This window comes from Ruegeria sp. C8, assembly GCF_056537565.1.
Window position 1 is genome coordinate 1 of record NZ_JBQFRV010000005.1, and the last position, 57,671, is coordinate 57,671.

General features: G+C 54.3%; 44 protein-coding genes and 1 pseudogene (1 of these 45 running past the window's edge). 19 read left to right on the top strand and 26 right to left on the bottom strand.

The window, feature by feature from the left end:
- Nucleotides 1-1,168: 1,168 nt before the first annotated feature.
- Nucleotides 1,169-1,720 carry a hypothetical protein gene (locus tag ACR0KL_RS08355; protein ID WP_480776869.1) on the bottom strand — a complete coding sequence of 184 codons (552 nt, stop codon included), beginning with the start codon at nucleotides 1,718-1,720 and terminating at the stop codon, nucleotides 1,169-1,171.
- A 76-nt stretch (nucleotides 1,721-1,796) separates the two neighbouring features.
- Here ACR0KL_RS08355 and ACR0KL_RS08360 point away from each other — a divergent pair, with 76 nt between their 5' ends.
- Nucleotides 1,797-3,929: an adenylate/guanylate cyclase domain-containing protein gene (locus tag ACR0KL_RS08360; RefSeq protein WP_480776870.1), complete on the top strand. Its 2,133-nt coding sequence runs from the start codon at nucleotides 1,797-1,799 to the stop codon at nucleotides 3,927-3,929.
- 138 nt (nucleotides 3,930-4,067) lie between these two features.
- Here ACR0KL_RS08360 and ACR0KL_RS08365 read toward each other — a convergent pair whose 3' ends face one another.
- Entirely contained in the window at nucleotides 4,068-4,994 is a 927-nt protein-coding gene (locus ACR0KL_RS08365; RefSeq protein WP_170678246.1) for a DMT family transporter, read from the bottom strand.
- A gap of 654 nt (nucleotides 4,995-5,648) precedes the next feature.
- Between ACR0KL_RS08365 and ACR0KL_RS08370 the strand changes: the two genes are divergently transcribed.
- The gene (locus ACR0KL_RS08370) at nucleotides 5,649-5,834 is read left to right on the top strand and encodes a hypothetical protein (protein WP_170551942.1); all 186 of its coding nucleotides are present in this window, start codon (nucleotides 5,649-5,651) and stop codon (nucleotides 5,832-5,834) included.
- 319 nt (nucleotides 5,835-6,153) lie between these two features.
- On the opposite strand, the gene ACR0KL_RS08375 is transcribed toward ACR0KL_RS08370, so the two are convergent.
- The 4 genes from ACR0KL_RS08375 to ACR0KL_RS08390 all read right to left on the bottom strand — a co-directional run bounded on the left by ACR0KL_RS08375 (nucleotide 6,154) and on the right by ACR0KL_RS08390 (nucleotide 8,841).
- Complete coding sequence (locus ACR0KL_RS08375; RefSeq protein WP_170678245.1) at nucleotides 6,154-6,426, bottom strand: hypothetical protein; 273 nt, start codon at nucleotides 6,424-6,426, stop codon at nucleotides 6,154-6,156.
- Nucleotides 6,427-6,625: 199 nt separating this feature from the next.
- Nucleotides 6,626-7,045 (bottom strand): hypothetical protein, encoded by a 420-nt coding sequence (locus tag ACR0KL_RS08380; protein ID WP_170551948.1) that lies wholly within the window; start codon nucleotides 7,043-7,045, stop codon nucleotides 6,626-6,628.
- 301 nt (nucleotides 7,046-7,346) lie between these two features.
- A complete protein-coding gene (locus tag ACR0KL_RS08385) occupies nucleotides 7,347-7,787 on the bottom strand; it encodes a hypothetical protein (RefSeq protein WP_170678244.1) in 441 nt (146 codons plus the stop codon).
- Nucleotides 7,788-7,941: 154 nt separating this feature from the next.
- Nucleotides 7,942-8,841, bottom strand: coding sequence for a LysR family transcriptional regulator (locus ACR0KL_RS08390; protein WP_170678242.1), 900 nt, complete (start codon nucleotides 8,839-8,841; stop codon nucleotides 7,942-7,944).
- 96 nt (nucleotides 8,842-8,937) lie between these two features.
- On the opposite strand from ACR0KL_RS08390, the gene ACR0KL_RS08395 reads away from it, so the two are divergent.
- The 3 genes from ACR0KL_RS08395 to ACR0KL_RS08405 all read left to right on the top strand — a co-directional run bounded on the left by ACR0KL_RS08395 (nucleotide 8,938) and on the right by ACR0KL_RS08405 (nucleotide 12,649).
- A complete protein-coding gene (locus ACR0KL_RS08395; protein ID WP_170678240.1) occupies nucleotides 8,938-9,585 on the top strand; it encodes a class I SAM-dependent methyltransferase in 648 nt (215 codons plus the stop codon).
- 502 nt (nucleotides 9,586-10,087) lie between these two features.
- The gene (nhaC, locus tag ACR0KL_RS08400) at nucleotides 10,088-11,560 is read left to right on the top strand and encodes a Na+/H+ antiporter NhaC (RefSeq protein WP_480776871.1); all 1,473 of its coding nucleotides are present in this window, start codon (nucleotides 10,088-10,090) and stop codon (nucleotides 11,558-11,560) included.
- A gap of 72 nt (nucleotides 11,561-11,632) precedes the next feature.
- Nucleotides 11,633-12,649: a GlxA family transcriptional regulator gene (locus ACR0KL_RS08405; protein WP_480776872.1), complete on the top strand. Its 1,017-nt coding sequence runs from the start codon at nucleotides 11,633-11,635 to the stop codon at nucleotides 12,647-12,649.
- Nucleotides 12,650-13,052: 403 nt separating this feature from the next.
- Here ACR0KL_RS08405 and ACR0KL_RS08410 read toward each other — a convergent pair whose 3' ends face one another.
- Nucleotides 13,053-14,732, bottom strand: a complete 1,680-nt coding sequence (locus ACR0KL_RS08410; protein WP_480776873.1) for a BCCT family transporter — start codon at nucleotides 14,730-14,732, stop codon at nucleotides 13,053-13,055.
- Nucleotides 14,733-15,065: 333 nt separating this feature from the next.
- Here ACR0KL_RS08410 and ACR0KL_RS08415 point away from each other — a divergent pair.
- Both ACR0KL_RS08415 and ACR0KL_RS08420 read left to right on the top strand, forming a co-directional pair.
- Nucleotides 15,066-15,272, top strand: a pseudogene (locus tag ACR0KL_RS08415) (helix-turn-helix domain-containing protein); the annotation flags it as partial.
- 42 nt (nucleotides 15,273-15,314) lie between these two features.
- Nucleotides 15,315-15,998, top strand: a complete 684-nt coding sequence (locus ACR0KL_RS08420) for a LysR substrate-binding domain-containing protein (protein ID WP_480554849.1) — start codon at nucleotides 15,315-15,317, stop codon at nucleotides 15,996-15,998.
- A gap of 411 nt (nucleotides 15,999-16,409) precedes the next feature.
- Here ACR0KL_RS08420 and ACR0KL_RS08425 read toward each other — a convergent pair whose 3' ends face one another.
- The gene (locus ACR0KL_RS08425; protein ID WP_170678232.1) at nucleotides 16,410-17,744 is read right to left on the bottom strand and encodes a tetratricopeptide repeat protein; all 1,335 of its coding nucleotides are present in this window, start codon (nucleotides 17,742-17,744) and stop codon (nucleotides 16,410-16,412) included.
- A gap of 78 nt (nucleotides 17,745-17,822) precedes the next feature.
- On the opposite strand from ACR0KL_RS08425, the gene ACR0KL_RS08430 reads away from it, so the two are divergent.
- The 4 genes from ACR0KL_RS08430 (at nucleotide 17,823) to ACR0KL_RS08445 (ending at nucleotide 21,745) form a co-directional block, all read left to right on the top strand.
- Entirely contained in the window at nucleotides 17,823-18,077 is a 255-nt protein-coding gene (locus tag ACR0KL_RS08430) for a hypothetical protein (RefSeq protein ID WP_170678230.1), read from the top strand.
- Between the two features lie 10 nt (nucleotides 18,078-18,087).
- Nucleotides 18,088-19,560: a guanitoxin biosynthesis MBL fold metallo-hydrolase GntH gene (gene gntH, locus ACR0KL_RS08435; protein ID WP_170678228.1), complete on the top strand. Its 1,473-nt coding sequence runs from the start codon at nucleotides 18,088-18,090 to the stop codon at nucleotides 19,558-19,560.
- A 4-nt stretch (nucleotides 19,561-19,564) separates the two neighbouring features.
- Nucleotides 19,565-20,545 (top strand): CobW family GTP-binding protein, encoded by a 981-nt coding sequence (locus ACR0KL_RS08440; RefSeq protein WP_170551978.1) that lies wholly within the window; start codon nucleotides 19,565-19,567, stop codon nucleotides 20,543-20,545.
- A 90-nt stretch (nucleotides 20,546-20,635) separates the two neighbouring features.
- Nucleotides 20,636-21,745, top strand: coding sequence for an HlyD family secretion protein (locus ACR0KL_RS08445; protein WP_170642538.1), 1,110 nt, complete (start codon nucleotides 20,636-20,638; stop codon nucleotides 21,743-21,745).
- A 1,077-nt stretch (nucleotides 21,746-22,822) separates the two neighbouring features.
- On the opposite strand, the gene ACR0KL_RS08450 is transcribed toward ACR0KL_RS08445, so the two are convergent.
- From ACR0KL_RS08450 to ACR0KL_RS08495, 10 genes are all read right to left on the bottom strand, one after another.
- Nucleotides 22,823-23,977: a Gfo/Idh/MocA family protein gene (locus ACR0KL_RS08450; RefSeq protein ID WP_480776874.1), complete on the bottom strand. Its 1,155-nt coding sequence runs from the start codon at nucleotides 23,975-23,977 to the stop codon at nucleotides 22,823-22,825.
- Nucleotides 23,977-25,032 carry a sugar phosphate isomerase/epimerase family protein gene (locus ACR0KL_RS08455; protein WP_170678225.1) on the bottom strand — a complete coding sequence of 352 codons (1,056 nt, stop codon included), beginning with the start codon at nucleotides 25,030-25,032 and terminating at the stop codon, nucleotides 23,977-23,979. The genes ACR0KL_RS08450 and ACR0KL_RS08455 overlap by 1 nt, the downstream gene beginning before the upstream one ends.
- Nucleotides 25,033-25,059: 27 nt before the next feature.
- Nucleotides 25,060-26,118 (bottom strand): LacI family DNA-binding transcriptional regulator, encoded by a 1,059-nt coding sequence (locus tag ACR0KL_RS08460; protein ID WP_170678223.1) that lies wholly within the window; start codon nucleotides 26,116-26,118, stop codon nucleotides 25,060-25,062.
- 7 nt (nucleotides 26,119-26,125) lie between these two features.
- Nucleotides 26,126-27,748, bottom strand: a complete 1,623-nt coding sequence (locus ACR0KL_RS08465) for a dihydroxyacetone kinase subunit DhaK (RefSeq protein ID WP_170678221.1) — start codon at nucleotides 27,746-27,748, stop codon at nucleotides 26,126-26,128.
- An 11-nt stretch (nucleotides 27,749-27,759) separates the two neighbouring features.
- Nucleotides 27,760-28,752, bottom strand: coding sequence for an ABC transporter ATP-binding protein (locus ACR0KL_RS08470; protein WP_480776875.1), 993 nt, complete (start codon nucleotides 28,750-28,752; stop codon nucleotides 27,760-27,762).
- Nucleotides 28,745-29,842 (bottom strand): ABC transporter ATP-binding protein, encoded by a 1,098-nt coding sequence (locus tag ACR0KL_RS08475; RefSeq protein ID WP_170678219.1) that lies wholly within the window; start codon nucleotides 29,840-29,842, stop codon nucleotides 28,745-28,747. The genes ACR0KL_RS08470 and ACR0KL_RS08475 overlap by 8 nt, the downstream gene beginning before the upstream one ends.
- Before the next feature lie 2 nt (nucleotides 29,843-29,844).
- On the bottom strand, nucleotides 29,845-30,033 hold the full coding sequence (locus ACR0KL_RS08480) for a hypothetical protein (RefSeq protein ID WP_155150119.1): 189 nt from the start codon (nucleotides 30,031-30,033) through the stop codon (nucleotides 29,845-29,847).
- Entirely contained in the window at nucleotides 30,030-30,968 is a 939-nt protein-coding gene (locus tag ACR0KL_RS08485; RefSeq protein ID WP_170678217.1) for a carbohydrate ABC transporter permease, read from the bottom strand. Before ACR0KL_RS08485 ends, ACR0KL_RS08480 begins: the two co-directional genes overlap by 4 nt.
- The gene (locus tag ACR0KL_RS08490) at nucleotides 30,965-31,912 is read right to left on the bottom strand and encodes a carbohydrate ABC transporter permease (protein WP_155150124.1); all 948 of its coding nucleotides are present in this window, start codon (nucleotides 31,910-31,912) and stop codon (nucleotides 30,965-30,967) included. Before ACR0KL_RS08490 ends, ACR0KL_RS08485 begins: the two co-directional genes overlap by 4 nt.
- Before the next feature lie 79 nt (nucleotides 31,913-31,991).
- On the bottom strand, nucleotides 31,992-33,311 hold the full coding sequence (locus tag ACR0KL_RS08495; protein ID WP_170375848.1) for an ABC transporter substrate-binding protein: 1,320 nt from the start codon (nucleotides 33,309-33,311) through the stop codon (nucleotides 31,992-31,994).
- A gap of 397 nt (nucleotides 33,312-33,708) precedes the next feature.
- Here ACR0KL_RS08495 and ACR0KL_RS08500 point away from each other — a divergent pair, with 397 nt between their 5' ends.
- Nucleotides 33,709-34,488 (top strand): MOSC domain-containing protein, encoded by a 780-nt coding sequence (locus tag ACR0KL_RS08500; protein ID WP_170678215.1) that lies wholly within the window; start codon nucleotides 33,709-33,711, stop codon nucleotides 34,486-34,488.
- A gap of 495 nt (nucleotides 34,489-34,983) precedes the next feature.
- On the opposite strand, the gene ACR0KL_RS08505 is transcribed toward ACR0KL_RS08500, so the two are convergent.
- On the bottom strand, nucleotides 34,984-35,625 hold the full coding sequence (locus ACR0KL_RS08505) for a TetR/AcrR family transcriptional regulator (RefSeq protein ID WP_170678213.1): 642 nt from the start codon (nucleotides 35,623-35,625) through the stop codon (nucleotides 34,984-34,986).
- Between the two features lie 171 nt (nucleotides 35,626-35,796).
- On the opposite strand from ACR0KL_RS08505, the gene ACR0KL_RS08510 reads away from it, so the two are divergent.
- Both ACR0KL_RS08510 and ACR0KL_RS08515 read left to right on the top strand, forming a co-directional pair.
- Nucleotides 35,797-36,873, top strand: coding sequence for an efflux RND transporter periplasmic adaptor subunit (locus ACR0KL_RS08510; protein ID WP_480776876.1), 1,077 nt, complete (start codon nucleotides 35,797-35,799; stop codon nucleotides 36,871-36,873).
- Nucleotides 36,874-36,885: 12 nt separating this feature from the next.
- The gene (locus ACR0KL_RS08515; protein WP_480776877.1) at nucleotides 36,886-40,029 is read left to right on the top strand and encodes an efflux RND transporter permease subunit; all 3,144 of its coding nucleotides are present in this window, start codon (nucleotides 36,886-36,888) and stop codon (nucleotides 40,027-40,029) included.
- Between the two features lie 666 nt (nucleotides 40,030-40,695).
- On the opposite strand, the gene ACR0KL_RS08520 is transcribed toward ACR0KL_RS08515, so the two are convergent.
- From ACR0KL_RS08520 to ACR0KL_RS08550, 7 genes are read right to left on the bottom strand one after another with little or no spacing between them, the layout of a single operon-like run.
- Complete coding sequence (locus tag ACR0KL_RS08520) at nucleotides 40,696-42,117, bottom strand: AMP-binding protein (protein ID WP_480554840.1); 1,422 nt, start codon at nucleotides 42,115-42,117, stop codon at nucleotides 40,696-40,698.
- Nucleotides 42,110-42,955: a hypothetical protein gene (locus tag ACR0KL_RS08525; RefSeq protein ID WP_170678206.1), complete on the bottom strand. Its 846-nt coding sequence runs from the start codon at nucleotides 42,953-42,955 to the stop codon at nucleotides 42,110-42,112. Before ACR0KL_RS08525 ends, ACR0KL_RS08520 begins: the two co-directional genes overlap by 8 nt.
- A complete protein-coding gene (locus tag ACR0KL_RS08530; protein ID WP_170678204.1) occupies nucleotides 42,952-44,283 on the bottom strand; it encodes a hypothetical protein in 1,332 nt (443 codons plus the stop codon). The genes ACR0KL_RS08525 and ACR0KL_RS08530 overlap by 4 nt, the downstream gene beginning before the upstream one ends.
- The gene (locus ACR0KL_RS08535; RefSeq protein WP_170678202.1) at nucleotides 44,280-45,380 is read right to left on the bottom strand and encodes a DUF3419 family protein; all 1,101 of its coding nucleotides are present in this window, start codon (nucleotides 45,378-45,380) and stop codon (nucleotides 44,280-44,282) included. Before ACR0KL_RS08535 ends, ACR0KL_RS08530 begins: the two co-directional genes overlap by 4 nt.
- Complete coding sequence (locus ACR0KL_RS08540) at nucleotides 45,373-47,829, bottom strand: PEP/pyruvate-binding domain-containing protein (RefSeq protein ID WP_170678201.1); 2,457 nt, start codon at nucleotides 47,827-47,829, stop codon at nucleotides 45,373-45,375. Before ACR0KL_RS08540 ends, ACR0KL_RS08535 begins: the two co-directional genes overlap by 8 nt.
- Complete coding sequence (locus ACR0KL_RS08545; RefSeq protein WP_170678199.1) at nucleotides 47,826-48,737, bottom strand: UbiA family prenyltransferase; 912 nt, start codon at nucleotides 48,735-48,737, stop codon at nucleotides 47,826-47,828. The genes ACR0KL_RS08540 and ACR0KL_RS08545 overlap by 4 nt, the downstream gene beginning before the upstream one ends.
- Entirely contained in the window at nucleotides 48,734-49,972 is a 1,239-nt protein-coding gene (locus ACR0KL_RS08550) for a hydroxymethylglutaryl-CoA reductase (protein WP_170678197.1), read from the bottom strand. The genes ACR0KL_RS08545 and ACR0KL_RS08550 overlap by 4 nt, the downstream gene beginning before the upstream one ends.
- 386 nt (nucleotides 49,973-50,358) lie before the next feature.
- On the opposite strand from ACR0KL_RS08550, the gene ACR0KL_RS08555 reads away from it, so the two are divergent.
- From ACR0KL_RS08555 to ACR0KL_RS08575, 5 genes are all read left to right on the top strand, one after another.
- Nucleotides 50,359-51,777, top strand: coding sequence for a circularly permuted type 2 ATP-grasp protein (locus ACR0KL_RS08555; protein ID WP_170638005.1), 1,419 nt, complete (start codon nucleotides 50,359-50,361; stop codon nucleotides 51,775-51,777).
- A gap of 2 nt (nucleotides 51,778-51,779) precedes the next feature.
- Nucleotides 51,780-52,721, top strand: a complete 942-nt coding sequence (locus tag ACR0KL_RS08560; RefSeq protein WP_170642552.1) for an alpha-E domain-containing protein — start codon at nucleotides 51,780-51,782, stop codon at nucleotides 52,719-52,721.
- Between the two features lie 3 nt (nucleotides 52,722-52,724).
- Nucleotides 52,725-53,522: a transglutaminase-like domain-containing protein gene (locus tag ACR0KL_RS08565; RefSeq protein WP_170678195.1), complete on the top strand. Its 798-nt coding sequence runs from the start codon at nucleotides 52,725-52,727 to the stop codon at nucleotides 53,520-53,522.
- Between the two features lie 11 nt (nucleotides 53,523-53,533).
- Nucleotides 53,534-54,268: a proteasome-type protease gene (locus ACR0KL_RS08570; protein WP_170678193.1), complete on the top strand. Its 735-nt coding sequence runs from the start codon at nucleotides 53,534-53,536 to the stop codon at nucleotides 54,266-54,268.
- Nucleotides 54,269-54,967: 699 nt separating this feature from the next.
- Nucleotides 54,968-57,671: the 5' portion of a hypothetical protein gene (locus ACR0KL_RS08575; RefSeq protein WP_480776878.1), read on the top strand. Its footprint extends 857 nt past the window's final position; only the first 2,704 of its 3,561 coding nucleotides appear in the window; it begins with the start codon at nucleotides 54,968-54,970; its stop codon lies off the right edge, out of view.

The following is a 57,671-nucleotide window of genomic DNA, read 5'->3' on the forward strand; positions in this document are numbered from 1 at the left end:
CTGGGGCTAAGTGCTTCGGATAGATGGCTGGCAATGGTTCTGCATTCCCAAGCCTGTCACGTTCAACGGTCACGTCAAACAGTTGGCGCATTGCTGTGGCTGGGATGGTGTTGGAGTAGAGGTTGCACATGGCCCCAAAGGCTACGCACAAGACCAGAGTTGGACAAGGTTGTGCGTTTTGGCGTCTTCGATCGCCCTGCGAGTGGATCGCAGCAAAATACGAATTTCCACTAAAGCTGTCTTTATCTTGAAATCTTAAGGGTCTTGGTGATGTGAGGGGCTAGTCGAGGGGGTAAGGACCAGCCCCTTTTTCTCACCCGTGAGTGAGTGGAGGTGTGTGTAGTCTGGCCTACTGTGACACCAAAGCTGTTTGGTTGAAATTGGGGAAACCCCGTATCGCCCAGTTTTACGGCGAAACGATTTGTTTCTGGGTCCGAAACGGAAAGTTCCACAATGAATCGTGGACACAATTTCGCCACAATGCGATCCTTTGACCGTGGGTGACATGCTTGTATTTAAGAACGTTCTGGTTTTTCCGACTGGATTTGAGGGGGTTAATTGGTTCGGCGTGTCACCCAACGAAGCCCTCAAGCAACCACGATAGCATTGACGTGCCTTCCGTAACGTAAGCAAACTTCCCACGCCTCTTTCACCAAACTGTCATAATTCAAACATTCAGATTCGATAGCGGGTAAGTGCGGCGCGTCTTGAATGGGGTTTGCGATTGTAAATGAGGGGGTACGAGTTCGGCGCGTCGTACCTTCCGCCAATATAGCTACTTTCAGTCAACGCCGAGTCTCTGATACTGGTGCGTAGGCTCAACGACAACTGAATGAGCGCCCTATGGTTTTTAGAAACTCCGAACTGAACAATTTTGACCGATCCGGACAGGCGTAAGATGCTACGCCAACAAACGCGAGACCCCATGTGCGGCCCGCTGGTGTTGCTGTCCTGATACTTGGCAACGCCGAGAAAAAGCCCGAACCCTCGAGCGTCGAAAATGCTACCCATATATGCAGGTCCCCCAAAATTTTTTGGAAAGGGTTGCATTGGCTAAAAGATGATATGCAGCGTCGTCAAATCGAGGGGTTTTACGTGCGCGGGCGCATGGCCCGTAGGCACAAACCCAAGCCTCTAAACCTGACAGCAGCTACGTGATGGTCAGAGACTACTCGTCGTCATCAAGAATTGCCTCAATCACCTTCTCTTGAGCCAATCTCTCTGGAAAGCGGACTCTGATGTCTTTTAGCCGCTGTGGTGGATTGACGCTTATGCTGACAGTTCCGCTGTGGGTATGTGTAGTGCTGACACCATCTGCTCGTCCGAAGGCTCGGTCCTGAGCTAAAGCCAACAAGGCGAATTGTTCCGTGCCAGAGAGTTTTCTCGATACAAATTCGCCGTTCCCATCAATGCGATTGAAGAGTTCATCCATCGACAATGGATCGTTCAACCGTTTAACAGCGGTTTCGCCTTTCGACTGAGGCAACTTTCTCATCTTGGGGTTCAGCTCGGGTCGGCCACCCGGAATTCCGGAATGACTAGGCTTGAAGAGCGGTGTTGGCAAAATGTCCTGCTCTGTTCTCAGAAAGTGATTGCACCAAGCAATAACTATCTGTTTTTTAGAATAATTCGGTTTGAGTGGCGTCCGGTTAGGGCGAGCCAAAAACGCCGAAGAAGCCAGGAAAGAACAATAGTGCCAGTACTTTGTGTCTTCAGACAACAAAGTGCTCAAGATACTCATTTGTGAGGCAACGAGCGACTGGACTTCTATTGTTACATTTTGACTAATTGAGGGTATGAAAGTACGTCTCCATATCGGCGTTGCGACGTTATTCACGTTACTCACGTTGGCCGTAACAAACATGCTTGTTGCCATTCTTTATTTTGGCAACAAAGAGCTCGCCATTCGTACTGCGAAAGAGCGGATGGCGGAGGCCAGAAGTCAGTCAGTCGATGAGATGCTAACCGTGATACGCGGAGCGGGAAGTGTCGTATCTTCTGCATCCGTCTTTCTTTCCAAATTTACGGACTATGCTGGCTCAAGCGCGGGTTTGGACGTTCTCTATTCGCAGATGCAAGGCAATGAGCACTACTATGGCTTGTATTTTGGCGAGGAAGAATCCGGAGACTTTTTTCAGAATATTAACCTCCCAAAACACTGGAAAACATTTGGAACGAGCGCCTTGCCTGTGCCGGAAGGAGTAGATCGCGTTCAACGGATAATTTCCGAGCAATTTGGCGAGCGCGTCGAGACTTACTATTGGTCGGATGGCCGTTCGTTGGCCACACCATTTCTTAGTGGAACCACTGTCTACGATCCTCGAACACGCCCTTGGTATCGCGGGGCGTTGGAGCAAAGCGGCGTTTACGTTTCGCCGCTTTATCAATTCGAGAGCACTGGGCGTCTAGGTGCAACGTTTTCAAAAACCGTGGTTGACGACGAAGGTAAATTGCTTGGCGTCGTTGCGCTCGACATTACAATATCGGCACTTTCGCAAATCCTAGATGATATCAGGATTGGCGATCATGGTTTGGTTTTCATGCTTGATCGCGAAGGTCGCCTGCTTTCCTACACCAGCACGCGATCCGAAGGTGGAGAGCCGCGCTTCGTGAGTACCAATACGAACGAGTCAATTGAAGGTAGTAGCCAAATTATTGACAGTGTCATCGATAAATGGCGAACCAGTCAGCAGGATTTTTTCCGCATAGCTCCAGCATCCGATGAAAGAAACTATATCGCATCTGTGATGCCAATCCCTGAAGTCTTCGGTGCCCAACCCACACTCGGGCTCATAGTGCCGGAAGATGAGTTTATCGGAGAAATAAAAAGAAACACGACTCGTGCCATGCAAATCGGCGTCATTGCTTTGGTTCTGGCTGTCTCATTTACCTTTGTTGTCGCCCGTCTGTTGAGCAAAAATCTTGTGCGCGTGGCAACGGAAGCCAGAAAAGTCAGTAACTTTGAGCTAAGTGAAAACTTGAACTTGAAATCAAATATTCAGGAAGTCGCCGAACTCGGGGCCGCCGTTGCGAGTATGAAAGCTGGATTGTCGAGTTTCGGTGCGTACGTACCGAAAGAGCTGGTACGCTCTATCCTTTCAAAAGCAGAGAGAATTAGCGTTGGCGGAGAGTCGCGCGACGTTACACTTATGTTCGCCGATCTCAAAGGCTTTACGCGCCAAACCGAGGGGCTTGAACCCGAAGTACTGATGCCTGCTTTGTCCGAGTATTTCGAAGCAATGGAAAAAGAGATATCCGGCAATCAGGGTACCGTGGATAAGTACATCGGCGATGCCATTATGGCTCTGTGGAATGCTCCGCTCGATGATATCGATCACCCTGTTCATGCTTGCCGAGCAGCTTTGGCGTGTTTGCAGGCTGAGGCGAAACTCAATTCTGATAAGGAAGCGTTACCATTGCGTCCGTTGCATGCACGTTTCGGCCTGCACACCGGTCGCGTAGTGGTCGGTAACGTTGGGTCACTTTCAAGATTGCAATACACTGCGCTCGGCGCTGCCGTTAATTTTGCTTCCAGACTGGAAGGGTTGAATAAAGTTTACGGCACAAGAATTCTCGTATCGTCGGATGTGGCTGTTCACGTCGAGAGCAAGTTTGTGCTGCGCGAAATTGACTTTGTCGTGCCCGCCGGGACTAGTTTTCCTAGTCGTATCTTTGAACTGGTAGCGGAAAAAGATGATGAGAGTGGTTTTCTGGTAAGCGCAGCCAAAAAACGCGAACTCGAAGAATGGCGTGCATGCTATGACTTGTATCAGTTTGGAAAATGGACTGAAGCATTAGATTCCTTGAAGAGGCATCGGGAAATCGCTGCTAACAAGCTTCTTGTAGATGTCTTTATCGAACGCTGCAGCAGTTTTGCGTTTGAACCACCGGCCGATTGGGATGGCGTTTACCGTTTCGAGAAGAAATAAAGGAGAAGCATCGCAAACTCTCGCCCCGATGGACCTGAGAGCAGTCATGCACTCACAATCAAACTGGACCAGTCAAATCAGGCCAACCGAAAATGGGCATTGTACTAATGCCGGCGTATGTCGCCTTCGAACCCAATACTACCGCCTCGGCGATTTTGCGAGCACGGTAGATACGGTGCGCGTCTTTCTACTTCTTGTGATCGCGATTGCGCCCAGCACTAAGGCACATGCAAAAGCTTGATGAAAAGAGATCGCTTCGCCAAAAGCAAGGTATCCCACGGCAAACATCGTGGGCAATTCGATACTTCCGACGACCGCAGTTTGAGAAGCTCCAATAACAGGCGAGCATATTGTGTAGATAAGCTGGGGCACGAAAGCAGTAACCAGACCAATGCCAACTATGAAAAGCCAATCGGACTGTTCCCTTGGGAGAAGCTCTCCAACCTCAGCACCAAGGATGAGGGGTGCGAGGCCCAGTACAGACCCCAGAGAAACTGACGCGATACGTGCCAACGGCGCGATACGTGACAATCTGTGTACCAGTACGCAGATTCCGAAGCCAAACCCAAATGGAGCGGCAAGGGATAGCAGCAGCGTTGGTAGGTGTTCCGCAGCCACTGATGCAGGCGAGCCAGCAACGACAGCTGCCACCACAATCAGACCAGCGGCCAACATGGCGCGTCGCGTGGGTGCATCGCCAAACACAGCCCAAGCAATAACTAAGGTGAACACCGGATAGGTCATGTAAAGCACACCCACTGTCGATGCGGGTAGCTTCTCCAGCGCCGTTACATATCCGATCCAACCAAGCCCCATTACGGCTCCGGCGGAAATACCCCAAGTGATCTCTCGCCATTCTTTTCGGTGCACGATGAGAACAGGAAGCAGAAGAAGAGCCGCAACAATGTAGCGGTAGAATGCGACCGCATAGGGTGCAACGCCCTGTTCGGTCAGGCTGCGGCTGAAATAGGGTACCAGCCCGAAACAAATTGAAGCAAAAAGAACACCAATAACCGCAAATGCGTAAGGGATTGGCGATCGATTTCGGGCAGATGTCGTTGCCATAATCAGGAACTATCACGCATTTGTATTTTCGTCCTTAGAGATTCTACGAACGAAAGCTATGTAGCAGGCACAAGCTCAGACTTCTTCAGCAATGGAAGCAGCCGTTCGACGTCGCCGCTTTTGGCTACCTGACCGCCGAGGGCGCTAGGAAACACCGTAAACCTTACTGCCATACGGCAATGCGCGGTCAGCCTTCCGTTGTCTGACGTTCTGTGTTCCGAAAAAATTGCGGACGACGCAATACGTAAAAATCGAGAAATTTTTGAGAGGGGTGATGTGGCGTGGCCGAGCTCCATTGGCCACTGTGTTTTTGTTGGGTGGGGGTGTATTTTCGGGATTTTGCTTGGCCTGACATAACCCACCCCGACGCCTGCCTTTCGATCGACGAAGCCTCACCTCATGCTGGTACCAGGTCGCTCTCTTTGTGTATCTTGCTCGCCATTGGTTTTGGGTTTCGCGTGTCGAATGACGCAGGCCACATCTCGCGCACGCTCTTTACGTCAGCGTTGCTGTCGCACTGTACGCCCTATTGCTGGATACACTCGTTTCAGTTTGCCCCGAAATGTATCCGGTCACGGCGCTTTCTCACGAATGCGGAGCGAGAGTATATGGCGCAGGTTGTAGTGCCCGTCGGTTTTCGTAGACCGCACAGGAATGCCCGTATTTGTCCAGATTGCGCAAAACCATAGTGACAATCTGCGCTGCCGCGTGCTGACCACGCAGAAACTCAACTATGAGGGGCATCGCCTCTATCGTGACTACATCGCTGCGGCGCGTTTAAGCGGCATGTTTGCACCGTTCGTGACGGTTCATAAGCGGTTTCCGCTGGCGCGGGTGTGACCAAGGGTATCAAAGTGTTCTGACCCTGCATCCTCTAGTTTACTACTATATATTCAAAGTGCTTTTTAAGATTATCTCACTTAAATCCTACACACGACTTTGACGTACTTGTTGGCACGTTGGATATTCCCTTCACACTAACAACTTAACTTTTCCCCTCATTTTCGCCCCGAAGCGGATTCACGTAGAAAACGCGGTCGGTTTCGCTGATTTCCGGTGCATCTTTCGTCCGTTCCATTCGAAACGGACATCTGGTCTGTCGCTTTGCGCGATTCCCGAGGTTCATGCGGTTGGCGCGGAGTGTGTAGGCGTCGTCGACCTAGGGGTCGCGGTTGCGGCGCAGGCATCCGGTCAATTCCTGTGCGGACGGCCTCTTGTTCACTGCAAACGCCCTATCAAAAATTCTTGGATCGACATGTTCAATGATTGCAGTTGCCTTGACCCAGTCACCTTCGGGCGGCTGCATCATCCCGTTGACATCGATCAGGGTAACGGACATCAGGAGGTCGTCTAGGCCGGTTGGTGCGTTCCCCATGACGTCCGCCTCACCGGCTTCGACCCACGGCACGAAGAAGTCCGGCGCTTCGCCCACGTTCAGCACCGGTCCGGCGACTGCACTTTCTCAATAAGGGAATCGGCTAATGGGTTTTACGGAGGGCACTTTGGCGGTGGCGATGCAGGCGAGTGCGCCGAGGATTCGCCCCCGGTTGTCGCGAGTCCACTTCAGAATGTCCGGATGCTTAAAGTCGCGAAGGGTCATATTCTAAAATCTGCGTGGTACGAGGCGGATTTTAACGGCGCGGGACGCCGTGTCGCCCGCCAAGAGGATGTTGTTTCCGGTCAGGGCAACCGACTATGCCTGTCGGCCCGGAGTGGGTCTTGGAAAGCTGCGACACCCGCGCATTCCAGATGCGGGGCGTGACCAGTTGGTGTGGGTCGCGGTAGCTGTTGCCGATGGTCGAGCCGGTGGTGACGTTGTCGAAGGCCAGCAGCGGCGCGCTTTCCATTGTCACGCTGGTGATGAGCTTTTCACGTTCCTCCCGGTCTTCGGGCAACGACGTCATTGCGGCGATTTGGTCTGTGACGGTGCAGTTGACGCGATCAAGCAGGATGGACTTGCCAATACCAGCGCTGGGCGCTGTCATAGCGAAGAGCGAAATTGTCGACCCGTAGAGGTCGGTTTTGGTATGCAACAGGGAGATGGCCAGCATCAGGGCGGCGGCGAAGTCCGCCCCCGTTTCGAATGGGAAGTCGCACAGCTACTCGTGGCTAGGAACGTGACGGCCTTGCGGGGGTCGTCACACACCTCGATGTCAAGCTCGCCAGTCTCCAGCCACAGTCCCGAGGGTTCGTGGTATCCGGAGTCGAACAGAAATTGGCCGTCGTGCATGGCCGAGAACACCACCACACCCTTCAGGATTGGCAGTGCCGCCCCTGCGGTTTTGGCCATTTTGCTTGCGAGGCCGGTGGGGGTGAACACCGGCGTCTGGGCTATGCCGCTATTCGTGCGCCTTACGCTCTGGAAATACGCGACCTTGTGGAGCGGACCCAACATATGGCTCGCCTTGATGCCCCCGGTGCTGACGATGGGGGTCGGGTCCTTAGTCGGTTTGCCGTCCTCGCCTTAATGTCGTTGCGCCGTTTGACGGCGAGGTAGGCCGAGCGCGCCTTGCGAATGGCGATACCGATGCCGCCGTAGGAGAGACCCAAGTGCGCTTCACCCAGCAAGGTTTCAAGTTCTGGAATCATGTCCATAAGAGCATTCGGGTCGCTGGTGTTTACCACCACCTTGTCGTCAGGCTCCTGCCGCTCCTCGGTGACGAACACGCTGCGAGCACTGTTGCGCACCCGATCCCACCGGGTCTTAACCCTTTGCTCTCGCACCTTCTTTTCAAGCGTTTCCAGTTCGTCCTCGACGGCGACGGCCAGTTCGATGGCCTCCGGGGCTAGCACGTCCTCGACGCCCGCCGCCGTAGCCCGGTTCCAGCGGGTCGGACGGGCTCACGCCGTTGTACGTGGGGCGGTTTCTGAGTATCTCGCCGAAGCAACTTTGCCGCATAGCAAGTGAAGCGTTGGAATAGCCTGTGACATAAAGCGAACTCCCAGATTACCTGATGGTCCCTGCGCTAAGTTGGTCCGCCAGTTGATCAAACACCAACCTGATCCTTCGTGCGGTATGTAATTCGGAGTGCGTCGCCAGCCAAATCGGGAACTTAAACGGCTCGCGGTCGGGAAGCACGCGCTCCACACCTGGCGTTAAGGCAGCCACATCATCCGACATTATACTTATGCCAAACCCTTGGCGCACCAATTCCCAGGATACTATCCCGCTTTGTGAGCCAATCCTGAAGCTTTTTCGGGTGACCTGAATGCCCGCCGGATCGAGAAAGCCGATCATCGTGTCGATGTCCCCGAACCCGACAAAGTCCAATTTCGCAAGTTCATTTTCATTTTTAGGCCGTCCGACCTGATCAAGGTATGAAGGTGCCGCGTAAAAATGCGCTCTGGCCTCGGCGACAAGCTTTGCTGTCAGATCCGGCTGAGTTGGGCGTACATGTCGGATGGCGATATCAGCCTCACGTCGCTGTATGTCTCGAATGTCATTTGCAGCAACGATGTCTATCTCTAGTCGCGGTGCCGCAAGTCGGATTTTTTTCAGTATCGGCGGCAGCTGATAGGCAGACATCACATCGGATGCAGTAATCCTGACTTGCCCTTCAACAGCTTGGGACTGGCTTGTCGCAGTAAGTGAAATCCTGTTTGCTACATCCGCCATTTCTCTGACATGCAACAAAAGCTGGGCGCCAGCGGTCGTTAAATTAAGCGACTTGCCGACTCTTTCAAATAGGGTGATGCCAAGCGCGGTTTCCAGTGCAGCAACTTGACGGCCGACAGTTGGTTGAGTTTGCTCAAGAACGCGCGCCGCCGCGGAAAACGATCCTTCTTCGGCTGTCGCAAGAAAGGACCTTACTTGATTCCAGTCGAAATTGATGGCGTTCCAATTCATGCATTTATGCATAACAGTTCTGCAGGTTGTGGCAATTCCATAAATGATTGTTTGGACGTAAAGGATGCGGTAACAACCTTCTAAGAGAGCAATGAAATGGCTGCTTTGTCCAAAGATGCCGCGTTCTGGAGCAAAATCTCGCAAAAGTACGCGGCAGACCCAATCCGCAATATGGAAGGGTATCTGAAAACACTCGAGCTTACGAAGTCGTACCTGAGAGCGGAGGACAACGTACTGGAAATCGGGTGCGGGACTGGTTCAACCGCGCTACTGCTTGCACCGCATGTTGCCCACATCACCGCGACAGATCTCGCTCCGGGCATGATCGAGATTGCCGATGAGAAGCGTGCGAAAGAAGGATTGGAGAATGTCACTTTCAAGGTGGCCGAAGTTCTTGAGCACGGTCTTGACGAAGGGTCTTACGATGCGGTCCTGGCGCATAATTTGCTTCATCTCCTGCCCGATTTGGACCAAGCGCTTGAGCATATTTCCGCACTTACAAAACCCGGTGGGTTTTTCATATCCAAAACCGTTTGCGCCCCTGAGAGCGGTGGTTTCAAGTATACGATGATCAGTCGGGTCGCGATCCCAATCATGCAGGCTCTTGGTAAAGCCCCATTTGTGCATTTTGTGTCTGGATCAGTGCTTGAGAGGAAGATTGCGTCCGCAGGCTTCGATATCCTCTATACGTCTGATCAAGCCTCAATGCTCCAAAGCCGCTATATTGTCGCACAAAAATCTTGAAGTTTTAGCTCGTTCAGCGGCACCCGTTTAACGATCTTTGCGTCACATTGCGCGTTGTTTTCATACTGGAATGAACGGAGTTACTTCGGTCTGCCTCTACCTCAAGAAAGCCATTACGGCGGGCCGTTTCTTCCGCATTTAGCGAGTTCAGGCAGGCTTTGATTTTGCGCTCGTTGCGAACGACAAGTTCGATGCGCCGTGCTGCAGCACGGGGACTATGGGGTGAAGGTACGGAAAGGACCATGACTAACAGAACCACTCCAACTCGAGCAAAGTTTGCTATTTGCCCCAATGAAGGCGGTGAGACGGCCCAAACGCAGCAAATTTATTTGGCGTGATCGCAATTGCCGGTCTTCAGTTCATTCGAAGACGCCGAAATCCGCCGCTTGAATGTCGCAAATTTTAACAAGATGTACGCTCTGACCGACAGTCTCACACCGCCAAACTTGGTTTCTTCCGCAGATCATCAAGGTTCTGGACCAATCTAAAGGAGGAGACTCATATGCCTGGGAATGAAGACAACATACGGCAGCCCGGCTTGCTGCTGGCGCTCGCGCCAATAGTGCTGACCCTGTGTGTGCTTGGGCTGCAACTATTCTATTTCGGTGACTTTACCCCGCATATCCCGTTGGCATTCGGGATCGCGATCACCGGCATCGTTGGCCTCATGTTGGGTCACAAATGGCCCAGTATCGAAGAGGGCGTTTTCCACGTTATCAATATCTCACTGCCTTCCGTTTCGATTCTGATCACAGTGGGAATGATCATCGGCATGTGGATCGCAAGCGGAACTGTGCCAACGCTGATCTACTATGGTCTCAAGATTTTGTCGCCTGAACTTTTCCTCGCCGCTGGAATGGTCCTTTGCTCCATTGTCTCTGTTTCGTTGGGCACTTCGTGGGGAACGACAGGTACTGTCGGTTTAGCGCTGATGGGGATCGGTGCGGGATTCGGTATTCCAATGTATTGGACTGCGGGAGCAGTCGTCTCCGGAGCATTCTTTGGAGACAAGATATCACCTCTATCGGACACGACAAACTTGGCACCAGCCGTGACAGGAACCAATCTGTTTGATCACATTCGGAATATGCTTCCAACCACCGTTCCTTCGATGCTGATTGCGCTGGTGATTTATTTTGTCGTTGGCTTCACTCTGATCGACACGTCCCAGGTATCGTTTGACCGCATTCATGCAATCACGACGGCACTGGATGACGCGTTCTGGATTTCGCCGATCATGCTGTTTCCAGCCGTTCTGGTCATCGTGCTGGCGGTCATGAAACAACCTCCGATCCCGTCACTGTTTGCAGGCGCCGTTGCGGGCGGCATCATGGCTATCTTCTGTCAGGGAGCTGGACTGCATGAGACGTTCACCTTCGCCAATAGCGGCTATTCGATCGATACTGGGGTTCCAGAGATCGATCCCCTGCTGAACCGCGGAGGTATTCAGTCGATGATGTGGACGATTTCACTGGTGCTGCTTGCCCTGGGGTTTGGTGGAGCGCTTGAACGCGTCGGTTGCCTTCAGGCGATCATCAAAGTTGTCATCTCGAAGGTGAAAACGTTTGCCGGCATTCAAACCTCGGCCATCCTAACCTCTGTGGCGACCAACACCGTTGCAGGTGACCCCTATCTGTCAATTGCACTGCCTGGACGGATGTATGCACCGGTCTATCGCGCGATGGGCTATTCCCCACTGAACCTGTCCCGGGCGGTCGAGGAAGGCGGAACACTGGTGTCCCCTCTAATCCCGTGGAATGCAGGCGGCGCGTTTGTCATAACGGCGCTTGGTTTGGGTATCGCAGACGGCAACTTCGAAAACCTGCTGTATATTCCGCTTGCATTCGCTTGCTGGCTGTCACCGGTCATCGGTATCTTCTATGCCATGACAGGGCTTTTTTCGCCTAAAGCAAGCGAAGATGAAGTCCGCACCTGGGAGGAAAGCGGCGAACCTGTTGCACAGATGAGTGCGTAATCTTTCTGCACCAACACCAAATGAGGTGTTGGTGCCCTTCATCCGTCTTGGTCGATACTGGGAGGAGAGCATATGGACCCGAGAAACTTTGTCCCAAAGGGCGCGGCCAGCTATCGCATAGGCTACGATGGACCGGCCAAGGAAATCTATTTTCTGCTGCTGCCAAAGCTGACCATGCTGGCTTTTAGCGCTGCAGTGGAACCTCTGAGGATCGCCAATCAGGTTACAAACAAAGAACTGTATAGATGGTTTCTGATCACTGAAGATGGAAATCCGGTCTCTTGTTCGAATGGGGTTGAAATTAAACCGGATTTTGCGTTGCACAACCTACCGCGATCGTCGCGCCTGTTTGTTTGCTCGGGTATTGAACCGGCAGAAAGTACGAACCCAAAGGTCCTGTCGTGGATCCGCCGCCAAAGAACCTTTGGGTGTAATCTGGGTGGTATTTGCACAGGGGCTTTCGCCCTTGCCAAGGTTGGAGTTCTGTCAGGCAAAAGGTTCACATTGCATTGGGAAAACCACCCTGCTTTCATCGAACATTTTGATGGTTTGGAGCCATCGTCAAACCTGTATGAGATCGACAATGAGCTTATGACATGTGGCGGAGGAAATGCCGCAACCGACATGATGTTGGACATGATCGAATCCGATTTCGGAAATGACCTGGCGGTCATCGTTTCGGACATGTGCATTCACTTTCGGTCCAACAATAGTAAAACGCTCCAGAAATCAGCCTTTTCGGTCGCTTTGGGTAGTCGCAACCAGTACCTCATCAACGCGATGCAGATCATGCAAGAAAACCTGGAAGAGCCTTTAGATATCTCTGAAATAGCAGAAGCCGTGCAGATATCTCGTCGCCAGTTAGAGCGTCTCTTCCAAAAGTATGTCGAAACTTCGCCTGTTCAGTTTTATATAGAACTGCGCGTTTCAAGGGCTTACGCATTGCTCAGCGAAACCGAGATGGCGGTCGCGGAGATCGCGGCAGCCACCGGCTTTAGCAGTGCGACGCAACTTACAGCACGTTTCAAGAAACGCTACGACGAAGCGCCAACTTCATTCAGAAGAGGGTGGTCTGAAAGACGTGAGTAATTTGCGTCCTAACAGTCATAATCTGAAAAATCTGAACGTACCCCGGTACTTTCTCTGCAGCCAGCCAAGGTCCGTTTTGGGAACGCTGCAACGCAGGACCTTAAGTATTGAAAAATGTCTGAAAGTGGCGATGAGTTCTGGTCGACGTAGCGTTGTATGGTTCGAAGTTGCGCTGCCTCCGAGGTCTGGAAGGAGCTCAATGTGCAAAATGCTACACAGTGAATCAATGCTGGTAGTGCTCGAAAGCTGACGTAGCCAAGTTCATTCAAAATCGTTTTTTTGATGTCGATCAACCAGTCAACGCACAGTGCAAAAACCTGCACTTCTGATGGATTGCTGTATGGGCTGCCTTCATATTTGTGACCCTAGGAACGTCCCAGGGTCACTGTTATCTAAGCGAATTTTATTCGGCTGGCATCGTCGAGGTTTCTGGATCAATAGTTGATGCGATGCCGGCAGCTTCGCGGCGCCCGTCGTTCCAGATAGCTTTGATCAACGCAATGCACATCAGCGCCATGACGATGGAGAAAGGTAATGCACCGATTACCATAGCTGTCTGGATTGCTCCCGTTCCACCAGAGATTAGCAAACCTCCAACGACCAATGCCAGCGCCGCACCCCAAAACATGATGTGCGGACGGGCCTTGGGCCCTTCGTCACCAGCAGCGTTGATTGTGTTCACGATCAGCACTGCCGAGTCAGCGGAAGTTACTAGAAACGTCATCAAGAGGATTACGATCACCACTGCCATTGCCCAGGCAAGGAACTCCGCTATGGGCGCGAGCATGTACGTAGTCATGGCAAAGATTTTGTCACCATTGGCTGCGTCCAAAATCGTGCCATTGGCACCGCCATTCAGTTCCAGGTCGATGGCTGTACCACCGGCCCACGCGAACCAGACAAAGCACATCAGCGACGGTACGATCATTGCGCCGAGCACAAATTCACGGATGGACCGACCGCGCGAGATGCGCGCTAGGAACAACCCGACGAAGGGTGCGAACGCGATCCACCAAGCCCAGTAGAACACCGGCCACCAGCCTTGCCACTGTGCTAATAGGAAAGCCTCGGAGCCCTCAACGCCATCTGATGCGTAAACATTGAAGCTGAGCCAAGGCAAAGCGATCAAGTAATCCCAGATACCGACAAAGAAGGCCTTGGCGCCAAAGAATGTCGCTCCGAACAGGATGAAGAATCCCAGAAGGAAGATCGACAAAGCCATGTTGATGTTTGACAGCCACTTAATACCTTTACCCACACCGGACAGAGCCGACAGCGTTGAGGCACCCATAATGACCAGCAAGGCGACGATGATACCCAGTGTTGTGGCTGAACCGTCTGCATTAGCCAATCCACCAATGCCGATACGGGTCAGACCTGCCACGAATTGCTCGACACCAAATCCCAAGGTTTGTGCCACGCCGAGGATTGTCGCAACAACGGCAACGATATCAATCAGGTGTCCAAGGTTGCCCGACAGTGCTTTGCCAAAGAGCGGTGTCAAGGATGAGCGGATTGTAAGCGGAAGCCCGCGGCGGTAGCTGAAGAATGCCAGTGCCAGACCAGCAATCGCATAGCACGCCCAGGCGCCTAATCCCCAATGTAGGTAGGACCACACGTAGGCGGTGCGCACATTGTCTGCATCTAGAGCTGTAGTGACACCCTGAATAACCGAAGGGTTGTTCTTGAAGTGAGCTACGGGTTCTGCAACCGCCCAAGTTAACATCCCGACCCCGATCCCTGCGCCGAACATCATCGAAAACCAGGAGAAATTCGAGAACTCTGGCTTTTCACCTTCGACACCAAGGTTCAAACGTCCCGCAGCTGGCCAGATGGCCAAACCAATACAGACGACAACAAATCCGGTTACGACCCAGATGTACCAAGCCGCAAACTGCGCCAGAATAGCTGCGTTCCAATCGCCTAGGATTCTGCCAGCCTGGGTTGGCCAAACGATACACCAGACGACCAACAAACTGATGATGATCTTACTGATAACCGTGACGTTTACACTGAACCCCCGATAAAAACCGTTATCAGCGGTCTTAATCGGAAGTTCTGAAAGAGGTGGCTTTATCGCCATAGTCAACTTCTCCCTGTTTTGGTTGTTGTAGTGGGGCTGTCTGCTAGATTTGGTCCGACAGCCCAAATTGCCTAGAAACCAGTGAACCCAACGATGCACAAAAACGCGTCGTCAACCTTAACGGGTCTGAAGAGTTACAACGTTCTAAAATTATTAGATTCTTTGAGCCTGCGTACGCATGTAAGTTTCGTTAGTCGGCTGGCTGTCCGAGCCCATGGCCGTGACTTTGTTTTGTTATCGTTGGCTCCCGTGTTGCTTTCACAGGGCTGCACTCGCGCCCATTGGCATAGTTTTTGGTATAATTCTTCTTTCTTTTGCAGTAGCTGAGTAGTTATGGATGACATTAATCGAGTTAATACCAATCTAAGCCGGAACCTCGTGGCGCTCTATGCGTTCGAAATGGTCGCAAAGCATGGAAATTTTACGAGTGCGGGAGACGCTCTCGGGTTGACCCAGTCCTCTATCTCTCAACGGATAAAGGGTTTGGAGGTTGATTTGGGTGTCGTCCTCTTCAAGAGGGAGCACCGGGGCGTCTCACTGACATACGAGGGTTTGAGGCTTTTGAATGTGGTCAGACCAGCTATGACTCAGATGAACTATGCGGTAAACTCTTTGCTGGAACGCAAAACTAAACCCAGTGTTCGAATCTCAGCCGATTTTGCTTTCTCAACATTCTGGTTGCTGCCTCGTCTTGGTTATCTCCGGGAGGAAATCGGGGATGAAATTGAGTTTCAGATTCTGGCTTCAAATGTGCCACCCAGTCTGAATGATACCGATTGCGACATTCGTATTCATGTTGCGCCCAAGGACCAGATCAAACCTGATGAAATACTAGTCTTGGAAGAAGTTGTCGCTGCTGTTTGCAGTCCTCAGCTGTTAGAGAAGATCGGGCCAATCCAAAATCCTGCAGACTTGCTCAATGTTCAACTCTTGAGTCTGTCAAAACCCGCAACCGCCGCGTGGCAAACCTGGCAAGGGTGGTTTGATAGCTTAGGCGTAACGGGCGAAAGAAAGAAAAATTACATAAGCTTCAACAACTACGACATGGTCACCCAGGCTGCTTTGTCAGGTGAAGGCGTTGCGTTGGGCTGGATTGGATTGATTGATGATCTGCTCAGCAAGGGTTCCCTTGTGACCGTTACAGACGATCTCGTTTTCAGCGATGCCGGTTATGTGATGTCTCGGAGCCACACCAACTCGGGCCGAGGTCCCAGGCTTGTGTTCGACTGGATTGCGGAACAAGTTCTCGCAACATCTTCAAAGTAGAGCGTCGTCGGATCGTTCAGTCAACCTTGCCGTCAAGTCAGCTCAATTCGAAAACTTAATGCGGCAAAGGTTCGAAGCTACATTGAAAACTCTGGTTTTTGCGTTTTGCGAGCTTTCAAAGTCCGGTCGCGAATGCAAAATTGCGGGTTCGATTGGTTCTTAGGTGTCATGCTTTCGACGGCTGCTTTGGCCGCACTTAAGGCGGTGGCCACTATCGAATACGAGCAGGTGCGGCGAACGGCGGCTGTGCGGGTTTGCAAACACCACAACAAAAAACCACCGTGAAAGTCTCTTTTGGGCCGACATCGGTCAATCAAAGTGAGGACTAAGGTTTATTACTAGGCAACCTCCATAATTGGTTTAAACGTCCTCTTCTAGACGCACATCATTGTCGTTTTGATCGGCCGTTTGTCAAAACTTGCTAAGTGTTTCCAGTATCAATTTCCGCGTAGCGTTGTCGTTGTTGAATATCCTGTAAGCGAGAAACTCAGACGGAAACTCGGGCCACGTTTTTCGCATTTCAGTAATGAGCCGTTGTGCTTCTTCCGTGTTTCCCAACTCATCTTGCGCAACGGCTTGGAATAAGAGCGAAGGAGCACTGACTGGCGCTCCGGCAGCTGGCGCCCCCTGAAAGGCTTCGACAACACTCTCGTAATTCCCGAGCATGAGTTGCGACACGCCCCAGATGTTTCTCGCACCAAACCTACCCGATCCAGACCTGGTTCTTTCCGGGTTGCTGACTTCGGCAGCAAGTTCCGGGGCATTGGCAACTATGGCAGTGATACCAACAAGATCGAGAATATGGCCGTCCTTCGGCCCCAATTCGACGGACATTCGGGCGTATTTTAAAGCCTCGTTTGGCTGGTTATAGACAGCCAACATCCAACCATTTGCGCCATTTGCCCACGCATCAGCAGGGGACAATTCAAGGGCCTTTTCAGATAGTTCCGAAGCTTGACCTAAGAGATCTTCTCTTTGCGCTTCATCCGGGGACAGCATGGCCAGAGTCGCCAAAACCTGTGCCGATCCCGCATAGCCATCGGAGAGTGCTGGGTCGAGCTCGGCTGCATGCTGGAACATTCCCAGTGCGATTTGCTGGCGTTTGACGTCAAAAACGGGAAAAAACATGCCTCGGGCTTGATCTGCAAGGTTGGCCGCCTGAAGTCTTGTCAAAGATTGCTCACCAAGTGCTGCACGTTCAGCTTGTTCAATGGATTGAGCCGTTGGCGGTACTCCTGTGTTTTTTTGGCTCGTCCAGATGCCAAGCACAACGACTACTGCGAGGACCCCCAATCCAACTGGCAGCAGTCGCAGCGAACGCCGACGCCCGCCGGGCTCATCGCCGTTCCATGCATTTGATACGCCGTCTTCAATTGTAGGCTCGTATGAAAACCGCGGCTTGTATCCGCCGGGATCAACAAAAATGCGAACACCCTCGCCGTCCCATTGATCTTCGTAAAACTCGCGCAATAGCCGACGCAGCCGCCTGGCTTCTACGCGAACGAGGTTTTGGCCGCCACTGCCATCAATGCGCCGCCCATAGACCTCTACGGCAATAGCTTTGCCTCGGATCTGGGGACCGCGGCCCGCGATAGCTTCCTCGACTACGTATGTAAGAAACTGTTGGAGACGGGGTGAAGCTTGAAACTCATCGCTCGATACAACGCGCTCGAGCGCTTCCCGGACAAGATCCGGCGATGGCTGCTCAACATGTTGATCTATCGGCAATTCATTGGCTTTGTTCAAGGCAAACTCACCCCCAACTCACGGTGACTCACTTGGCCTGCTTGGTCAACCACACTCATCTCGATGTGAGAATAGATAGTGGGAGCCGGGATTAATCCAGTGGCGGTGGACCTGACAGAAGAGATTCCAGAGCTGTCCGATGCGCTGTCAGGGCGTATCGAAACGGATGCGTTGCTCAAAGAGGTCGTCGAAGACCTGAAGAAAGCTTCCGAGCTGCTGGATGATGTATCGATCACAGCCTCAGAGCGCGCGGAATGGGCCCACATAAAATCTGAACTCGTGAACGAACTTCGCCGGATGGTGAAGCGCGATCCTCGCAACATTTCCAATTGAGGGCATGGCCATGACAAAAGAAGACAACGGCAAAGATCTTAAAAACGAACCGAACCAGCAATCTGACGACATCGAAAACCCTTCCCGGCGACACGTTATGCAGGGGCTGGCAGCAGGAGCGGTCGCAACCGGTGCTGTTAGCTACGGTACAGGAACCGCACAGGCGCACCCCGGAGAAGGACCACTAGGCGAAAGCCTAAAGAACCCTTACGGCGGCAGACCTGCGGGCGGTATCACGCTGCCGGAGTACTTCCGCCCCACAAAATACATGACAGGTTCGAACGCGAACTACTTCCCGCTGTCCGAAGAGCTCGGCCCCGACGAAATGCGGATATCGTTTTGTGGTTCCACCCCGTTTCCGCCCCGCGAAGATCAGGCTGGCACCTGTATCATGGTCGAGCTGGGGAATGGAAAGAGGTTCTTCTTCGACTTCGGGTCAGGTTGTGTTCGCAATATTATCGGGATGCAGGTTCCGGGTCAGTTGATCAACGACATCTTCATTACGCACCTGCATGTCGATCATTATGCCGACATCCCTTACATCTACCCGTTCCGGGCTTGGTCTGGTGGATACACACCGCTTCGCATTCACGGTCCATCAGGTCGGACACCCGAGCTTGGCACGGCCGGAATGGTTAAAGGCATGCAGCAAATGCTCAAATGGCATCTGGAGGCCTTTGATGTATTCCCGATTGGGGACGGCTATGAGATTGAGGTCAACGAATTCGATTTCCGCCAGGAAGGTGGCATCGTTTATGACGAAGATGGCGTGACTGTTCGGTCCTGGCCTCGTAGCCACGCCAAGGACGGAGCTGTGGGGTATCGGCTGGATTGGAATGGCCTGAGCTTTGTTTGGACCGGCGATGGCCGCCCTGATGAACTGAGCCTTGAATACGGAAAAGGCGTGGATGTGTTTGTGACCGAAATGTCCGGACAAGATATCGGTCAGTTGATGACCTACAAATACGGTTTGCCGCAAGAGCTGTTCAACTACACGATCGATACGCACCATACTTCGCACTATGCGGTCGGTAAGATGATGGCTGAGGCGCGCCCAAGGCTTGCAATGGTAACCCACTATACGCAAGACGAGGATATCGATGCTGAGATGTTGGCGGGAATCCGAGCGCACTATGATGGGTTGTTCGCCTGGGGTTTGGATGTCGCCGTTGTCAACGTAACCAAGGATGCAATCTGGTATCGGAAGGCGACGCTTCCCGGAAAGTCTGGATCTGTCGCCCCCTTCCGCGAATTGGGCAAGATGGAAGCAGAAGGCAAGATCACGCTGCCGGATGAAATCAAGCCGCCAGCACCGCGGTCATCACGTGCCGAACAGCAAGATCAGAAGTACCGAGACATGGAGATCGATCCCAAAGAATACTACCCAGCTGATGTATTCCGGGCTCCTGATCCAGAATGGCCCAGCGATTTCGTCATTAAGGTCGATGACGTCATCCCGAACCGAAAGAAGAAGGCGGAGTAACGACATGATCGAATTTGGGTCGTCATCCGCAATCCCCGTAACGATCCTTACCGGCTTTCTAGGAGCCGGTAAGACAACGCTTCTAAACCGCATCCTCACCGGCAATCACGGATTGCGAGTGGCAGTCCTGGTGAATGACTTTGGATCCATCAACGTCGATGCCGACTTGGTGGTCGGCCTCGAAGATGATGTGATGAGTCTAGCGAATGGCTGCGTGTGCTGCTCGATCCGAGACGACCTGATCGAAACGGTAGAGGCCGTTCTCGCCCGGCCTGAGAAACCGGAATATATCGTCCTTGAAGCAAGCGGAGTGTCGGACCCGTCATCAATTGCGATGACATTCACAGATCAGAAGTTTCGGGACATGATCCGCTTGGATAGCCTGATGTGTCTCGTCGATGCGGAACAGCTCTTTTCTGCGCCTGAACAAATGGAACTGAAGCTTCGTCAAATTGCGTTCTCGGACATGGTTATTTTGAACAAGGTTGATCTTGTCGACAGGGCTACGGTTCAGAAGGTGCATGATTGGCTCGGGTCTCGCTTTCGTCGCTATCGTTTGGTCGAAGCTGTCAATGCGAACGTCCCTCTGGACATACTTCTTTCAGTCGGCCGCTTTGCCTCAGAACAACTAGAAACAGAAGTACCTGACCATCATGAACATGGCCCCGGCTGCGGCTGCCACCACGCTGATCATTCAGAAGGCTTTTCGACAACTATGATGAAAGCGGAACGCCCGATAAGCCTCTCTTCTCTCCGAAGCGCTATTCGGTCGCTTCCCGGTGATGTCTATCGTCTCAAGGGTTTTGTCTTCAGTGAGGAGGATCCGGATCATCGCATTCTTGTCCAGGTCGTCGGCAAACGCATGGACATCGCGCGGGATGAAGTGTGGGGTGAGCGTAAACCCGAAACTAGGCTTGTTGCAATTGGAGCGCCAGGAGCCCTTTCAGAGCACACTCTTTCAGATACGCTACTTGAGACTGTATAATGGCCAAATCGGCCGAACCTGGTCTTGTGCGTCTTTAGTGAGCTCAGATGCTTCGGTTTCTGGTCCAATGAATCCAGTGGAGTATCTGGTATGCTAATCGTTCTGGCGCTGTATTTTGGCCTGGCATGGCTGGTGTTTTCAAAACTTCGCCTGCTGCCTTGGAACGCGGTTTCAAAGACCTTCATCTATGGCGGTGGTGTCGTGATTGCATTGGTGGTTATCGGCGCGCTGAACCACACGACACCAAGCGGGACGGTTTCGGTCCAAGGTGCAGTGATCAGCATTGCCCCAAATGTTGCTGGACCAGTGACAGAAGTCGCAGCAGAGCCCAATGAGTTGGTATCAAAGGGGGATGTTCTTTTCCGGATAGATGATACGGAATTCGCCGCTGAGGTCGCTCGACTTGAAGCGTCGTTGGCCTCCGCCCAATCTGAGGCAGATCAGCTGGGTCACGACCTTGAGGCGGCTGAGGCTGACATCGCCTCATTGTCCGCGCAACTGGATTTTGGTGTGGCGCGTCGCGATGATATTATCCGTCTCACCGAACGGGGAGCGTCCACTGAGTTCCAGCTTCAGGAAGCCGTTTCAACGATTGAGCAACTTGATGCGGGCTTGCGCGCCGCAAACGCGCGGAAGGCGGGTCTTGAACGGCGTATTGCCGCGCAAGTGGATGGGGTCGATGTTGGCGTTGCTGAGATAGAGAATTTGCTGATCCAAGCGCGTTGGGCATTGGAACAAACAGTCGTGCGCGCACCTGCAGATGGCATGGTGACAGGCTTGACCCTGCGCCCTGGAAACCGGGTTTCGACTCTGCAAGGGGCAATCAATTTTATTGTACCAGGCGACAGGGTTCTGGTTGCGACACTTCCTTTGAGTAGCCTGCAAAACATATCCGTTGGCGACACTATTCGAGTTGCACTGCGTAGTATGCCTGGAGCGGAGTTTGATACCACGATTTCGGACATACCACCCGCTACCAGCGAAGGGGCGTTGGATGCCAGAAGTGGGCTTCCTTCATTGCGTGAGTTGATTGGCGCGGCGGACTTCATCGTTGTTGCAGAAATTCCGGAAGATCAAAGTGCAAGGGTGACCAAGCTGGGTGCATCAGGTACGGGCTTGGTTATCACCGAGGAAGCAGGCGCGATTTCGGTGTTGGCAGAAATTCTATTCTGGGTGACCAAGAAGCTGAATTACCTTTGATTTAACTGAATTGCGCAAGGAACGACCTATGTCGTTACCTGCAAAATCATACTTTTGCTTTGAGCTTCACTAACTGAGCCGTTCGCACCTCGGGACTTGCGGGGCTCAACTTTGGAAGTTCGATTTGGGATCTGTACGGTCCTTGATTGCTCAGCATCCGATGGCAATTTGTTCCGCATTGTCGTCATCAGCAAGTTCGAAACGCTTCGAAGAATGTGTTCGTTACACTCTGTAGAAGTGACGGTTTTATATATCTTACCGGGCCTTTCATTAAACCCCAGACTTTGGCTTAGAAATGCCAGTTTCCATTCCTAGTGTGGAATATTCAGTAGAGTATTTTTTAGTCCAACTTTTTATCACTGCTTAACATATAGTTGCAGAAAACAGTTGCTCCTCAGTCCGCCAATTCCCCCTATGCAAGGCGACACTTAGTTCCACCACCAGCGAGAGTACCTTGCCATGCTTGTGTCAGTTCCTTCACCCTGCACTTAGACCGATTTCATTGATCCTGACTTTCTTTTGGAAAATCAGGGCTGATTTGCAGATCATACGCCGAAGGTGCCTGTTCCTGCTGATGAGCCGTATGGCGAACGCGGATGGAGGCGAGGCAATGCTGTTCGACAATAAAGGTACGGCTCGCATGTGCAGCCGAGGAAACGGTGTTGTCTAGTAGGGTTGCCCGAGGGGGAAGGCAGCGTCTTGCCGCTGATGGCTAGGGGTGTTTGGCTTGTCCAAATCCCGCTGATCCAAAACAAGTGCGGCGGTGCAGGCCGCGCTGCTACTCTTTGCGCGAGAACACGTTGTTTTCAATAAGAACAGGCTGGTTGCCGCATCTGCGTTAGGATGCTGAGTTAGCGAGGCCCGAAAATTGAAAGACGGCTTTGCACGCTAAGTAGCCTTTTGTACTCGTTCCAATGAACGGTCATCACGCAACCGAAGATCGCTTCACATGACACCGGTTCAGCGACGCTCGCGGTTCGTTGTTCCGGAGTGTTCATTAATAGGTTGTGCGCTTCGGTTTTTGGTAGATACCCACGATGCCTTCCAAGATACATGCCCTACGCCCGCAACCAGGATTTAAGTTAAGCTGACCCAAGCCGCATTCCTTGAAGAACTCTGCACACATGCGGCTACAAACTCAACACCATTGAGTCCATCATGAACCGTTGGATAAACAACCGACGCATCAGGTGAAATACCATTCCGGAAAGCTTGGATTGCCTCAGCAGCCTCTCCATAGATATTGGCGAAACCTTCAAGATATCCCTCGGGATGGCCCGGAGGGACTCTGCTCAACCGATTGGCAGCATCACCAGCTCCAGCTCCATTTCGAGTGATCAGTCGCTTGGGTTCGTTGTATGGCGTGAACCAAAGGTAATTGGGATCTTCCTGGGCCCACTCCAGCCCACCTTTTTCGCCGTAGACCCGCAAACGAAGTGCGTTTTCATTTCCGGGAGCCACCTGAGAAGACCACAGCATACCACGCGCTCCACCTTCGAAGCGAAGCAAGACGTGGGCGTTGTCATCGACTTTGCGCCCCGGCACAAAGGCCTGCAAGTCCGCCGCCAGGCTTTCCGCTGTCAGCCCGGTTACAAAGCAAGCGAGGTTGTAGGCATGGGTTCCGATGTCACCGGTTGATCCACCCGCGCCCGAGCGTTCGGGATCAGTTCGCCACTCAGCCTGTTTGAAATCCTGCTGCTCGGTCAGCCAGTCCTGCGGGTACTCAACCTGAACCACACGAATCTTGCCAATATCGCCGTTGGCAACCATTTCACGCGCCTGCCGAACCATCGGATAGCCCGTGTAATTGTGGGTCAAAATGAACAGGGCATTCGCGGTTTCTGCTGCTTTGACCAGCTTTTTTGCATCGGCAAGGGTAGAGGTGAGTGGCTTGTCACAAATCACATGAATACCGCGTTTCAGAAACTCGCGCGCAGCTGCATAGTGGACGTGATTTGGCGTGACGATTGAGACCGCCTCGATTCCGGATTTCAGCCGGGCTTCGCGGATCGCCATTTGTTTGAAGTCTTCATAGACCCGTTCGAGCCCCAATGCCTGACCACTTTCCAGAGATTTCTCTGGCGTCGAAGACAAAGCACCAGCGACCAATTCAAACTTGTCGTCCAGTCGCGCGGCTATGCGATGAACGCCGCCTATGAATGCGTCGTTTCCGCCGCCAACCATGCCAAGGCGAATACGACCCGAGGTTTCTTCACTGCGTCCTGTGACCATCACTCAATCCCCAGCATTTTACGATTGGCGGCTTCGTCGGCGCCACCGTCGGCGAAATCATCAAAGGCTTTCTCGGTCACACGTATGATGTGATCTGATACGAATTGAGCGCCTTCGCGCGCGCCATCCTCGGGGTGCTTGAGACAGCATTCCCATTCGACCACAGCCCAGCCATCAAAGTCATTCGCGGCCATTTTTGAGAAGACCGCACCGAAGTCCACTTGGCCATCACCAAGCGACCGGAACCGCCCGGCCCGATCAACCCAGCTTTGATATCCGGAATAAACACCCTGCCGCCCTGTTGGGTTGAACTCGGCATCTTTGACATGGAACATCCGGATCCGGTCTTTGTAGATGTCGATATTGTCAAGATAGTCGAGGCATTGCAGGATGTAGTGCGACGGGTCGTATAGCATGCAGGCCCGTGAGTGATTTCCCGTCCGTTCCAGAAACATCTCGTACGTCACACCATCGTGGAGGTCCTCTCCGGGGTGGATTTCGTAGCAGACATCAACGCCGCAGTCTTCGGCGTGATCAAGGATCGGTACCCAACGACGAGCGAGCTCATCAAATGCCGTTTCAATCAAGCCCGCAGGACGCTGCGGCCAGGGGTAAACATAGGGCCAGGCCAAAGCGCCTGAGAATGTCGCATGTGCCGAAATGCCTAAGTTCTTTGACGCTGACAGAGCCTTTTTGACCTGATCCACTGCCCATTCTTGCCGGGCTTTCGGGTTCCCGCGAACGCTTTCGGCAGCAAAGCCATCAAACGCGCTGTCATAGGCTGGGTGAACGGCCACAAGCTGGCCCTGAAGATGCGTTGAGAGTTCGGTGACTTCTACGCCATTCTCCCTGGCTTTGCCTTTGAAGTCATCGCAATAGCCGGTGCTGGACGCGGCCTGTTCAAGGTCGAATAGTCGGCCGTCCCAACTGGGGACCTGAACGCCTTTGTATCCGCAATCAGCCGCCCATTTGGTGATCGCGTCCCACGAATTGAACGGTGCTTCATCCCCCGCAAATTGCGCAAGAAACAAAGCTGGACCTTTGATCGTCTTCATAAAATTTCCTCCCCAAAACCTAAGCCTCTATGGCGGTAAATTTTCCTTTAGATAGATGTCGATACGGATACGTTCCTGCGCTTTGTTGAACGGAACCTTGTCCTTAGTTGCGCGCAATAGACGGACTGCGGAACGAACTATATGCCCGGTGTCTTGTGAGATTAAGGCGTCAAATGTGCCAAGCCTAAGCGCCTCACGACTGAGCGGAGTGAGCTCATGCGCTATGATCACCAGATCCTTGCTGAACCTGTTCTCTGAAAGAAATTGAATCAGTCCTGCATTACCCGCTGCTGACGAGTATATTCCGACCAGATCCGGATAGGTTTCAAAGATTTCGGGCATCATCTTGTAAATCAGATCTGGGTCATCCCGGCCTTCGACAGACGCTACGACTTGGAGGTGCGGAAATTCCTCGGCCACAACAATATCAAAGCCTTGGCGACGCTCCAGGTGGTCACGCGCCAAACGGGATCCTGTAAGAACCAAGACCTTGCCGTCACGATGGACAAACCGCCCCATCAGCTGAGCGGCGGTTCGTCCTGCCGAAACGTTATCGATTCCCACAAAGTGGTCTCGCTCGGAACTGGGCAAGTCAGATACCAAGGCAACCACCGGAACGCCTTTGTCCCTGAGCCTTTTGACAGCATCGCGAACAGAAGGCGTTTCTGGCCCAAAAACGGCGACTCCGTCTACATCCAAACTGTCGACAGCATCCAGAATGTTGACGATATCTTGCGGCTCGAACGGGGCGACCTTCTTTATCGCAATGCGGGTCCGCTCGATAAATTGGTCACGGGATTGTTCTGCGATCTGACTGCTGATTGCCTCCACAAACTCGTTGTCAGTGTCCGGCAGAACAAAGAGGAAGTTGTAAACTCGGTTTCGCGCAAGGTTGGCCGCGGCCGTATCGCGCACATAGCCCAGCTCATCAATTGCCTTTTGTACTTTCTGTACGGTTACGGCCCGCACGCCGGGGCGTCTGTTCAAGACCCGGTCAACAGTCGCGAGACTGACGCCCGCGACGCGCGCGAGGTCGTTGACGGTTGGCTTTTTCACCAATTCTAGTTTTTGTTTTTGGTCTTCCACGTGTTCTTCAGCCCTCAATCTCCCGCGCCAAGCCTTCAAACAACAAAGCAACAGCCTCGGCGCCGGGATCGTTATGTCCAACTAGGTTTTCTTCGGGAACATAGGCTGCCCGGCCCGCCTTGGCACGACGAATATTTGCGGTGTTGTTCGCGCCTTCGCGGGCAGCCTCGGCCGCATTTGTCAGACCAGATGGTAGCGCGGTAAGTGCCGGCGCCAGAGCGTCAATCATTGTCCGGTCACCGACTTTGGCACCTCCGACCTGGCTGACACGGTTCAGGCCCTCGACCAGGGATTTCGGCACGGAGGCTCCGCTTGCACAGGCATCCCCGGCTGCATTGAAGAAGATCGCAAGGATCACACCTGATGACCCACCCATTGTCTGGCTCAGTTCGTTGCCCAACGCCGGAAACAGCTGCGTCAGATCGGCCAGCGGCATGCGGTCAAGGCTACCTTGCAATGCTCTTGCGGCAGTGGCCAGTGTGCTTCCTGTATCGCCATCTCCGGATTTCGCGTCCAGCTCGTTCAGGGTTTTCTCGGCGTTGATGAGCAGCTCAGACAACCGGGTGATCGTTTCCTTTGTTGCGGGATTGTTCGAAGGAATTGGATCGATTGGGGTCAGGCCATCAGGCAATGGTGCTACTTTGATTGGGTCGATGGAATTGACCCCGGGCCATGCGGCCAGATCAACGGGAGCTTCCAGGGCTGACAAATCGTCCTGATCTACGGGCAAAATGGAAACCGAAAACCCATGCATATCGAGCGATGTCATCATGGGTGCAGGGCCAATGATACGTTGGGCAATACCAGTTTCGGACAACGCGTGCGTGAGGACAGCCATTTCTAGCGGAGTCGTTGAACCCAGGTTGTTGACCAATGCCACGCAATCCCCGGACCCAACCCTTTGCTTCAGCTTCTCCACCACTGTGGACATGGCCGATATGGCATTCGAGAATTCGACTTGCTGTACACCGGGCTCGCCGTGGATGCCCAAGCCAAGCTCTGCCTTCCCGGGGGCGATCCTGTCTTCTTTCGGAGATCCCGGGACGGTACAGGTGTCCAGGCTCATGCCGATGCTGACAACCTTTGCTATGGTGTTTCTTGCTGCTTTGGTGACGGTGTCCAGGTCAGCGCCGTTTTCGGCAAGCGCTCCGGCGATTTTGTGGACGAACAAGGTACCCGCCACGCCACGTGGTTGCGGAAGGTCGGGCAGGGCGATGTCATCATCGACGACGACCATTTCAACCTTGCGACCCAATGCACGGGCGCGTTCCGCCGCCAGTCCAAAGTTCAACCGATCACCGGTGTAATTCTTGACGATCAGCAGGCATCCAGCCTCACCCGTGACCGCAAGAATGCCGGCCAAAACTGCCTCCACCGAGGGTGAGGCGAACACTTCGCCGCAGACCGCTGCTGTCAACATACCGGCACCAACAAACCCTGCATGGGCGGGTTCGTGTCCAGACCCTCCGCCAGAAACCAGGGCGACCTTCGACTTGTCCCAACCCGACCGGTAAACAACCTTGATATGCGGGTAGCCGTCCAATCGGGTGAGCTGACCGCCAGAAGAGGCTAGAAGGCCGTCTATCGCCTCTGTCACCAGGGTTTCTTTTGTGTTGAGGAACTGGGCCATGCTTTTGCTCCTTAATTCACGCGCGCGCCGGACGCGTCAAAATACAACGGGTTGTGGGGGCGGATTTTTATAATCTTTCCAGATGGGTAGTCCTGATGGACATCAATCAGGGTCACAACCGGGTGACCATTCAGGTCCAGGTGCAGCCGTGTTTGATCTCCCAGATGCTCGGCGCGTATCACACGCGCCGCGCTACCTTCGCCTTCAATGATGTTTTCCGGGCGCAGGCCGATCTGCGGGCCTTTGTGATCGCCTCCGAACAACTCGGACGGTAGGATGTTGATCCGCGGCAGACCCAACCGGCTGGCAACGTAAACACTGCCCGGGTTTTCATAGATATCCCGGGGTGTTCCGTACTGAACCAATCGGCCGTTTTCCAAAACGCCGATATGCGTCGCCATTGTCATGGCTTCGACCTGATCGTGGGTCACGTAGAGCAAGGTTGACCCCAGATCGGCCTGAATCCTCTTCAACTCGACCCGCAGATCCGCCCGAAGCTTGGCGTCCAAAGAGCTGAGCGGTTCGTCCATTAGGAAGATCTGCGGATCGCGCACCAGCGCCCGTCCGATCGACACACGCTGCATTTCGCCGCCTGACAGTTCAGTGGCTTTGTTGTCCAGCTTGTGCGGGATCTGGAGGATTTCTGAGACTTCGTTGACCTTCCTTGCGATCTCATCCTCTGGCGTCTTCAGGATCGGCGACCGCAGAGGGAAAGACAGGTTTTCCCGCACTGTCATATGCGGGTACAGCGAGTATTGCTGGAAGACCATCGCTACATCGCGCTGGGCAGGTGTATCTATTCCAACGTCACGCCCGGCAATGCGCACCGTTCCTGAATCCAGTTTCTCAAGCCCGGAAATCAATCTCAGAGTCGTTGTTTTTCCCGCACCTGTCGGGCCCAACAACACCACAAAGGCCCCGTTGGGGATCGTCATTGAGATATCATCTACCGCTTTGACGTTGCCGAATGACTTCGAGATGTTCTCCAACACGACTTCAGCCATTGCTTAGTACCTCGTCGTTCAGAGCGGACCTCAACGCGCGCCCAGTAGACTTTTCAAATAGGGTTACCGCGGGGGAGCGGAACTCCAATCCCACTGTCTCGCCGGGATTAACGGTCTCGCGGGCATCAATCCGGGCTTTCAGCTCTCCGTTCGGGCTTTGCAGCGTCACGATCTGGGTGGTTCCCAGATATTCTGCCGCCAGGACCTTGGCCCGGTAAGCGCTGTCGTCTGACAGAAAAACATGCTCGGGGCGTACGCCGAAAACCAAGTCACCTTCCGCCCCTTCCATCAGTTTGGGCACGGCTTCGTCATGGCCATTCAGTCGAACCATTTCTGAGCCAGGCTCGACCTTTCCTTGAAAAGGCAGGAAGTTCATAGAGGGAGACCCGATAAAATCCGCAACGAACATTGTCGCTGGTTTGTCGTAGATTTCCTGAGGTGTGCCGAATTGCTCAATCACAGCATTATTCATCACCACGATCTTGTCGCCCATTTGCATGGCCTCCAGTTGATCATGTGTGACGTACACAGTAGTTGCGCCCATGCGATCATGAAGCGCGCGTAGTTCTTCGGCCATGTGCTCACGAAACTCGGCATCCAGGGCGCCAAGAGGTTCGTCCATCATGAACGCCTTGGGTTCACGAACAATTGCGCGCCCGAGCGCCACGCGCTGCCTGTCGCCGCCCGACAGTCCACCTACCGGGCTATCGAGGATGTCTTTGATCCCCAAGATGCCCGCGACTTCCTCGACTTTGGCCTTTACGGCGGCTCGGGGCATGCCCTGCGATATCAGCGGATAGCTGATATTCTTGCGCACGTTCATATGCGGATATAGCGCGAACATCTGGAACACGAAGGCAATGTCCCGCTCTGATGGCGGCCGCTGGCTGATCTCTTCGCCGTCCAGATAGATTTCGCCCGAAGTTGGAAGCTCCAACCCCGCGATCATCCGCAGGGTCGTGGTTTTTCCGCAACCGGACGGGCCCAGCAACATGAAAAACTCGCCGTCCTCAATCGTGAACGAGCTTTCGCGGACAGCCGTGAAATCGCCGAACATCTTTTTTACGTTTTTGACTACGATCTGGGCCATTTCTACTCCGGGAAATGGCTGACGATGATGAACATGACGGTTCCGATCAGCGTGACGATGAAAGAGTAGGTGAAGGCCCAAAGGACAAAGGGTTGCATCAGCATGAAGACACCCAGTGCGATTAGGATGGTTGCAACCATCTCCCATGGGCCGCGGCGGAGCCGTAGCAATCCGGTAAGAAACTCGCTCATTTGCGTACGGCTCCGAATGTGATCCCACGCAGCAAATGTTTGCGCATCAGGATGGTGAAAATCATGACGGGGATCAGGAAGATCGTGGCACCTGCAGCCACAGCAGGCCAGTCCAGGCCGCCAATACCGATAATGGTCGGGATAAACGGTGGTGCAGTCTGCGCATTCGCGGATGTCAGCAGCACGGCAAACGCGTACTCATTCCAGGCGAAGATAAGGCAGAAGATCGCAGTTGACGCGATGCCTGTGGCGGCTTGCGGCAGCACCACTTTGTAGAAGGCCTGAAACCTCGTGTAGCCATCTATAAGGGCGGCTTCTTCGTACTCTCTTGGGATTTCGTCGATGAACCCTTTAAGCAACCAAACTGCTAGGGAAATATTCACCCCCGTGTAGAGCAGGATCATCCCGAGATGCGTATCGCTTAAACCGAGGTTTCTGAACATCAGGAAAATCGGGATGGCGACAGCAACCGGGGGCATCATCCTTGTACTAAGTATGAAGAACAGAAGGTCGTCCTTGAGTGGGACCTTAAACCTGCTGAACGCATAGGCGGCCAGCGTACCAAGGAAGATACTCAGGAAGGTTGAGCCAAATCCGATGATAACCGAATTCATAAAGCGCTCGCCGAACTTGGATGGCCCGACAATCACCATGTCGTATTGGCGGACGATCTCATCGGCCCAGTTCTGCGGCGGATTTGCTTCCAGAAACTCCTGCGTCTGCCGTGTGCGCGTGGTGAAGAGGTTGACGTAGCCTTCAAGCGTTGGGTCAAAGACCACTTTGGGTGGATAGCTGATCGCATCGGCCGGAGACTTAAAACCAGTCAGCAAGATCCATATCAGCGGGATCATTGTGATCAGCGCATAAGTAATGACTAGGAAGCCTGCGATCCATTTGGACCGGTTCGAGGGTTCAGTGACGGAAAAACTGCTCATCTCTGTTTCACCTTGTTCAGGGCTTTGACGTAGATCGACGCAAGGCCGAACACGGTTACGAAAAGGATGATCGCATAGGCTGACGCATAGCCCGTACGCCATTTCTCAAAGGCTTCGCGTTTTAGGTTGATCGAAGTGAGTTCCGTAACAGACCCCGGCCCACCACCGGTGAGCTGAACCACCAGGTCGAACATCTTGAAGTTCTCAATGCCTCTAAACAGCACAGCGAGCATGAGGAACGGCAGAACCATCGGGATGGTAATCGTAAAGAACTGTCGCAGCTTGCTGGCTCGGTCGATTTCAGCCGCCTCGTAGATGTAGTCAGGAATGCTGCGCAGCCCAGCGAGACAGATCAGCATCACGAAGGGGGTCCACATCCAGGTGTCGACAATCACGATCGCCCATGGGGCCAACGTGACGGACCCCAGCATTTCAAAGCTCGATGGGTCCTTGCCGGTAAACCACGACACGATGTAGTTAAACAGGCCGATCTGAGGTTGATACAGGAACTTCCAGAAGTTACCGACAACCGCCGGAGACAGCATCATCGGCAGCACGATAATCGTGGTCCAAAGATCGTTTCCCTTGAATTTCTTGTTGATCAGCCACGCCAGAGCAAACCCGATCAGGACCTGGAAAAAGATCGTCCAGAACAGGAAGTGCGCCGTCGCCTGCATATTCAGCCAAGTGTCAGAGTCCGTCAGGATACGCTCGTAGTTCCTGAGACCGACATCTTTAACTTCACGCCCGATCCGGTTGGCTTTGTAGTTGGTAAAGCTCAGTTGGATGGTCCAAATCAACGGAAAGATGTTGATCGCCAGCAATAGAAAAATCGTTGGGGAGATGAATATCCAGGCGATCGCGCGGTCGGATAATCCCCGGATTTTTCGCGCAACTCGCTCGGGCGTTGCCTGTGCAACGCGATCTACGGTCCTGTCAGACATCTCTTTGCCAGTTCTTGTTGGTGTAGGACTCACGGGTGAAGGTGGAGCGGGATTGCACCCGCTCCGGCCTGTGTCCGGATTACAGCTTGCCTTCGTCTTCGAAGACTTCCGTCCAATCTTCGATCAGAAGATCCAACGCTTCCTGAGCTGTACCTTGGTCAGCAACCACGTAGTCGTGGATGCGTTTCTGCATTGCCAGCAGAAGTTCCGCGTAAGCAGGCTCTTGCCAGAAATCCTGCACACCGCCCATCGCTTCTAGGAAGTCTCCGGCGAAAGGCTGGCTGTCTACGAAACCAGGATCTTCCAGCACGGAGTTATGTGCGGAGTAGCCGCCTAGCTCCCACCATTTGGCCTGCACTTCTGGCTGCGCGAACCACTTGATGTACTCAAGTGCGGCGTCCTGTTTGTCAGAGTAGCTGACAACAGAGATACCTTGTCCGCCCAGCGTCGAACCTGCCTGATTTTGAGGTGGGTTCACGAAGAAGTCGATCTTGTCACCGCCCGTATTGGGGTCGGCGTAGAGACCTGGGAAGAACGCAAACCAGTTCATGGCCATGGCGACCTGACCGGACTTAAAGGCGTCCAGGCTCTCACCCATGTAGGAGTTGGTATATCCCGGAGGCGTCGCCGTTTCGTAGAATTCCTTGTAGAACTCCAGAGCTTCAACCGCTTCGGGTGAGTTTACCGCGCCTTCCATGTCATATGAGCCCGGGGTGTTTTCGTATTTGAAGCCCCAAGGATACAGCGCTCCGGTCACACCCATGGTGATCCCTTCAGAGCCGCGCTCGGTAAAGATTGCTGCCCCATAGACCGTCTTGCCGTCGATCTCACGACCTTGGAAGAACTGTGCGATCTGTAACAACTCTTTCTGAGACTGAGGCTCACGCAGGTCCTGACCCGTAGCCTCTTTGTAAGCGGCCTGGATGTCTGGGTTCTCGAACCAGTCCTTGCGATAGAACCAGCCGTTTGCATCGCCCATCGCAGGCAGCGCGTAGTAGTTTGGTGTGCCCTTAGGCCACGTCGAGTACGCGTAGACAGTGGCCGGTGCGAAATCGTCCATGCTGATGCCTTCAGCATCGAAGAACTCGTTCAGCTGGACATAATGACCATTCTCAGCGCCACCACCGATCCATTGGCTGTCACCAATCAGCAGGTCGCAGAGCTTACCGCCAGAGTTCAGCTCGTTCAGCATCCGGTCCGCGAAATTTGGCCAGGGAACAAATTCGAAGTTCATCGTATGGCCGGATTCTGCTTCGAATTCTTTCGATAGCTCAACGAGCGCGTTGGCCGGGTCCCATGCAGCCCAACAAAGCGTCAGATCTTCAGCATTTGCCTTGGTGGAAAGAGTAGTAGCGGCAAGGACTATTGCGCTGGCCGAGGCCAGTTTTGTGTAAGTCATCCATTCCTCCCTTTTTGCGCCGTCAATCGAGGATGTGCGAATCGCGGCATACTTCCAAGGCTATTTGAGGTACGCACCTCAAGTCCAGAATTTTTTGAGGTTCGTACCTCAAATAGTCAAAGAAGGTTGTCGACATCGCTTTTTAGTTATTGATTTTATTTAATTTACTTATTTGCGATGATGCGCATGTATTTTTGACAGCTAGGATTTTTGAGGCCCTGTTGACCAAAAATGGTACAGACCGCAATCGCGGCAATGATGCGTCCAGCAGGTTTAGCGAACCCGCTTTTGAAGCACTCACAGATTATTTGGTCGATACCATTGAGAATTGGAGATAGCGTCAAACAGCACGGACCACTGGGGATCGTGCATAACTCTTTTGGTCAGGTGCAGACGTATGAACACGCTCTCTATCGTCAGTTTAAACCGGTACCCAATTAAGGGTTTGAGTGCCGAGCCCATGCACACCGTGACGCTGCGAGCAGGAGAAGGGATTCCCGGTGATCGCCTGTTCGGATTCGCGCGCTACAACTCCGGTTTCGATGCGCAGAACCCTCAGCCACTGCCGAAAGATCGCTTTGTTGTTCTGTTGAATGAGGCTGCACTAGCAGGCGTTAAGACGAATTTTGATATTGAGACCCAAACTCTAAAGATCAAAGCAAGCGGCAAAACACACAGCTTTAATATGCAAGCACCAGAAGATCGGATGAATGCGGCAAGTTTCCTGTCTTCAGAGATCGATTTAAAAGATCCCGAACCGCCAAATTTCGTTTCGTCTGCTACTCATCGGTTTACAGATGTGTCTGTCGTGTCACCTAAAATGATGAATGCGATATCCGTTTTAAATCTGGCGTCGGTGGAGAGATTGGGTGAGCAACTGAACGCGGAAATCCACCCGGCACGCTTCCGGGCGAATATTGAGATAGACGGCCTACGCCCGTTTTCTGAGCTTAACGCAGTTGGATCAGTTCTTAGATTTGGCGACGTCGAGCTAAAGATACTCTCGCGTACGAAAAGGTGTGCAGCCACTGAAGTGAACCCGGATACGGCCGAGCGGGACTTGAAAATACCCTATCTAATTCGGAAGTTGATGGGTCATATGGACATGGGTGTCTATGTTGAGGTGGCTAAAGGCGGAAAGCTGAGCGTGGGCCAAACAGGGCAAGTGTTAAATTAAACACTACTTCCCCCGCCAAAGTGGCAGTCCCAGGCGATTTGTCCCGCGTTCTTTCAAATGATTTGTGTCTACTCTTTCGCCAGCCGTTTTCTTGCTCGCCTATGGGAGGTTCTGTAATAAGCGTAAAAACCCATGATGTGGGTAGAGAGAAACTCAGGCAATGCAACAAAGCATAGCCGACCTTAGAACTGATCTACAACGTAAGCCGCCAATTGCATTGCGTTTCAAGTGGTGCGTAAATTTGCAGGAAGGTGACAGTTAATATCTGATGTGAATCTCCGGCGTACGGACATTTTTGTAATTGGCGTTGTCGTCCTGAACAGCGACTCTGTGAGCTTGGCATCAGCTGCAAAAGTACCTTGGCGGTAGAACTGACATGCGCTTTCTGTAAGTGTCATTTTCTTGAACCCAAGCAGTAGTATAGGCGTAGGCGATGTACTGATTTTGTTTGTCCGCCATCAATTGTCAGTTGCGTTCGCTTTGGCTTGAGAACGCTTAACTCAGCATTCTTTCCGAAACGTCCTCAAGGAGGGTATGAAGATCAAACTCTTCGCCTTTCTCGGCAAGCCCTTTGTCGTGCAGAATGAAGGACAGCCCGTGCACGAAACTCCACAACAAAAAACCACGACGGCGAACTTCGTCTGTGATTCCCGGCTCGCCCAGACATTTTGCGACCTCAGTCAAAAGAATCCCGAAGCTTTGCTGGCCGCCTTCCTCCAGCCGCGGATCCGCGATGCGGTCTGTGAAGCCGCCAAATTTCAGCCTGAAAATCCCCGGCTCATTTAACGCGAAGGCAATGTACTCCATCCCTATGGCTGTAATACGCTCGGGAGATCCTTCAGGAACGCCTTCCAGCGCGGCAAGCATTTTGTCTCGGTGCCGATCCATTCCCTCAAGAACAGTGGCGACCAACATTTCTGTCTTATCTTTGAAGTGCTTGTAAGGCGCGGCAGTTGATACGCCCGCGCGTCTGCACGCCTCGGATACGGAAAAACTGTCCGGACCTTTTTCTTCGACCAATTGTCGGGTTGCTTTGATCAGTGCAGCGCGGAGATCACCGTGATGATAGGCTTTCTTGCTGACGGAAAGACCCGCCGTTTGTCTGTTTGTCGGATGATTTTTTTCGATGCTGCTCATGATCCAACATGTGCCAGATCACGTATCTCTTGTCAAAGTGAGAACTTCTAACATATGTTAGAGACACTAACTTGATGAGGTCCCCAAATGCCGAATCCTGCAAATTCATCTACTGAAGCGAACAAACCGAGCCTATTTGTACGTGTGTTACGCGGCACTGTGCGCCTGGGAGTGACCGTCAGTTTTATCGCCGTCGCAGCGGCTGCTGTTCACTTCGGAGCATCCGAGCTCACCCGTAGAGCGGAGGCGGTGCCCGCACCGGATGCCGCCGCTGTGACCCCGGTATCCGTGACGCCGATAACATCCGAGAGCGCTTACACAGTCGACCGTGTGTTCATCGGGCAGGTCGAACCTCAACGTTCGGCAGATATCTCTTTCGAACTGAACGGGACGCTCGATCAAATTCTGGTGGATGAGGGTGACGAAGTTGCCAAGGGTCAACTTCTTGCGACACTGGACATTTTACTGCTGGAGGTCGAACGCGAACGTCTGACAGCATCACGTGATGCCATTGCAGCCCAGCTTGCATTTGCAAGAAAGACGGTCGAGCGAAACGCGAAACTCATCGAACAAGGTTTTACCAGTCAAGCCCGTTTGGACGAAGCCGTTTCTCAGCAAGATGAATTGTTATCCAGGATTGGCGAGTTGGATGCAGCCTTGCGTGATGTGACCGTTCGGATCGAAAAATCCAGTATCAAGGCCCCATTTGCCGGTCAAGTAACCGCGCGACATGTGGACGGAGGTGAAACTCTGCGATCGGGCGAGCTAGTTCTGGGAATGGTCGAGGTCGTGTCGCCGCAGGTTCGGATCGGTATTCCTCTCGATGTTGATCCGGCGCTTCTGACTGATGTTGAGATCGAAATATCAGCTAAAAGCTACCGGGCTGAGCTTGCAACCTTGCGACCCGATATTGATCCGGTGACCCGAACCCGCACTGCGCTGTTCGATCTGAAAAACGCTCCCGACGTTGCTTTCGGACAAACCGCACGTGTGCATGTACTCAATCCTGTCCAAAGTGCGGGAACCTGGGTGCCCACAACATCGCTGAAGGAAGGAACACGCGGGCAATGGACACTGCTGGTTGCCGACGCGCAAAAGACTGTGCGCCTGGCGACGGTCGAAGTGCTGCATGCCGAAGATGACCGCGTCTTTGTGCGTGGCGCGTTTCCGGAAGGCACCGTTCTGATCGATCAGGGGCCGCAGCGGGTCAGCGTTGGTCAGCGCGTCGCTTTCAACACTGGCGAGTAACGGAGCGATCTGATGGAAACCCTTACCTTTCGCCATCCCCGGCTGGTTGCCCTGATCATTTTGGTGCTTGTATCTGCAGGGTTGTCTTCGTTCCTATCGCTTGGGCGACAGGAAGACCCCACGATCACCAACCTCTTCGCAACTGTAACCACGCAGTTTCCTGGCGCAGACCCCGAACGGGTCGAAGCACTGGTGACCGCAGAAATCGAAGAAGAGCTGCGAAAGATCGCCGAGTTGGATGAGATCAGTTCAGTCTCCCGATCGGGCGTGTCTGTCGTTTCGGTGGAATTGCTGGAAACGCTAGACGAAGCCACCATTGAGCAGGTTTGGGCCGAGGCTCGGGACGCCGTCGAAGATGCGCGCCAGAACTTCCCGGCAGGAGTATTGCCACCGGAGTTTGATGCCGAGGGTATTGCTGCTTATTCCGCTGTCATTGCAGTTGCGGCCGAGGACCCCGACTTCCCATTAACTTTGCTGTCTCGTCATGCCGAAGCATTAGGTGACAGATTGCGCGCGATACCTGCGACACGAGCCGTCGACTATTTCGGTCAGCCAGAAGAAGAGGTGCTCGTAAGTGTCGATATGGACAAGGCCGCTGCGCTTGGGCTTGGCGCTGCCGAGATTTCCCAGCGGATTGCCGAAGCAGATGGGAAGGTTCAGTCTGGGCGGCTGCAATCCGATGTCGACCTGACCATTGGCGTCAGCGGAGAAATTGAGAGTTTGGATCGCATTCGGAGCATCGTCCTGCGTGAAAACGCGGACGGTGCAGTGGTGCAACTCGGAGATATTGCCAGCGTAGACCGGGGCGCACGCGACCCGCAGTCCTCAATCGCATTTGCCAACGGAAAGCCCTCCGTTTTGGTGGGGATTCTGGCGCAGGACGGCGTGCAGATCGACCGCTGGACAGGCTTTCTACGGGATGAGCTTGAGGCCGGCGCCGCATCAGTGCCTTTGGGCATGCAGGAAATACTGCTGTTTGATCAAAGCCAGTACACGACGGATCGTTTGTCAGAGGTTGGGATCAACATGGCCATTGGTGTGGCTCTGGTCGTGGCAGTCTTGTTTGTTACGTTGGGCGTTCGTGCAGCTGCGATCGTGGCCTTGGTATTGCCGGTTGTCTCATTGGCAACTCTTGCGACGATGAACATGATTGGATTGCCAATTCACCAGATGTCCGTGACTGGCCTAATTGTTGCCCTCGGTCTGCTCGTTGACGCAGCCATCGTGATGACGGATGAAATTCGTCGTCGTTTGCAGGATGGGATGGAGAGACTTTCAGCCGTGCGAGATGCTGTTCGCCGGTTGGCTGCGCCTCTGCTGGCGTCGACTGTAACAACGGCGCTCGCATTCACGCCGATGATCTTGTTGCCGGGACCCGCCGGCGACTTTGTCGGTGCCATCGCCATAGCCGTGGTGCTTATGCTTGTCTGGTCCCTAATTGTGGCCTTGACGGTGACCCCTGCGATTGCGGGCTGGGTACTGTCCGACCGCCCCGACGCAGGAATGCTTAGCCGCGGTATCGGCATCCCGCCGCTTGCTCGAGTGTTCGAGGCCTCAATTCGATTGTCAGTCACTAATCCGGTGCGCTCCATCGCGTTGGCAATGGTCTTGCCCGTGCTTGGCTTTGCGGCCTTTCCAACGCTGACCGCGCAATTCTTTCCGGGCGTCGACCGAAACCAATTCTATATCGAGGTCGACATGCCGGGTGGAACATCAATTGCCACCACCGAAGCAACCGCCCGCCAGATCGATGAGATGCTGCTGACTGATGACGGCGTCAAAAGTGTCTATTGGACGGTTGGAGAATCCGGCCCGGCATTCTACTACAACATCGTTGGCAACCGTTCACGCGAGCCCGGTTTTGCACAGGCCATGATCACGACCGACACAGCCGACGACGCAGCCCGCCTTGTCGGAGCCTTGCAGGGTCGTTTGGATACCGACTTTCCTGACGCGCAGATCATCGTTCGTGGTCTCGTGCAGGGCCCTCCGGTCGACGCACCAGTTGAAGTCAAGATTCAAGGGCAGGACATCACGGTTTTGCGCGATCTTGGCGACGAGGTGCGTTCAGTTATGGCCAATCTCGATCTGGTGACGCAGGCGCGCGCCAGCGTGAACGGCGGCAATCCTCAAATCCGGTTCGAGATTGATGAGGTCAAAGCCCGTCTGCTGGGACTGGACGTGGCGGATATAGCTGGTCAGCTGGACACGGCGCTTGTTGGCGTCACTGGTGGATCACTGATCGAAGGGACTGAACAGTTGCCGGTGCGTGTTCGTCTGGGTAACAAGGTGCGATCAGACCTAAGCGCCATTGTCAGTATGCCCATCCTGCTGCCCAATGCTGCCGCCATATCCGCCACTAGTGTTTTCCCTGCTGTGCCGTTGTCGGAACTCGCCAGACCGGTGATCGAACCTGCGGAGAGCGTAATAACCCGAACGGACGGCGTGCGCGAAAACACCATACAGGCGTTTATCGTCCCCGGTGTTTTACCCGAAGAGGCGTTGCAGGACGTTTTAGAAGCGCTTGAAGCGTCCGGATTTGTATTACCGCAAGGCTATTCGATGTCCTTAGGCGGCGACAGTGATGCCCGATCCAACACCGTGGGCAATCTGCTTGCCTCTGTCGGTTTGATTGTCACACTCTCCATCGCGACCATCGTTCTGACCTTTAACTCGTTCCGACTGACGCTCGTGACCTTGGTCGTGTGCGTGTTGTCTGCAGGCCTTTCAATGCTGTCGCTGGCGGTCTTGCAATTCCCGTTCGGAATTACTGCGATCATCGGAGTCATCGGCTCGATCGGGGTTTCGATCAACGCGGCGATAATAATTCTGACCGGGTTGCAACAAGACGTTGACGCAAGCCAAGGCGACCGAGCAGCCATGGCGCGCGTTGTGACTGGTTCAAGTCGGCACATCATCTCGACAACGGTCACAACCTTTGGCGGGTTCCTACCCTTAATCATAGGCGGTGGAGCATTTTGGCCACCATTCGCCGTGGCCATCGCCGGAGGGGTACTTTTGTCGACCGTCGTATCCTTCTATTTTACGCCGCCCGTGTTCGCGTTGATGTATCGTGGATCATTCAACAAAAGACGTTTGGCCAATCACCCTCATTCCCAGCCCCACGAAGCCGTCGTCGCGCTTGTGGCGGAATGAGGATCTAGACCACTTCTTAAGAAGAATTATCATGCTTCAAAGCCGTTATTGTGTGAAGTAGGAAAAGGGCTGCTATCGGCCCTTAGTTGGCTTTTGCAAAGTCTGCTTTTGCGCTAAGCTGCCGTACTTGGCTATCCCAGCAATAGCCGTCTTGCGCTCACGGCGGCCGTTCTCTGCAAGTACGGTGAACGCCTGATGCAAGACAGAACCAAGTGAAATTGTGTTGGAGACACAGGCCGTTTGACCACTCAACCAGAGATCCTGTCAACTATAACCGGCCTAAGCGATCTTCACGGTTCGATATGACGCCAACAAAAACCCAATGGTTGTAAATCTCGCAATTCGAGTCGCATATCAACCTTGGCGACCTTGTAGAGCATAAAGCTATTCGGTTGGCGGAATTTGTGTACTTTTCCCGACAAAAGCTCGGACTGCTAGAACAGATCGGTCGCCGACACCAACCTGCCTCAAGTTGGCTTGTTCAGCTCATTTGCAAGGGTTGGCAAATGTTTGTGGACGCTTCAATTCGCGCTTGTTCGATGGTAGCTCTTTGCCCATCGGACGGCTTGTCGCCTGTTTGTTTTGTATGTGGTTGATGGGTATTTCAACCATTCGCAGGAAGGGCTGAAAGGTGAAGCACGCAGGGATTGTTGAGCCGTATTATGCCTAAATTAATTGGCTACTTTCCAGTTTCGTGCGATCGACTTTGGAGGCATGGCGCTTGTCCATAGGGATGCTCTCAATCGACACCACATTGGGAACGCCAAACCCAAGCGCAGAACGCTTCCAATCCTCGAGGTACTTTTGTGTTCCTTGGACGCAGAGTGTGGGGCCTACTTTCGTTGTGACAAAAGCGCATCGATCCACACCCGGCCATTGCTGGGCCGCGACTTCGATGGCAAAGGGGAAAAGCGTACCTGAAGCGACTTCAATTTCGGACCCGATACGCCCCCAAAGCCACAAACGTCCGTCATCATCCAGCGTGCCCGCGTCACCAGTCCGGTGCCAAACAATGTCACCTTCCTGGACTTTGTTTTGCCGTGAGTGATTTGGGTCCAAATACCCTTCATTCACATGTGCGCCGGCGACCTGAATCTCGTTGTCGCGAATGCGGAGCGTGATATCAGGGACCGGATAGCCCACGAGCAGCCCCCTTCCAGAAGCCATGTCGCGGTAATCCTCCTCCGAGATGTCGAGGGCATTGAGATGCGCGATTGGTTCAGCTTCGGTCGAGCCGTAGACGCACACAACCGACAGCCTGTGCCGGCTTCTCAATGTCTCCACCAGGTTTGGAAACACCGGGCCACCGCCGGTGAATACCGTGTGCAACGGCCCTGTGTCCTCGGATCGAACCAGCTTTTCGCACAGTGATGGCGGGATCAGAGCGCGGGTGACGTTCTGTGCCTGAATCCACCGTTCCAACTGCGTGGGTGATAGGCGGTCCAGTTTGCTGAGCTTCCAATTAGGTAAAACACTTGTGCGCCCGGCCGCCAGATTGATCAGGGTGAACACCGGAAAGGCGACCAGGTCCCGCTCGGAATTGCTGCTGTGGAGGAGGGGTGCGATCGCATCGTGCTGTGCCATCAGAAACGCGTGCGAGCGGGGAATGGCTTTGGGCTGACCTGTTGTGCCGGAGGTGAAGGAGATCAGGGCGATATCATCCGGTTGCACCTTGTGCACTGTCGGGGTGATGTGGCCTTCTCGGGGCGTGAGCAAGGGAAGGGTCCAAAGGCTGGGAAGCAGAAACTTTAGCAAGGAATACGGGCCCGCCGAACAGAACGCTTTTGGGTTTGTTGTCCGAATGGTATGGCGCAGACCGGCCAGTCCCATGGCTGGCTCCGGCAAGACTACGGTGGCGCCAAGGGACCACAGGGCGGCCAGGCTGGCATAGAGGTCCGCGTTGACCGGCATTGCCAACAGCACACGATCCCCCGGTTGGATGCCCCACTCTTGCCACCGACCCGCCAATTGTTGAACGCGTTTGTGTAGGGCATGAAATCTCACTTGGTGCCCTTTGCCGTCTACGATGGCGGTCTGGTTTGGAACCCGCTCAACCGCAGCGGCGAAATGGGACAACAGGTCAGCCATTCAGCTTGCGTCCAAGCAGGGTATAGCGCCGAAAAATCGTCGCACCTTCGGCGGCGCTGCGGTCCGCCGAGGTGTTGTCATCATGGATCAGCGCATGAATTGCCATGTCGTACCCCATGATGAAGGCTATCTTGTGAAACCTGTGGGCCAAATGCCGCCCAGCTCCCGGTTCGAGACTGGCGTAGGTCTTAAGGATGGCGGATTTCGGATTGGGGCCTTCGGCATAGTTGGGAATGCCGAACAAAAACCCTGCCAGGGTTCCGTCGTTGCGGCGCGCAAACAGGATCAGGTCGCGCTTCATTATCGGCACAACCGGCAAATACATGGCCAGAAAATCGGCCTCGGATATTGGCTTGTAGAACGCGTTGTTTGAGAACGCCCGGGTTGAGAGTTCAAAGACCTGACGAAACAGGGCCTCGGGGTCCGTTCCGTCCCAAGCTTCCACCACGAGCCCGTCGCCGTCCGGTGGTGCGGTCGCAGCAGCGGCCTGCAGCGGCACCCGGGCCGAGAAATACCGGCTGATCTCTGCAAACCCAGCCGACCGGAATACCTCGGGCTCATGGGACTTGTTGCTGGGTTCCATCAGGAACGGAGCGGACCCATCGCTGTCCGAGACGAACCGGTAGCTGTGCCAGGTATCGCCCGACATCGGCCCAATAATGCGGTCGAGGCCCGCGTCTTGTACCCGCTCGATCCCCTCGCGCAGGATTTCAGCACCGGCCCCAGACGTTTTGCAGGAAAAATCACCGAAAGTTGCTGTCGGCGCGCCCTCCCAGTGCGGGCCGTTCAGATAGACAGTCAATTTTGCATCCGCTGTTTTGATGGTCTCTTTGATCATGAACCAACTCCGGCAAAGACCCCTGCACCAAGTGATCTGGCAAGGAACCAAACGTAGTAAAACAAGGGCAGGGCGAGGGCCAACAGCGTGAGTCTAGACACTCTGTCTTTTTCGAACCATTGTGGTCGAGCCAACGGCACTGCGGCTGTAAGAAAGAGTGAAAACAGTGCCAAAGCCGTCAGAGGCTCGGCCCAGTTCGACTGTTCGGAATTCTGGTAAACAACCCAAGTCCGTATGGCGAACAAAACAGCTGCAGCAAGCGGTATCGCGATTGGGCTAGAACGCAGCGCCACCGCGATATGCCCCATGGCCAGCCCCATTGCACTTAGCCCAAAAAAGGAAATCGCATCCCATCCTGTTGCATTACCCATCGCAAGCCAACCAAACCCCAAAAGACCCAAGGCGGCGATGATATCCAGATCGGGGTACTTGCTGTCACAAGGAGAAGCAGTGCGCGCCCATCCGTGCGCAGCAAGAACCATGATCGGCAGTACTGTGTTCTGCAATTTTGCGGCGGCCAGCAGCAAAAAAACCGCAACAACATAAACACGGGTCGCATGTTTGGTCAGGCCCAGTTTGGTTCCAACCACGCCGAAACTGGTAAGAGCAGCAAAGAACAGAGCAGCCAACAGGGCGAGTTCTGCCAAAGAGCTGTGGTAGTGGCCGTTCAGAAAAATCAACAAGCCAAGCGGTAGGAACAGGTTGTCAAACCCGCGCCAACTCTGCGCTTCGACCAATGTGCCAAAACCCGCCACCATGAGGCACAACATCATGATGTTGGACGGTGGGAGGCTCGACATGAACAAGAAGCAGATGATCGCAACCAACAGCGTTACGACAAAAAACACGACTGAGCCTTCCAAGCTCTTGTCGCCATCCTCCACCACGTAGCGTTTGGTTCCATAGGTAGTTCCGGCCAGCGCAGCGGCGGCATCCGCCAGTGTCAGAACAGCAATCGGCAGGATGTAGAACAGTGTGTTTTCCCCAGCCAGCAGGAAGCAAAGCCCAACCGACAAGGCGAGCAGAAAGTCACCGTAGGACGTACGCTCTACCCCATGCAGAGTCGCGCCCAGACCCGATGAAAAGCGCGGAAGGCGGAGCACCAGCATCACCAGTATTGTGGCTGCAATCAGCATGTAAACCGGCCAACGATCGGGAAAGAGCCAAGGTAAAAGCAGTGCAAAGAGGCCGGTACTGACATGCATAAGTTTGCGCTGTACTTCGGCACTCAACCCCGCCGTTTTGGCCAGATACCGTATGACCATCATGACGCCGATCAAGGCGACCACGGACCCCGCCGCAAGCGGAATCTGCCCAAGAACAGTCACGGCAGAACCTCTTCGACGACGAAATCGGAATAGAAGAATGCCATGTCGCGGGCTTTCTGCTGGGTTTCGATGTTAGTCAGGGTTTTGACACGGTTTGAGTATTTCGAAGGAACTCGGCGGGGCGCCATCATGTTCCAATAGACCAATCGGGCGTTTGGTTCGGCGGCGGTCAGGATAGAGCCGTAAACCTGCGGGAAGGTCTCGGGGGACATGTATTCAAAGATGTCGGAAAGGTTGAAACCACTGGCTTTTTCACTGGTTGAAACAAAAGCCTCCAACGATCCGAGGCGTATGTCCAGACGATCCAACCGGGATCGGATCGCCTCATAGTGCTCGGGCCGCCAGGCCATCGGCAGCGCGTCGCCGTGGTTGCCCTTGAGAATCCAGTGCATATAGGGGTTTTGCGAGGGATCAGTGGTAACCCCTGCATGACGGATACGGCGGGCGACATGTTGGGCGGGGCTGCCCTCGACATGGTCGAAGAACGCACTGTCCCGACCCATGCGCCCCATGACGAAACGCGAGAAGAAGAGGTTCAGCAACAGCCGCCATCGAACCGTGTTGAACCGCGTGTCGAAAAAGGTTTGGCGCTCTGTCGGCGAGCGGGGGGTGAACACTGCGTCAATGGTCCTACGAGAATGCACCAGTGGCAGCAGCCAGCTTCGGAAGATGCGAAAATAGCGCTCGAACTTACCGACGCCGCCGATACCATGTCTTTCAACCTCCGGGGTTAGCGTCTGCCAGAAGGCGCGCGTCTCAGTATCGGTGGCCTCTAAAACCCGGTTCAATAATGCACCCCGTCGCGTACTTGCGCGCGAGCCTGTGAGTTCTACGAATTCCGGATGGGTCAGAACCTGATAGGCCGCGATCCGAAGCTTGAGGCAGGCAATCTGCGCCGGTGACAGGTCCAAAACCACAACGCGCGCAGGATCGAGTATCAGCATTGCCAGCGCATTGTCCCCGGCTGAGCAGATTGACACAAGTGTCTTGCCTGCACAATCACCCAGGGCTGAGGTGAGGACATCTGCGTCCTCCCACAGTTGGGCATAGCGGATATGGTCGAAATCCGCTTTTGTCTCGATCTCGCTGCTACCCATCGCACCGCTCCACTGCGCCGCTTGCCCCGTCTACACGGATCATCTCGCCATCTTCGATCCAGTGCGTGGCGCCTTTCAGGCCGACAACGCAAGGGATGCCCAACTCGCGCGCGACAATGGCCGAATGTGACAACAGCGACCCTCGTTCAACGACGATGGCGGAGGCGTTCGAGAACACGGCAATCCAGCCCGGGTCGGTGTGGCGGGCGACCAGAATGTCTCCGGGGTTCAGGGCTTCGTTGCGCGGGTCACGGATCACACGCGCGCGCGCTTTGATCTGTCCTGCGGAACAACCCGTGCCGTGTTTCACTCGTGCCGTATCTGCCTCGGCTTCCACATCTTCTGACCAGATCGGTGCGATAGCGGGACCACGGATTTCGATACGTTCGGGCGGTTCGGGGCGTCGGGAGGAGGCGTCATCCTCGCGTTTGCGCCGCGCAACGATGCCCTTTAGGTCAGGTGACAGGCTAAAGCCCTCAACCGCTCCGAGGACTTCATGTGTTGTCAGGAAGAATATATGCTTGGGTGAGGACAGCAGGTCGCGGGCGGCGAATTCCCGACCGATGCCTAAAAACACACGCCGGGCGTAGCCAAAAATACGCGTGCGCTCAAAGCGCAGGTTTTCCCGGTCGCGGACGCGCGCTTTGGTCCAGACCAAAATCCATTTGGCCAAATGCCGTTTGAAGGGGTTTGACGGAAACAGCGCCTTCCAGTCCGGCTCAGTACCTTCCTGACGCCCAGTCGTGGGACGTTCGGCGCTGGCTGCAATCGCTAGCAACAGGCTGGTCGGGTCGTCGCGCAGCGGAACGCTTTCCAGTTTGAGTTCCTCCGTACACCGGTCGCCGAACTTCTCAAGAAAGGCATCAATCTCGGCTTCGATCTGGGGGTGTCCGGACAAAACCGACAGTTCCGCACTGGCCTTTAGCGGCTCGGCAAGACCTGCCTGCCGGACCAGTTCTCCCATTCGGGCAATGCGTTGCGCGGGTTCCGCTGAAACGATATCGCCTTGCCCGATCATGAGGTCATTGTGCAGGGTCAACCCGTCCTCGCCCAGCCACTTTTGCAACAGGTTGCGAGAGCCGCCAAAGGCAATCATGCACAGGAAATCGTTGATCAGCGGGGCATCCCAACGATCCAGCAGGGTGCTTTCAATGCGACGATACTCGGCGGCCAGTTCGGTCGCATTTGAGGCATCCACATCCAGCCCTGTCTGTAAGATGTCGTTCAACCTGCGATAAAAATCACGCCGGGTCCGTGGCAGTCGGACGGCTTGCCAGATAAGGCCGCCCGCAACCTTTAACAGTTTCGCGTATTCCACAAGTTTGCGCCAGCCGGCGGCGGGCGGCGGGGCAAGAGCATCCGTAACCTCACGTGGCATCGGTTCAGAAACGCCCATCATCGTTTCCATGTAGTCGCGGTTTAGCGAAAACCCGGGCAGCAGCGCCAGCGCGCGATACCAGTTGATCAGATTATAATAGGCGCGCCCGTCCACCCGGCCCAGCAAGTTGTCAAACACGGTTGGGTTCCGGGCAATCGTATGCCGGGACACGCCCAGCAGCCTTACGAAAGCTCGATACACCTGAGAATATACATGCAGAGCAAAGGAATAAGTCAGCGGGCTGACGATCCCCGGATAGCTTTCGACGATATTGGAATTGTCGAAAATGGTCAGAGTCTGATCTGCAAGCGGCGCCGGGCGCAGGGTCGTGGTGATCGGTCGGGCCTGCAGAATATGCAGCCCTTGCGCATCGATCGCCCATTCGATGTCCTGAGGGGAACCGAACAGCGCCTCGGCCTTTCGGGCGAGGGCTGCAATGGATTGTGCCTCGGGCAGGGTCAAATGCGCGGGCGTGTCCAGAGTGTTTTCTGGTGTGCCATCCAAACCAATGACCCAGTCTTCTCCGTCCGCTTCGCCTGACACAAGCTGCTCCGCAAGCCCGTCAATGGCCGAGATCACGACCACATTGCGCCGACCACTGACCGGATCGGCGGAAAAGGCGACACCGGCCGCTTTTGCATCGATCATGCATTGCACGATGATCGCAGGGGCTTCGGCCTCACCGCCGGATTTGACCGCCCGATAAGTCTCAATCGTGGCTGAGAAACCGGATCGCCAGACCTGCTTGGCCGCTGCGATCACATCTTTGCCGGGAACTTTCAGGACCGTTTCGAACTGTCCTGCATGGCTGTGGTCCACACCATCTTCGGACCGGCCGGAACTGCGCACCGCGTAAGGTCCGGGTCCGAGTGTTTCAAGCGCGGCGGTCATAGCGGATTGCAGGCCCTTTCGCGCGATGGGTCCAGATTGCCCCATACGAAACGCATCGTTGGTGATGACAAAGAATAAGGGCGGGGAAAACCCGTGCTGCGCCAGATGCGAAAGGGCTGCCGCTTTCCCACCGACGACCGAGACATCGGTGGCATCCGATTGCGCAATGACGAAACTCATGCAACGGCTCCGATGAAGAAGGGTAGGAAACCAGCCGTAGCATAGCAGAAGAACACCCATAGGCCGGATACCGTGTCCATCCTGTGTTGAGCTTTTGCGATGGGTTTCTGAATGTAGCGGAGGGCGGCAAATCCGCAGGGCACAAGTGCCAGCGCGCCGATCAGGGCGGTGGGCCAGCCGACTCCGGTGGCGCTGCCAGTGCCGACAAGCAGGGCGTAGGAAACCAGGACGCAGCCGATCCAGATACGTCCCGCCAGACGCGGACCCCATAGGCCGGAGTAGGTGTCGACCCCGGTGATTTCGTTTTCTGGGGCCCATAATTTGCGCCCGATCTCAAGGACGCAGCCGTTCACAAAGGACAGTGCCAGGAACAGCCAGAGCGAGGGTGCTGCCCCACCTGCTGGCAGCCACTCGAGACCGGTTAGCAACAGGTCAATCAAGGGCATGATGGCCATATGGCTAAGCAGGTAAAGAACCGGTCGGGCCTTCAGCCAGACCGGGGCGCCAAATTCCACCGTCATTGCCGCGAGCCAAATCCAGACCGCACCCAACAGCCACAAAACGGGAGGGTGCGAGAACCATGCCGCAGCAAGCGCCAATGGGATGGTGAGCAATCCCAGGCTCAGGACTTCGCCTGGTGAGACCAATCCGCGTGGGATCGGCCTGTCCGGCCTGTACCGCCGGTCATCCTCGGCGTCCTTGAACTCATCGCAGACCCGCATCTGGAAGAACAACGCCATGGCCAGCACAAAACCGGCGGCAAAGGCGGGCCACTCGGGCAGGGGGCGGTCGGCCAGACGAGCGGACACGCAGATACTGGCCGAGGAAAACACCAGCAGCAGAGGGACGGTTTTCTTCAGCGGAAAACGCTCGGACTGGTAAATCCAGAATCGGTTCTGAATGCTCATCTGTGGCGGGCCAGGCTTTCATGGGCGCGGGTGAAATGGCCCGCTGCGATCGCGGCGACGATGGAGATTTCGCCGCACAGGCATGTGGCTGCGGCCACCTCGGCCAAAGCCGTGCCACATCCGTTGCCTTTGAGACCAAGTATATTCAGCGCCGCTGTCTGGCTGGGCAAACCGGTCCCGCCACCGACCGAGCCGACAAGGATGTTAGGAAGTGTCACCGAGCAGAACAGATCGTCGCCTCTAGGTTCCATGCGCGTGACGCCCATTGCGCTTTCGGCAACGCAGGCCGCGTCCTGTCCGGTTGCAATATAGAACGCCGCCAGCCCGTTTGCATAATGTGCCTGCGCGCCAAACTGGCCGGACAAGTGTGCCCCCAGATTGGCGACGCGCCCATAGTCCAGCATCGCCTCGACCGTGGTTCCCAGCGTCTTCTCGACAATCTCAGCTGGAAGCGTGACCGAAGCGCTGACCTTCCGCCCGCGCCCCGTCACCAACCCTAAAGCCGAGGCCTTTTTGTCGCCCGAGAAATTACCTTCGACATACCAGTTTTCAATCGCGACAGGGCAGCTATCTGCGATGGCGTGGCACAAGGCGTCGGTGGCGATGGTCACCATGTTCTGACCCGCAGCATCCCCTGTGGTATACCGACAAATCAGGAAAACGACGTTGGTGTCGATGAACGGCTCCAGTGAGACAAGCTTGCCATGACGGGTTGTCGCTTCGGCCGCAGATTGGAGTATGTCGACATTTGTCACCACCCAATCCACGAATTGCCCAGCCTTTAGCAGGCTCTCAAATACAAAGGCTGGTGTACGGAGCACACCTTCGTACAGAACGGCAGTGCTGACACCGCCTGAACGGGTGGCGGCGTAAGCGCCCCGGGCGTAAGACGCGACCAGCGCGGCCTCGGTGGTCGCGAGGGGGACATGGAAATCGCCATTTGCGTTCATCCCGTTTAAGCGCAAGGGGCCAATAACCCCGACAGGCAGCTTAACCGTCCCGATGAAATTCTCGATATTGGCACCGTAGATTTCGGCGTCTTTGATGGTCGCCGGATCCGCGATCTGTGCTTGATCGTCTGCGCTGGCTGTGGGTTTCAATTTGCCCCAAAAGCGTTCGACCATCTCTTTGGTCGGCTTGCGGGAGGGGCGCAGTGTTGAAAACTCCGCGTCGTTTGGCGCCATCTGATGGGGTATCTGATCGGCGTCAAATCGCGCTTTAATGCGTTGAAGCATTTCCCGAACGTGAAAAGGAATGACCAAAAGTGTGCTCCAATAGACTTTTCGTACATATGTTGTGCAGCTAAAAACCGATGCGAGGGCAAGGTATCAGTCGCGGGATCGAAATCCAGCCAAATGTTCGCTGATCATGTGTTTGATTCAAAGGGGTCTTGCATTCGTCAAAGAGCCCGAAGGATAAGTCTGTCAGAGGAAAGGGGGGGAGCAAGCCTTCTCCTCGATTTGTGCAACGAAGCCGCATGAATTCGAACAAAAAAACCAGCGGCGTTGTTCAAATTGGTGGATGCACCAACTCGCTTGAAAAATAGGCGTTTCTTCCAGAAGTGCTTACCAAAAAGGACCGAATGACTTGAAAACCCCGAATTGATCGTCAAACTTCTCGCATGAGTGAGTATTTTGATGAAATGTTCAACAGCGATGGATCGCTCCGAGGTCCATACGAAGAGATCGGTCGTTGGTTTGATGCGGAAGATGTATCGCGGCTAAGAGCTAAGCAGCGCGAGGCTGAGGAAGTCTTCAGGCTGACGGGCATAACCTTTAATGTCTACGGAAAAGCGGAAGCAGAGGAACGGTTGATACCGTTTGATATCGTGCCGCGCGTCATTTCCGCACGAGAGTGGCAGCGGCTGGAACGCGGCATCGAACAAAGGGTGCGGGCAATCAATGCCTTTCTTCACGACATCTACCACCGCCAAGAAATCGTAAGGGCCGGACGTGTACCGGCCGAGATGATCGCCGGAAACGAAGCGTTCCTGCCGCAGATGCTCGGTGTCTCGCCGCCCGGTCAGGTTTATACGCATATCGTCGGTGTTGACCTGGTGCGAACCGGACCAGATGAGTTCTTTGTGCTTGAGGACAACGCGCGCACGCCATCCGGTGTCAGCTATATGCTGGAGAACCGGGAAACGATGCTGAAGATGTTCCCCGAGCTCTTCAGTGCCACAAATGTTCGAAATGTTTCCGACTACCCGCGAAATTTGAGGCGGTCTCTTGCAGCCTGCGCACCGGCCTGTGCAGAGGGAGAGCCCACGGTCGCGGTTTTGACCCCCGGTATCTACAACTCAGCCTACTACGAACATGCGTTTCTTGCGGATCAGATGGCAGTGGAGTTGGTCGAAGGACACGATCTGAGGGTTGTCGACGGCCGCGTTTGTATGCGCACTACACGCGGCTACAAGCCTATCGACGTACTGTATCGACGGGTCGATGACGATTTCTTAGACCCGCTGAATTTCAACCCTGATAGCGCGCTGGGCGTTCCTGGCATCCTGGATGTCTACCGCGCGGGGGGCATCACTATTGCGAACGCTCCGGGCACAGGAATTGCGGATGATAAGGCAATCTACTCCTACATGCCTGAAATCGTTGAATTCTACACGGGCGAAAAACCTCTGCTTCAAAATGTACCCACCTGGCGTTGCAGCGATCCAGAGTCTCTGTCCTACGTGCTGGACAACCTGTCCGACCTCGTGGTCAAGGAAGTACATGGGTCTGGCGGTTACGGCATGTTGATTGGCCCTACGGCCAGCAAGAAAGAGATTTCAGCTTTCCGTGAAAAGCTGAAGAAGAGACCCGGGAACTATATAGCTCAGCCGACTCTGTCGCTTTCAACGGTTCCAATTTTCGCGCGCTCGGGGCTCGCACCCAGGCACGTTGATCTGCGCCCCTTTGTTTTGGTGTCTCCAGATGGGGTTAATATCACGCCCGGCGGTTTGACACGCGTGGCGCTGAAGAAAGGGTCGCTCGTCGTGAACTCAAGTCAGGGCGGCGGGACCAAAGACACCTGGGTTCTGGAGGACTGACCATGCTGGGAAAAACTGCTGGCGGGTTGTTCTGGATGTCCCGTTACCTCGAACGGGCGGAAAACACGGCGAGGCTGCTTGAAACAGGTCAGAGGATGGCATTGACCCGTTCCAAGAACTCTGCCGAAGAATGGGGCTCTGTACTGAAAACGGCTGGTGTTTTGGATGGATACCACGCCAAGTACGATGACATTTCAAAAGACAACGCTGTGGATTGGGTGTTGCGCGATGCCGACAACCCATCCTCGATCAAGTCGGTCATCAAACAGGCAAGGAACAACGCACGCCTTGTTCGAACCGCACTGACCCACGATGTTTGGAGCGCGGTAAACGCAAGTTGGATGCAAATTGACGAGGCGATGAAGCGCCGCGTGAATGAGCGCGACTTGCCGGCCATGCTGGAGCTTATTCGCCACCAGGCCGCATTGGTCCGTGGCGCCACTTTGGGCACCATGCTGCGCAATGATATTTTCGATTTCACCCGCATCGGCACTTTTGTCGAACGGGCCGATAACACGGGGCGCATATTGGACGTGAAGTACTACGTTCTGTTGCCCACGGCGTTCTCAGTCGGCTCGTCACTGGACAACATCCAGTGGGAAAGCATCCTTCGCTCCGTCGGTGCTGGCGGCGGTTATCGAATGACCCACGGTCAGAAAACCCGACCGTCTGACATCGCTGAGTTTTTGATCTTGGATGAGCGGATGCCCCGCAGTCTTCACTTTTGTTGTAGAAAGATTCAAGAAAACCTGTCCTACCTGAAGAAAGACTATGGCTTTGCGGGTCCGTCATGCGCCGCGTCAAATGCACTGTACGAGAAATATCTGGACCAGAAGATATCTGATATCTTTGAGTTGGGGCTTCATGAATACATTCAGGATTTTCTGAAAGATCTCGGCAACTTAAGTCGCCAGATCGAGATTGACTACCGGTTCTATGAGTAGCCCATGAAACTGCACATTCGCCATGAGACACGATACGATTTCGACGCGCCGGTCCCCTTTGGACTCCAGCAGCTTAGAAAAACGCCAAAGTCATTTCGCAACCAGACCATTGAACGCTGGAGCACTGAAGTTATCGGAGGGGTCAAAGAGCTGAGCTTTGAAGACTACCACCGCAACACAGTGGAATTGATCAGTTTCGAAGCAAATACCCAAAGCATTTCCTTGATATCCGAAGGCGTTGTGGCGGTGGAAGACACACATGGTGTCCTGGGACGCCACGAAGGGTCGACACCGCTGTGGCTTTTTAATCGGAGCACGCCTCAGACAACGCCAGGAAAAGGGGTTGCCGACGTGATCGGCGCGCTGCCTGAAGGCGAACCGCTTCAACAGATGCACGCCTTGTCCGAAAGAATTCGATCTCGGGTCACCTATGAAGTTGGAAGTTCGCATCCGGGTTGGAGTGCTGAAGAGGCCCTCGCGGCTGGGTGCGGCGTGTGCCAGGACCATGCGCATATCTTCATTACCTGCGCTCGACAGATCGGACTGCCAGCTCGCTATGTTTCGGGTTACCTGATGATGAACGAAACGGAGCTGCAGGACGCGACCCATGCCTGGGCCGAAGTGCATTTGGACGGGCTCGGATGGGTGGGATTTGACGTTTCCAACGGGATCTCGCCTGATCATCGTTACGTACGCGTCGCAACCGGTCTGGACTATGCCCAAGCTGCGCCGGTAATAGGGAACCGAATTGGGACAGCGGGCGAGCAATTGACAGTACAGTTGCAAGTCGCACAGCAGTAACGGAGAACTTAATGACCTATGCTGTGGGCATGCGGCTGAACCGCGGACTGGTGTTCATGTCCGATACGCGGACGAATGCAGGCGTCGATAACATTTCGACCTTCAACAAGATGTTCAACTGGACGGTGGAAGGTGAGCGGTCGATCACTCTGCTGACCGCAGGCAACCTGGCAACCACTCAGGCCACAGTAAGCCTGCTTGAGGAGCGTACAAAGGCGCCGGAAGATCGTTCTCCCTCGATTCTGGAAGCGCCGACAATGTTTCAGGTCGCGCAACTGGTGGCGGCTACACTGAACGATGTCATCGAAGAGCACGCCCGGTCTGGGCAACAAGCTGACAGCGCCTTTCACGCGACACTCATTCTGGGTGGGCAGATTAAGGGTGGGCCGTCTCGATTGTTCCTTATCTACCCCGAAGGCAACTTTATCGAGGCAGGCGACGACACCCCATTCTTTCAGATCGGAGAGACAAAATACGGCCGCCCAATTCTGGTGCGTGCCTACGATCCCGAAATGAGCTTTCCAGAGACCGTGAAACTCTTGCTCGTCAGCTTCGATTCCACGATCAAGGCAAACTTGTCTGTTGGGGCACCGTTGGATCTACTGCTTTACGATGAAGACAGCCTTGAGGCTGGCACGAGGTCCAGGTTTGAGAATGACGATCAGTACTTTCGAACGATATCGGAAGGTTGGGGCGACGCCTTGAAGTCTGCCTTGTCCAAACTTCCAGAATACAAAGCGGTGTAAGAGCGAAATAGTCGATCCTCGGCTTGGTCCGCGCCCAGGTCATTGCCTGCTCATAGTTCACGCCCTCGCACTAATGTCTGTTGTTGCGCCTGCCGCCGCAGCAACTTGAAGGTTGGACGAACTGCCGCAAAGGGCCGTCGGTGTTTTGGGCTGCATGCGCGGTATAATTGCCCCAAAAACGCGACCTTCACCTTAGAGCTGAGCGACATTCCACATCTGTCACCGTTCAGAAAGGGTGCCGTGCCCACGGTTCCAAATGCCGCCCAGAGCGCCGCCGGGGGCGGCATTTGATTGACATTTTGGGGATTTTGGCGCAGAATAATAGCATATTTTATTAACATTAACCCTATTTGAAATTTGCATATCACACTTGGTCGCCATTGGTGCAAAGCGTCCTTTTTGGCGCAATTCCCAAGTGAAATCAGCAGAAGTTCATATTTAAATCGGAGGCTTGTTTCAGCTATGCCTAGTCACTTTCAATTTGTTTTCGGTCGTGTCACTCAGAAGGGAAACGGCCAACCCGTACACGGACTACTGGTTAATATTCGCGCCGTTTTTGGCGACGTCTGGCACAAGCGAGATGACTGTAAGATCGACTTGGGGTGTGTATTGACGGCCGCTGATGGCCGATTTGTGCTCACAGTAGATCCGTCAAAAATCCCTGAGGATTGTAAATGCGAAGGCCCCATGGAACTTCGGATGAAGCTGCGCGATCGCGATGGAAAGCGCATTCACAAGGCCCGGCTCAAGGTAGAAGACTGTTCCTGCAGCGAAGGCATCAATTTCGACGTTGCCGTTCCGGCAGAAGAACTCATCTGCCACCTGAACCGCCCGTTAAGCTGGGTCGTACCCGACAAGCCATTTTTACCGGACAGTATCTTGGATGACATAGAGGAAGCACTTGAGCTTGCCGATGCCGGACGGCTGCAGCGAAAGCGCGTGGACCTCTCTGAGTGCGTTCGACCTACGCTTGCGATCTTCGGTAATGCGCTTGATGACGCATGGCACGTTATGAACGGAAATATTGCTGCCAAGGGGCGATTTGTGGATGTGTTAAATGCCCTTTGCGCCACGTCGTCAATGGGTTGCAGCTGTAACGGCGCGTCCGGCGAGGACGCTGGAACCGTGTTGCAGGATATTTTTGACGAAGATTGCAACAACGACGACTGCAAACCGGTCAAATCCAAACATAAGTCGGCCTGCTGCTCCGACCCTGTCTGTCCGACGGGAAAATCCCTGATCGCCGACGAAGACATGAGCCTGATGGTATTCGCTGCGATGCATGTGTCCTGCGGTCACCGTCCAACAATGGTCAAGTATGTCGGTGCGTTGTTGGAGCAACTATGTCGTTTCCAAGTGTTAACCGCGCTACACCAAGCAGCCGTCAACCTGATCTGCAAAAAGCCTCATTCAGAGCGGCACTTTATTGATTTGTTAGAATACGTGCTGTGTATCTGCACTGGTCAGGTCCACTGCGGTCAGGTGCCTTGCTGCCACCTCTGTGTCCGTCAGCCCATTTTGGATTGCATCACAGATGCCTATCGGAACTGGTGCGGTATCGACTGCTACACCGTGACCGAGATCAACCCCGAGCGTGCTTGCCCTGGTGATACTGTCGCTATTTGCGGATGCGGCTTTGGCGAAACAGCTGGGAAAGTGCAGTTCACTCAGCATGGAACGATGAATCCCGGCCCAATCGTGGAGCCGACCTCATGGTCGGGCAAACGCATCTGCGTGGTGGTGCCCACCAGTGCGGGGTGCGGATTGACGATCATCCCGCCTGCTCAGACCATCAACGTCTGTGATCGTTTTCTGGACTACCGCATAAGCGGAAAGATGTTGGCTGAGTTCGAAGGAACAAGCGCTGATATCCTCAAGTTCATCGTCAAAGGGCATCAAAATGACGACTGTCTGTTGCCTGGCGAGGTCCTCAAAATCCGCTGGAAAGTCTGTGCCGCAGACACCGTGACAGTTCGCATCGTGAACACCGAAACCGGTGCTGTCATTGCAAAGATTGCACCGGCTCCCGATCTGGGGCGTTGGGACTTTGATCAAACCGATTTCAATCAGACGACAAAGGTACGTGTCGAAATCGTCGCGACCGGGCAATGCAAACCATCTACCGTCAGTCAGGGTCTGGACCTCGTTTTCCAGAACCCGCCGGACCTGACCATCGACGGGATAGAGGTGACTCAGGCGATCCAGTATTACCGTGCCGCCCAGCATCTGACCGATCCTGCCGATCGGGGCCCAGACAACTCGTTGCAACTGGTGGCCAATAAATCGGCTTGGGTTCGGACATATTTGCGCAGCGGGCAGGATCCGAGTTTCGACAACGGACAGCTCGGCAATGTCGGCGGCACACTTCAAGTGGAACGCCGGGTTGGCGGAGTTTGGTCCACGGTGACCAATATCCCTCCGTTCAACGCCCCGATGACAGCCCAGGACAGTTTCTCCAGCTATGACGCAGAGCGCCGCGATATCGATGCGACTCTGAACTTCATCATCCCGGCAAATGTTATGACAGGGCTATTGCGTCTTTCGATCACCGTCTCTTCGCCGGATGATTGCTATGGCGGTAGTGACGCAGCCCAACAGCTTGTCGATGTCGACCTTGAGCAAGAGTTGCGCGTTGCAGCCGTCACGATCGGCTATCAAGGCCCACCAATGGGTGGTGGAGCGAATATTGCGTTGCCAGCCCCTAACGCAGCACAGGTGGCCGCTGACACAAGTTTTGCGCTTCGGGTCTTCCCCGTGGGCAGTACGCCTAACGTGCGGATCATCGACAGTCAGACCACAACACAGGGGCTGACAAACAATATGTTCCCGGCGGGCGGATGCGATCCCAACTGGACACCAATCCTGAATTTCGTGGCCAATGCGCGCACGAATGACGGCAATCAGGGCGACTGGCTTTACTATGGTCTGGTGAATGCGGCGATCCCGCGTTCGCATGGCAACACAGGATGCGCCAGCGGCGGCAACGGTGCTGGCCTGTCCAACAATCCGGTCACGCTCGCGCATGAATTGGGCCATCAGGCGGGCCTGCCGCATGCCCCATGCGGAGCGGTTGGCACACCGAACGCGAGCTATCCGCTGTACGAACCCTACGATACCGGCATGACAACAACCAATTCCAGCGGCAATACAGTCTATTCGGATGCGAGCATCGGCGAATACGGTCTCGACACAAATGACGGGACCATACACCGACCGGCCAACAGCGAGGATCTGATGGGCTATTGCGGCCCGCGTTGGGTTTCGATCTTTACGCACAACTACATGCTGAACCGCGCCGAATTTGACCCGGTTGCACTGGCAACGGGCGTCTCTGGCGGCAATGCGACAGGGGCAGGTGACATGGAAGTCGACCGGCAAGACCAGATACGTCCATTCGTGACGA

What these genes read in the sequence shown, in the direction of transcription:
- ACR0KL_RS08360 (WP_480776870.1), top strand. Translation starts at nt 1,797, where the DNA reads ATGAAAGTACGTCTCCATATCGGCGTTGCGACGTTATTCACGTTACTC.
- ACR0KL_RS08365 (WP_170678246.1), bottom strand. Translation starts at nt 4,994, where the DNA reads ATGGCAACGACATCTGCCCGAAATCGATCGCCAATCCCTTACGCATTT.
- ACR0KL_RS08370 (WP_170551942.1), top strand. Translation starts at nt 5,649, where the DNA reads ATGCCCGTATTTGTCCAGATTGCGCAAAACCATAGTGACAATCTGCGC.
- ACR0KL_RS08380 (WP_170551948.1), bottom strand. Translation starts at nt 7,045, where the DNA reads ATGCTGGCCATCTCCCTGTTGCATACCAAAACCGACCTCTACGGGTCG.
- ACR0KL_RS08390 (WP_170678242.1), bottom strand. Translation starts at nt 8,841, where the DNA reads ATGAATTGGAACGCCATCAATTTCGACTGGAATCAAGTAAGGTCCTTT.
- ACR0KL_RS08395 (WP_170678240.1), top strand. Translation starts at nt 8,938, where the DNA reads ATGGCTGCTTTGTCCAAAGATGCCGCGTTCTGGAGCAAAATCTCGCAA.
- nhaC (WP_480776871.1), top strand. Translation starts at nt 10,088, where the DNA reads ATGCCTGGGAATGAAGACAACATACGGCAGCCCGGCTTGCTGCTGGCG.
- ACR0KL_RS08405 (WP_480776872.1), top strand. Translation starts at nt 11,633, where the DNA reads ATGGACCCGAGAAACTTTGTCCCAAAGGGCGCGGCCAGCTATCGCATA.
- ACR0KL_RS08410 (WP_480776873.1), bottom strand. Translation starts at nt 14,732, where the DNA reads ATGGCGATAAAGCCACCTCTTTCAGAACTTCCGATTAAGACCGCTGAT.
- ACR0KL_RS08420 (WP_480554849.1), top strand. Translation starts at nt 15,315, where the DNA reads ATGACTCAGATGAACTATGCGGTAAACTCTTTGCTGGAACGCAAAACT.
- gntH (WP_170678228.1), top strand. Translation starts at nt 18,088, where the DNA reads ATGACAAAAGAAGACAACGGCAAAGATCTTAAAAACGAACCGAACCAG.
- ACR0KL_RS08440 (WP_170551978.1), top strand. Translation starts at nt 19,565, where the DNA reads ATGATCGAATTTGGGTCGTCATCCGCAATCCCCGTAACGATCCTTACC.
- ACR0KL_RS08445 (WP_170642538.1), top strand. Translation starts at nt 20,636, where the DNA reads ATGCTAATCGTTCTGGCGCTGTATTTTGGCCTGGCATGGCTGGTGTTT.
- ACR0KL_RS08450 (WP_480776874.1), bottom strand. Translation starts at nt 23,977, where the DNA reads ATGGTCACAGGACGCAGTGAAGAAACCTCGGGTCGTATTCGCCTTGGC.
- ACR0KL_RS08455 (WP_170678225.1), bottom strand. Translation starts at nt 25,032, where the DNA reads ATGAAGACGATCAAAGGTCCAGCTTTGTTTCTTGCGCAATTTGCGGGG.
- ACR0KL_RS08465 (WP_170678221.1), bottom strand. Translation starts at nt 27,748, where the DNA reads ATGGCCCAGTTCCTCAACACAAAAGAAACCCTGGTGACAGAGGCGATA.
- ACR0KL_RS08470 (WP_480776875.1), bottom strand. Translation starts at nt 28,752, where the DNA reads ATGGCTGAAGTCGTGTTGGAGAACATCTCGAAGTCATTCGGCAACGTC.
- ACR0KL_RS08475 (WP_170678219.1), bottom strand. Translation starts at nt 29,842, where the DNA reads ATGGCCCAGATCGTAGTCAAAAACGTAAAAAAGATGTTCGGCGATTTC.
- ACR0KL_RS08480 (WP_155150119.1), bottom strand. Translation starts at nt 30,033, where the DNA reads ATGAGCGAGTTTCTTACCGGATTGCTACGGCTCCGCCGCGGCCCATGG.
- ACR0KL_RS08485 (WP_170678217.1), bottom strand. Translation starts at nt 30,968, where the DNA reads ATGAGCAGTTTTTCCGTCACTGAACCCTCGAACCGGTCCAAATGGATC.
- ACR0KL_RS08490 (WP_155150124.1), bottom strand. Translation starts at nt 31,912, where the DNA reads ATGTCTGACAGGACCGTAGATCGCGTTGCACAGGCAACGCCCGAGCGA.
- ACR0KL_RS08495 (WP_170375848.1), bottom strand. Translation starts at nt 33,311, where the DNA reads ATGACTTACACAAAACTGGCCTCGGCCAGCGCAATAGTCCTTGCCGCT.
- ACR0KL_RS08500 (WP_170678215.1), top strand. Translation starts at nt 33,709, where the DNA reads ATGAACACGCTCTCTATCGTCAGTTTAAACCGGTACCCAATTAAGGGT.
- ACR0KL_RS08505 (WP_170678213.1), bottom strand. Translation starts at nt 35,625, where the DNA reads ATGAGCAGCATCGAAAAAAATCATCCGACAAACAGACAAACGGCGGGT.
- ACR0KL_RS08515 (WP_480776877.1), top strand. Translation starts at nt 36,886, where the DNA reads ATGGAAACCCTTACCTTTCGCCATCCCCGGCTGGTTGCCCTGATCATT.
- ACR0KL_RS08520 (WP_480554840.1), bottom strand. Translation starts at nt 42,117, where the DNA reads ATGGCTGACCTGTTGTCCCATTTCGCCGCTGCGGTTGAGCGGGTTCCA.
- ACR0KL_RS08525 (WP_170678206.1), bottom strand. Translation starts at nt 42,955, where the DNA reads ATGATCAAAGAGACCATCAAAACAGCGGATGCAAAATTGACTGTCTAT.
- ACR0KL_RS08535 (WP_170678202.1), bottom strand. Translation starts at nt 45,380, where the DNA reads ATGGGTAGCAGCGAGATCGAGACAAAAGCGGATTTCGACCATATCCGC.
- ACR0KL_RS08540 (WP_170678201.1), bottom strand. Translation starts at nt 47,829, where the DNA reads ATGAGTTTCGTCATTGCGCAATCGGATGCCACCGATGTCTCGGTCGTC.
- ACR0KL_RS08545 (WP_170678199.1), bottom strand. Translation starts at nt 48,737, where the DNA reads ATGAGCATTCAGAACCGATTCTGGATTTACCAGTCCGAGCGTTTTCCG.
- ACR0KL_RS08550 (WP_170678197.1), bottom strand. Translation starts at nt 49,972, where the DNA reads ATGCTTCAACGCATTAAAGCGCGATTTGACGCCGATCAGATACCCCAT.
- ACR0KL_RS08555 (WP_170638005.1), top strand. Translation starts at nt 50,359, where the DNA reads ATGAGTGAGTATTTTGATGAAATGTTCAACAGCGATGGATCGCTCCGA.
- ACR0KL_RS08560 (WP_170642552.1), top strand. Translation starts at nt 51,780, where the DNA reads ATGCTGGGAAAAACTGCTGGCGGGTTGTTCTGGATGTCCCGTTACCTC.
- ACR0KL_RS08565 (WP_170678195.1), top strand. Translation starts at nt 52,725, where the DNA reads ATGAAACTGCACATTCGCCATGAGACACGATACGATTTCGACGCGCCG.
- ACR0KL_RS08570 (WP_170678193.1), top strand. Translation starts at nt 53,534, where the DNA reads ATGACCTATGCTGTGGGCATGCGGCTGAACCGCGGACTGGTGTTCATG.